The organism is Ruegeria sp. TM1040, assembly GCF_000014065.1.
GTDB lineage: Bacteria > Pseudomonadota > Alphaproteobacteria > Rhodobacterales > Rhodobacteraceae > Epibacterium.
Window position 1 is genome coordinate 828,075 of the sequence record NC_008044.1, and the last position, 52,927, is coordinate 881,001.

Annotated in this window: 68 protein-coding genes, 1 tRNA gene and 2 pseudogenes (2 of these 71 only partly in view); 43 read left to right on the forward strand and 28 right to left on the reverse strand. The window is 58.8% G+C overall.

What is annotated here, in order from left to right:
- The 3 genes and pseudogenes from TM1040_RS08165 to TM1040_RS08175 all read left to right on the forward strand — a co-directional run.
- Positions 1-806, forward strand: a pseudogene (locus TM1040_RS08165) (alkene reductase) (it extends 190 nt beyond the left edge of the window).
- 313 nt (positions 807-1,119) lie between these two features.
- Positions 1,120-3,528 carry an endopeptidase La gene (gene lon, locus TM1040_RS08170; protein ID WP_011538120.1) on the forward strand — a complete coding sequence of 803 codons (2,409 nt, stop codon included), beginning with the start codon at positions 1,120-1,122 and terminating at the stop codon, positions 3,526-3,528.
- Positions 3,529-3,955: 427 nt separating this feature from the next.
- Positions 3,956-4,030: transfer RNA gene (locus TM1040_RS08175), tRNA-Val, on the forward strand.
- Positions 4,031-4,098: 68 nt separating this feature from the next.
- Here the strand turns inward: TM1040_RS08175 and TM1040_RS08180 are convergent.
- The 17 genes from TM1040_RS08180 to TM1040_RS08245 form a co-directional block, all read right to left on the reverse strand.
- Positions 4,099-4,872: a tyrosine-type recombinase/integrase gene (locus TM1040_RS08180; protein WP_371261776.1), complete on the reverse strand. Its 774-nt coding sequence runs from the start codon at positions 4,870-4,872 to the stop codon at positions 4,099-4,101.
- 107 nt (positions 4,873-4,979) lie between these two features.
- Positions 4,980-5,261, reverse strand: coding sequence for a helix-turn-helix domain-containing protein (locus TM1040_RS20605; RefSeq protein WP_371261764.1), 282 nt, complete (start codon positions 5,259-5,261; stop codon positions 4,980-4,982).
- Positions 5,261-5,416, reverse strand: coding sequence for a hypothetical protein (locus TM1040_RS20245; protein ID WP_166485533.1), 156 nt, complete (start codon positions 5,414-5,416; stop codon positions 5,261-5,263). The genes TM1040_RS20605 and TM1040_RS20245 overlap by 1 nt, the downstream gene beginning before the upstream one ends.
- Complete coding sequence (locus TM1040_RS08185; RefSeq protein WP_044026687.1) at positions 5,413-5,853, reverse strand: hypothetical protein; 441 nt, start codon at positions 5,851-5,853, stop codon at positions 5,413-5,415. Before TM1040_RS08185 ends, TM1040_RS20245 begins: the two co-directional genes overlap by 4 nt.
- Positions 5,850-6,794: a hypothetical protein gene (locus TM1040_RS08190; protein ID WP_011538123.1), complete on the reverse strand. Its 945-nt coding sequence runs from the start codon at positions 6,792-6,794 to the stop codon at positions 5,850-5,852. The genes TM1040_RS08185 and TM1040_RS08190 overlap by 4 nt, the downstream gene beginning before the upstream one ends.
- Complete coding sequence (locus tag TM1040_RS08195) at positions 6,791-7,450, reverse strand: hypothetical protein (RefSeq protein ID WP_011538124.1); 660 nt, start codon at positions 7,448-7,450, stop codon at positions 6,791-6,793. The genes TM1040_RS08190 and TM1040_RS08195 overlap by 4 nt, the downstream gene beginning before the upstream one ends.
- 145 nt (positions 7,451-7,595) lie before the next feature.
- On the reverse strand, positions 7,596-8,369 hold the full coding sequence (locus TM1040_RS08200) for a hypothetical protein (RefSeq protein WP_011538125.1): 774 nt from the start codon (positions 8,367-8,369) through the stop codon (positions 7,596-7,598).
- Between the two features lie 21 nt (positions 8,370-8,390).
- Positions 8,391-8,768: a DUF1364 domain-containing protein gene (locus tag TM1040_RS08205; RefSeq protein WP_254658860.1), complete on the reverse strand. Its 378-nt coding sequence runs from the start codon at positions 8,766-8,768 to the stop codon at positions 8,391-8,393.
- Positions 8,765-9,268 (reverse strand): hypothetical protein, encoded by a 504-nt coding sequence (locus tag TM1040_RS08210; protein ID WP_011538127.1) that lies wholly within the window; start codon positions 9,266-9,268, stop codon positions 8,765-8,767. The genes TM1040_RS08205 and TM1040_RS08210 overlap by 4 nt, the downstream gene beginning before the upstream one ends.
- Positions 9,268-9,876, reverse strand: a complete 609-nt coding sequence (locus TM1040_RS08215) for a lambda exonuclease family protein (RefSeq protein ID WP_011538128.1) — start codon at positions 9,874-9,876, stop codon at positions 9,268-9,270. The genes TM1040_RS08210 and TM1040_RS08215 overlap by 1 nt, the downstream gene beginning before the upstream one ends.
- Positions 9,876-10,598, reverse strand: coding sequence for an ERF family protein (locus TM1040_RS08220; RefSeq protein ID WP_011538129.1), 723 nt, complete (start codon positions 10,596-10,598; stop codon positions 9,876-9,878). Before TM1040_RS08220 ends, TM1040_RS08215 begins: the two co-directional genes overlap by 1 nt.
- 108 nt (positions 10,599-10,706) lie before the next feature.
- Positions 10,707-10,952: a hypothetical protein gene (locus tag TM1040_RS08225; protein WP_011538130.1), complete on the reverse strand. Its 246-nt coding sequence runs from the start codon at positions 10,950-10,952 to the stop codon at positions 10,707-10,709.
- A complete protein-coding gene (locus TM1040_RS08230) occupies positions 10,949-11,155 on the reverse strand; it encodes a hypothetical protein (protein ID WP_166485534.1) in 207 nt (68 codons plus the stop codon). The genes TM1040_RS08225 and TM1040_RS08230 overlap by 4 nt, the downstream gene beginning before the upstream one ends.
- Before the next feature lie 10 nt (positions 11,156-11,165).
- Complete coding sequence (locus TM1040_RS08235; RefSeq protein WP_011538131.1) at positions 11,166-11,525, reverse strand: hypothetical protein; 360 nt, start codon at positions 11,523-11,525, stop codon at positions 11,166-11,168.
- A 307-nt stretch (positions 11,526-11,832) separates the two neighbouring features.
- Positions 11,833-12,591: a hypothetical protein gene (locus tag TM1040_RS08240; protein WP_011538132.1), complete on the reverse strand. Its 759-nt coding sequence runs from the start codon at positions 12,589-12,591 to the stop codon at positions 11,833-11,835.
- Complete coding sequence (locus TM1040_RS20610; protein WP_011538133.1) at positions 12,588-13,121, reverse strand: DUF2794 domain-containing protein; 534 nt, start codon at positions 13,119-13,121, stop codon at positions 12,588-12,590. Before TM1040_RS20610 ends, TM1040_RS08240 begins: the two co-directional genes overlap by 4 nt.
- 23 nt (positions 13,122-13,144) lie before the next feature.
- Positions 13,145-13,774, reverse strand: coding sequence for an XRE family transcriptional regulator (locus tag TM1040_RS08245; protein ID WP_044027040.1), 630 nt, complete (start codon positions 13,772-13,774; stop codon positions 13,145-13,147).
- 379 nt (positions 13,775-14,153) lie between these two features.
- On the opposite strand from TM1040_RS08245, the gene TM1040_RS08255 reads away from it, so the two are divergent.
- From TM1040_RS08255 to TM1040_RS08380, 28 genes and pseudogenes are all read left to right on the forward strand, one after another.
- Positions 14,154-14,627 carry a hypothetical protein gene (locus TM1040_RS08255; RefSeq protein WP_044026690.1) on the forward strand — a complete coding sequence of 158 codons (474 nt, stop codon included), beginning with the start codon at positions 14,154-14,156 and terminating at the stop codon, positions 14,625-14,627.
- Positions 14,628-14,630: 3 nt separating this feature from the next.
- Positions 14,631-14,861 (forward strand): hypothetical protein, encoded by a 231-nt coding sequence (locus TM1040_RS08260; protein WP_044026691.1) that lies wholly within the window; start codon positions 14,631-14,633, stop codon positions 14,859-14,861.
- Between the two features lie 3 nt (positions 14,862-14,864).
- The gene (locus TM1040_RS08265; RefSeq protein ID WP_011538136.1) at positions 14,865-15,167 is read left to right on the forward strand and encodes a hypothetical protein; all 303 of its coding nucleotides are present in this window, start codon (positions 14,865-14,867) and stop codon (positions 15,165-15,167) included.
- Positions 15,168-15,169: 2 nt separating this feature from the next.
- Entirely contained in the window at positions 15,170-15,691 is a 522-nt protein-coding gene (locus TM1040_RS08270; RefSeq protein ID WP_011538137.1) for a hypothetical protein, read from the forward strand.
- Positions 15,688-16,044 (forward strand): hypothetical protein, encoded by a 357-nt coding sequence (locus tag TM1040_RS08275; protein WP_011538138.1) that lies wholly within the window; start codon positions 15,688-15,690, stop codon positions 16,042-16,044. Before TM1040_RS08270 ends, TM1040_RS08275 begins: the two co-directional genes overlap by 4 nt.
- 11 nt (positions 16,045-16,055) lie before the next feature.
- A pseudogene (locus TM1040_RS20615) lies at positions 16,056-16,229 on the forward strand (helix-turn-helix domain-containing protein); the annotation flags it as partial.
- Positions 16,230-16,578: 349 nt separating this feature from the next.
- Positions 16,579-17,340, forward strand: a complete 762-nt coding sequence (locus TM1040_RS08280) for a hypothetical protein (RefSeq protein ID WP_044026692.1) — start codon at positions 16,579-16,581, stop codon at positions 17,338-17,340.
- The gene (locus TM1040_RS08285) at positions 17,337-17,558 is read left to right on the forward strand and encodes a hypothetical protein (protein ID WP_044026693.1); all 222 of its coding nucleotides are present in this window, start codon (positions 17,337-17,339) and stop codon (positions 17,556-17,558) included. Before TM1040_RS08280 ends, TM1040_RS08285 begins: the two co-directional genes overlap by 4 nt.
- Positions 17,558-18,034 (forward strand): single-stranded DNA-binding protein, encoded by a 477-nt coding sequence (gene ssb, locus TM1040_RS08290; protein WP_044026694.1) that lies wholly within the window; start codon positions 17,558-17,560, stop codon positions 18,032-18,034. The genes TM1040_RS08285 and ssb overlap by 1 nt, the downstream gene beginning before the upstream one ends.
- Positions 18,034-18,288: a hypothetical protein gene (locus TM1040_RS08295; RefSeq protein WP_011538142.1), complete on the forward strand. Its 255-nt coding sequence runs from the start codon at positions 18,034-18,036 to the stop codon at positions 18,286-18,288. The genes ssb and TM1040_RS08295 overlap by 1 nt, the downstream gene beginning before the upstream one ends.
- A 22-nt stretch (positions 18,289-18,310) precedes the next feature.
- Positions 18,311-18,892, forward strand: coding sequence for a hypothetical protein (locus TM1040_RS08300; protein WP_011538143.1), 582 nt, complete (start codon positions 18,311-18,313; stop codon positions 18,890-18,892).
- 583 nt (positions 18,893-19,475) lie between these two features.
- Positions 19,476-19,610 (forward strand): hypothetical protein, encoded by a 135-nt coding sequence (locus TM1040_RS20550; protein WP_256378214.1) that lies wholly within the window; start codon positions 19,476-19,478, stop codon positions 19,608-19,610.
- Between the two features lie 102 nt (positions 19,611-19,712).
- Entirely contained in the window at positions 19,713-20,291 is a 579-nt protein-coding gene (locus tag TM1040_RS19730) for a terminase small subunit (protein ID WP_011538145.1), read from the forward strand.
- The gene (locus TM1040_RS08310) at positions 20,260-21,519 is read left to right on the forward strand and encodes a terminase large subunit domain-containing protein (protein ID WP_254658861.1); all 1,260 of its coding nucleotides are present in this window, start codon (positions 20,260-20,262) and stop codon (positions 21,517-21,519) included. Before TM1040_RS19730 ends, TM1040_RS08310 begins: the two co-directional genes overlap by 32 nt.
- Positions 21,516-22,895: a DUF4055 domain-containing protein gene (locus TM1040_RS08315; RefSeq protein ID WP_011538147.1), complete on the forward strand. Its 1,380-nt coding sequence runs from the start codon at positions 21,516-21,518 to the stop codon at positions 22,893-22,895. Before TM1040_RS08310 ends, TM1040_RS08315 begins: the two co-directional genes overlap by 4 nt.
- Positions 22,882-23,931: a minor capsid protein gene (locus TM1040_RS08320; RefSeq protein WP_011538148.1), complete on the forward strand. Its 1,050-nt coding sequence runs from the start codon at positions 22,882-22,884 to the stop codon at positions 23,929-23,931. The genes TM1040_RS08315 and TM1040_RS08320 overlap by 14 nt, the downstream gene beginning before the upstream one ends.
- A gap of 229 nt (positions 23,932-24,160) precedes the next feature.
- The gene (locus TM1040_RS08325; protein ID WP_011538149.1) at positions 24,161-24,844 is read left to right on the forward strand and encodes a hypothetical protein; all 684 of its coding nucleotides are present in this window, start codon (positions 24,161-24,163) and stop codon (positions 24,842-24,844) included.
- Between the two features lie 12 nt (positions 24,845-24,856).
- The gene (locus TM1040_RS08330) at positions 24,857-25,825 is read left to right on the forward strand and encodes a major capsid protein (protein WP_011538150.1); all 969 of its coding nucleotides are present in this window, start codon (positions 24,857-24,859) and stop codon (positions 25,823-25,825) included.
- Positions 25,826-25,888: 63 nt separating this feature from the next.
- Entirely contained in the window at positions 25,889-26,140 is a 252-nt protein-coding gene (locus tag TM1040_RS08335) for a hypothetical protein (protein ID WP_011538151.1), read from the forward strand.
- 1 nt (position 26,141) lies between these two features.
- The gene (locus TM1040_RS08340) at positions 26,142-26,609 is read left to right on the forward strand and encodes a DnaT-like ssDNA-binding protein (RefSeq protein WP_011538152.1); all 468 of its coding nucleotides are present in this window, start codon (positions 26,142-26,144) and stop codon (positions 26,607-26,609) included.
- Positions 26,606-27,055, forward strand: coding sequence for a hypothetical protein (locus tag TM1040_RS08345; RefSeq protein WP_011538153.1), 450 nt, complete (start codon positions 26,606-26,608; stop codon positions 27,053-27,055). Before TM1040_RS08340 ends, TM1040_RS08345 begins: the two co-directional genes overlap by 4 nt.
- Entirely contained in the window at positions 27,052-27,426 is a 375-nt protein-coding gene (locus tag TM1040_RS08350; protein WP_011538154.1) for a hypothetical protein, read from the forward strand. Before TM1040_RS08345 ends, TM1040_RS08350 begins: the two co-directional genes overlap by 4 nt.
- The gene (locus TM1040_RS08355; RefSeq protein WP_011538155.1) at positions 27,426-27,827 is read left to right on the forward strand and encodes a hypothetical protein; all 402 of its coding nucleotides are present in this window, start codon (positions 27,426-27,428) and stop codon (positions 27,825-27,827) included. Before TM1040_RS08350 ends, TM1040_RS08355 begins: the two co-directional genes overlap by 1 nt.
- The gene (locus TM1040_RS08360) at positions 27,824-28,222 is read left to right on the forward strand and encodes a DUF4128 domain-containing protein (protein WP_011538156.1); all 399 of its coding nucleotides are present in this window, start codon (positions 27,824-27,826) and stop codon (positions 28,220-28,222) included. The genes TM1040_RS08355 and TM1040_RS08360 overlap by 4 nt, the downstream gene beginning before the upstream one ends.
- Entirely contained in the window at positions 28,219-28,410 is a 192-nt protein-coding gene (locus TM1040_RS08365) for a hypothetical protein (protein ID WP_044026695.1), read from the forward strand. The genes TM1040_RS08360 and TM1040_RS08365 overlap by 4 nt, the downstream gene beginning before the upstream one ends.
- 87 nt (positions 28,411-28,497) lie before the next feature.
- Complete coding sequence (locus TM1040_RS08370) at positions 28,498-28,986, forward strand: hypothetical protein (RefSeq protein WP_011538157.1); 489 nt, start codon at positions 28,498-28,500, stop codon at positions 28,984-28,986.
- 102 nt (positions 28,987-29,088) lie between these two features.
- Positions 29,089-29,559 carry a hypothetical protein gene (locus tag TM1040_RS08375; RefSeq protein WP_011538158.1) on the forward strand — a complete coding sequence of 157 codons (471 nt, stop codon included), beginning with the start codon at positions 29,089-29,091 and terminating at the stop codon, positions 29,557-29,559.
- Positions 29,560-29,684: 125 nt separating this feature from the next.
- Positions 29,685-29,930: a hypothetical protein gene (locus TM1040_RS08380; RefSeq protein WP_011538159.1), complete on the forward strand. Its 246-nt coding sequence runs from the start codon at positions 29,685-29,687 to the stop codon at positions 29,928-29,930.
- On the opposite strand, the gene TM1040_RS08385 is transcribed toward TM1040_RS08380, so the two are convergent.
- The 4 genes from TM1040_RS08385 to TM1040_RS08400 form a co-directional block, all read right to left on the reverse strand.
- Positions 29,927-30,298 carry a helix-turn-helix domain-containing protein gene (locus tag TM1040_RS08385; RefSeq protein WP_011538160.1) on the reverse strand — a complete coding sequence of 124 codons (372 nt, stop codon included), beginning with the start codon at positions 30,296-30,298 and terminating at the stop codon, positions 29,927-29,929. The two genes, TM1040_RS08380 and TM1040_RS08385, sit on opposite strands and share 4 nt — an antisense overlap.
- Before the next feature lie 13 nt (positions 30,299-30,311).
- A complete protein-coding gene (locus tag TM1040_RS08390; protein WP_011538161.1) occupies positions 30,312-30,614 on the reverse strand; it encodes a type II toxin-antitoxin system HigB family toxin in 303 nt (100 codons plus the stop codon).
- Between the two features lie 109 nt (positions 30,615-30,723).
- On the reverse strand, positions 30,724-31,050 hold the full coding sequence (locus TM1040_RS08395; RefSeq protein ID WP_011538162.1) for a hypothetical protein: 327 nt from the start codon (positions 31,048-31,050) through the stop codon (positions 30,724-30,726).
- Positions 31,047-31,448, reverse strand: a complete 402-nt coding sequence (locus TM1040_RS08400) for a hypothetical protein (RefSeq protein WP_044026697.1) — start codon at positions 31,446-31,448, stop codon at positions 31,047-31,049. Before TM1040_RS08400 ends, TM1040_RS08395 begins: the two co-directional genes overlap by 4 nt.
- Positions 31,449-31,506: 58 nt before the next feature.
- Between TM1040_RS08400 and TM1040_RS08405 the strand changes: the two genes are divergently transcribed.
- From TM1040_RS08405 to TM1040_RS08445, 9 genes are all read left to right on the forward strand, one after another.
- Positions 31,507-35,862, forward strand: a complete 4,356-nt coding sequence (locus TM1040_RS08405; RefSeq protein WP_011538164.1) for a tape measure protein — start codon at positions 31,507-31,509, stop codon at positions 35,860-35,862.
- Positions 35,862-36,806, forward strand: a complete 945-nt coding sequence (locus TM1040_RS08410) for a hypothetical protein (RefSeq protein ID WP_011538165.1) — start codon at positions 35,862-35,864, stop codon at positions 36,804-36,806. Before TM1040_RS08405 ends, TM1040_RS08410 begins: the two co-directional genes overlap by 1 nt.
- Entirely contained in the window at positions 36,803-38,320 is a 1,518-nt protein-coding gene (locus tag TM1040_RS08415) for a hypothetical protein (protein ID WP_011538166.1), read from the forward strand. The genes TM1040_RS08410 and TM1040_RS08415 overlap by 4 nt, the downstream gene beginning before the upstream one ends.
- A gap of 125 nt (positions 38,321-38,445) precedes the next feature.
- Entirely contained in the window at positions 38,446-38,862 is a 417-nt protein-coding gene (locus tag TM1040_RS19735; RefSeq protein ID WP_166485535.1) for a hypothetical protein, read from the forward strand.
- Positions 38,834-39,187, forward strand: coding sequence for a DUF1353 domain-containing protein (locus tag TM1040_RS08425; protein WP_011538168.1), 354 nt, complete (start codon positions 38,834-38,836; stop codon positions 39,185-39,187). Before TM1040_RS19735 ends, TM1040_RS08425 begins: the two co-directional genes overlap by 29 nt.
- 6 nt (positions 39,188-39,193) lie before the next feature.
- Entirely contained in the window at positions 39,194-39,490 is a 297-nt protein-coding gene (locus tag TM1040_RS08430; RefSeq protein ID WP_011538169.1) for a hypothetical protein, read from the forward strand.
- Positions 39,487-39,921, forward strand: coding sequence for a hypothetical protein (locus TM1040_RS08435; RefSeq protein ID WP_011538170.1), 435 nt, complete (start codon positions 39,487-39,489; stop codon positions 39,919-39,921). The genes TM1040_RS08430 and TM1040_RS08435 overlap by 4 nt, the downstream gene beginning before the upstream one ends.
- A gap of 1 nt (position 39,922) precedes the next feature.
- Positions 39,923-40,732: a glycoside hydrolase family 108 protein gene (locus TM1040_RS08440; protein WP_011538171.1), complete on the forward strand. Its 810-nt coding sequence runs from the start codon at positions 39,923-39,925 to the stop codon at positions 40,730-40,732.
- The gene (locus TM1040_RS08445; RefSeq protein ID WP_011538172.1) at positions 40,729-41,127 is read left to right on the forward strand and encodes a hypothetical protein; all 399 of its coding nucleotides are present in this window, start codon (positions 40,729-40,731) and stop codon (positions 41,125-41,127) included. Before TM1040_RS08440 ends, TM1040_RS08445 begins: the two co-directional genes overlap by 4 nt.
- Positions 41,128-41,298: 171 nt before the next feature.
- Here the strand turns inward: TM1040_RS08445 and TM1040_RS08450 are convergent, their stop codons facing one another.
- From TM1040_RS08450 to TM1040_RS19740, 3 genes are all read right to left on the reverse strand, one after another.
- Positions 41,299-41,913 carry a response regulator transcription factor gene (locus TM1040_RS08450; RefSeq protein WP_011538173.1) on the reverse strand — a complete coding sequence of 205 codons (615 nt, stop codon included), beginning with the start codon at positions 41,911-41,913 and terminating at the stop codon, positions 41,299-41,301.
- Positions 41,914-42,082: 169 nt separating this feature from the next.
- Positions 42,083-42,508 (reverse strand): response regulator, encoded by a 426-nt coding sequence (locus tag TM1040_RS08455; RefSeq protein WP_011538174.1) that lies wholly within the window; start codon positions 42,506-42,508, stop codon positions 42,083-42,085.
- Positions 42,505-43,689 (reverse strand): sensor histidine kinase, encoded by a 1,185-nt coding sequence (locus TM1040_RS19740; RefSeq protein WP_011538175.1) that lies wholly within the window; start codon positions 43,687-43,689, stop codon positions 42,505-42,507. Before TM1040_RS19740 ends, TM1040_RS08455 begins: the two co-directional genes overlap by 4 nt.
- Positions 43,690-44,148: 459 nt before the next feature.
- On the opposite strand from TM1040_RS19740, the gene TM1040_RS20250 reads away from it, so the two are divergent.
- Complete coding sequence (locus tag TM1040_RS20250; protein WP_166485536.1) at positions 44,149-44,295, forward strand: hypothetical protein; 147 nt, start codon at positions 44,149-44,151, stop codon at positions 44,293-44,295.
- 563 nt (positions 44,296-44,858) lie between these two features.
- Here the strand turns inward: TM1040_RS20250 and TM1040_RS08475 are convergent.
- Positions 44,859-45,770: a LysR family transcriptional regulator gene (locus tag TM1040_RS08475; protein ID WP_011538176.1), complete on the reverse strand. Its 912-nt coding sequence runs from the start codon at positions 45,768-45,770 to the stop codon at positions 44,859-44,861.
- Positions 45,771-45,881: 111 nt separating this feature from the next.
- Between TM1040_RS08475 and TM1040_RS08480 the strand changes: the two genes are divergently transcribed.
- Positions 45,882-47,432, forward strand: coding sequence for a proton-conducting transporter membrane subunit (locus TM1040_RS08480; RefSeq protein ID WP_011538177.1), 1,551 nt, complete (start codon positions 45,882-45,884; stop codon positions 47,430-47,432).
- Positions 47,433-47,446: 14 nt separating this feature from the next.
- Positions 47,447-49,864 (forward strand): YbcC family protein, encoded by a 2,418-nt coding sequence (locus tag TM1040_RS08485; RefSeq protein WP_011538178.1) that lies wholly within the window; start codon positions 47,447-47,449, stop codon positions 49,862-49,864.
- Between the two features lie 77 nt (positions 49,865-49,941).
- Here TM1040_RS08485 and TM1040_RS08490 read toward each other — a convergent pair whose 3' ends face one another.
- The 3 genes from TM1040_RS08490 to TM1040_RS08500 form a co-directional block, all read right to left on the reverse strand.
- Positions 49,942-51,609 carry an amidohydrolase gene (locus TM1040_RS08490; protein WP_011538179.1) on the reverse strand — a complete coding sequence of 556 codons (1,668 nt, stop codon included), beginning with the start codon at positions 51,607-51,609 and terminating at the stop codon, positions 49,942-49,944.
- Positions 51,610-51,686: 77 nt separating this feature from the next.
- On the reverse strand, positions 51,687-52,712 hold the full coding sequence (locus TM1040_RS08495; protein WP_011538180.1) for an extracellular solute-binding protein: 1,026 nt from the start codon (positions 52,710-52,712) through the stop codon (positions 51,687-51,689).
- A 67-nt stretch (positions 52,713-52,779) separates the two neighbouring features.
- On the reverse strand, positions 52,780-52,927 hold the end of the coding sequence (locus TM1040_RS08500) for an ABC transporter permease (RefSeq protein ID WP_011538181.1). The gene runs 653 nt beyond the window's last position; the window shows 148 of its 801 coding nt (coding positions 654-801); its start codon lies beyond the right edge, outside the window; it ends in the stop codon at positions 52,780-52,782.

Consider the following 52,927-nt stretch of genomic DNA (forward strand, 5'->3'; position numbering starts at 1 on the left):
AGGCCAGAGGGTACATCCAGACCCCCGGCATCCACACCGCCGCGCAGGCTGCTGCATGGCGCAAGGTCACTGATGCGGTGCATGCCAAGGGCGGCAAAATCGTGATCCAGATGTGGCACGTGGGGCGTAGCACACATGCCGGGTTTGAACCCACCGCGACGCCCGAGGCGCTGACGGTTGGAGGCATTCAGCGCGTGATCGAAGATCGCGTTCAGGCCGCGACATACGCCAAAGAGGCAGGATTTGACGGCGTTGAGTTGCATGTCGCCAATGGTTGTTTGCTGGAGCAATTCCGAAAGGATAGGGTCAACACCCGCAGCGATGCCTATGGCGGATCGGCAGAAAATCGGGCGCGTTTGCTGTTTGAGGTTCTGGATGCCTTGGCCACCGTCTGGGAGCCGGGGCGCATTGCCGTGCGTCTGGCACCCTTTGCCAGCTTAACGATGTCTTCGATAGCGCCCCCATGGCCCATTCCACCCCGCTGATCGAACGACTGAACACCCATGGTCTGGCCTGATTGTACCTGATCAGAGGCGACACCGGTGGCGCGCTTAGGGGATTTTGAGATCCTCCGCCAGCTTTATACCGGAACCTATATGGCCAATAACGGCTATGACCGCGAGACGGCCCTGGCCCGGGCCAAAAGCGGCGCGGTGGATCTGGCGGCCTTTTATCTCGAACCGGATCTGGTGGCACGCCTGAAGGCCGAGGCTCCCTTGATAGAAGGCGATCAAGCTACCTTTTGTGGCGGCGGCGACAACGGATTCACTGACGACCCAACGCTGGAACTTCAGGCGGCGGAATAGGTCTCGACCTGTGGCCAGATCGCATTAGCTCTACTGATGATCGAAGAGAAATCCACCTGCAGGTCAATGACAATTTACGCCTGCTTATTGGCGAATGAACGGCATGGGCCGACGATGTTAGGGCTTTGCTCACCGTTTCACCATTTGCGCCCTTGTGGTCAGATCATGCACGGGGCATTCTGGTAGACAACGTTTGAGGCAGGGCGGTTGAATATCTCGGCCCGCCTGACCAGATAAATAATCCGAGTGAGGAGACGACCGCGGTTGCCGATAAATCGGGGCCTGGCCGTCTTGCTAAGAAAAAGGACCGAGTATGCAAGAGCCTCTCAATTCCTCCTACCCCGTACTGCCGCTGCGCGACATTGTGGTCTTTCCCCACATGATCGTGCCGCTGTTCGTGGGCCGGGAGAAGTCGGTACATGCCCTCGAAGAAGTCATGTCCGATGACAAGCAGATCCTCTTGTCCAGCCAGATCGATCCCTCTGAGGACGACCCGGATCAGGACGGGATCTACCGCACCGGCGTGCTGGCCAATGTTCTGCAACTGCTGAAACTGCCCGATGGTACCGTGAAGGTGCTCGTCGAGGGCCACCAGCGGGTGAAGATCACCGAGTTTCTGGACAATGAGACCTTCTTTGAGGCCCGCGCCGAGGCACTGTCGGAGATGCCAGGCGATGTGACCACCACTGAGGCGCTTTTGCGCGCGGTCGGCGATGAGTTCGAGCGCTACGCCAAAGTGCGCAAGAACATCCCCGAGGAAGCCCTAACAGCCGTGGGTGAAACCACCGAACCTGCAAAGCTGGCGGACCTCGTGGCCGGTCACTTGGGCATTGAGGTCGAGCGCAAGCAGGAACTGCTTGAGACGCTCCCGATCAGTGAACGTCTGGAGAAGGTCTATGCCCTGATGCAGTCCGAACTCTCGGTGCTGCAGGTGGAGAAAAAGATCAAGACCCGCGTCAAGACGCAGATGGAGAAGACCCAGCGAGAATACTACCTGAATGAGCAGATGAAAGCCATTCAGAAGGAGCTGGGCGACGGCGAGGATGGCGCTGGCGAAATTGCCGAACTCGAAGAAAAGATCGAAGGCACAAAGCTCTCGAAAGAGGCCCGTGAAAAGGCCGATGCCGAGATCAAGAAGCTCAAGAACATGTCGCCGATGTCGGCCGAGGCCACAGTCGTGCGCAACTATCTTGACTGGATGCTGTCGATCCCGTGGGGCACCAAATCCCGCGTCAAAAAAGACCTTGGGCGCGCGCAGGACATCCTCGACAAGGACCACTATGGCCTTGAAAAGGTGAAGGAGCGCATCGTCGAATATCTCGCGGTTCAGCAGCGTTCTGCCAAACTCAAAGGTCCGATCCTCTGCCTTGTTGGCCCTCCAGGAGTGGGTAAAACCTCGCTGGGCAAATCCGTGGCCAAGGCGACGGGGCGCGAGTTCATCCGGATTTCTCTGGGTGGCGTGCGCGACGAGTCCGAGATCCGCGGCCACCGCCGGACCTACATCGGCTCCATGCCGGGCAAGATTATTCAGGCGCTGAAAAAGGCCAAGACGACGAACCCGCTCATTCTGCTCGACGAGATCGACAAGATGGGCCAGGACTTCCGTGGGGACCCGGCTTCTGCGATGCTCGAAGTGCTTGATCCGGAACAGAATTCCACCTTTGTGGATCACTATCTGGAGGTCGAATATGACCTCTCGAACGTGATGTTCCTGACCACCTCGAACAGCTACAACATGCCGGGCCCGCTCTTGGACCGGATGGAGATCATTCCGCTCTCCGGCTACACCGAGGACGAGAAACGCGAGATTTCCAAGCAGCACCTGATTTCCAAGCAGGTGAAGAACCACGGCCTCAAAGCTAAGGAATTCGAGCTGACCGATGAGGCCCTCACCGAGATCATCCGCACCTATACTCGCGAGGCGGGCGTTCGGAACCTCGAGCGTGAAATCGCCAAAGTGGCCCGCAAGGCGCTGACCTCCATCGTCAAGAAGGAGACCGAAAGCGTGAAGGTCACCCCTGAAAACCTCGGGGATTTCCTGGGCGTTGCAAAATATCGTTATGGTCTTGCAGAGCTTGAGGATCAGGTCGGTGTGGTCACCGGGCTTGCCTATACCTCCGTTGGCGGTGAACTCTTGTCCATCGAGGCGCTGCGCCTGCCGGGCAAGGGCCGGATGAAAACCACCGGTAAGCTGGGCGATGTGATGAAAGAATCCATTGAGGCAGCAAGTTCTTACGTGCGCTCCGTCTCGCCGCGTCTGGGCATCAAACCACCGCGCTTTGACAAATGGGACATCCACGTTCACGTCCCAGAGGGGGCAACACCCAAGGATGGTCCCTCGGCAGGTCTGGCGATGGTGACCTCCATCGTGTCGGTGCTGACAGGAATTCCTGTGCGCAAGGATATCGCCATGACCGGCGAGGTGACGCTGCGCGGCAATGCCCTCGCCATCGGGGGGCTGAAAGAAAAACTGCTCGCAGCCTTGCGTGGCGGTATCAAAACCGTTCTCATCCCCAAGGAGAACGAAAAAGACCTGCCCGAGATCCCGGACAACGTGAAAGAAGGGCTGGAGATCATCCCGGTCGATCACGTCTCCGAGGTTCTTAAGCATGCGCTGGTGAGCCAACCCGAAGCGATTGAGTGGGACGAGGAGGCTGAAGAGGCCGCCGCCGCTGCCGCTGCGCTCAAGGGTGGCGACGCAAGCGGGGCAACGGCGCACTAAAGATCTGCGGTGAGCCGATATTGATTGAAGGCGTCCCGGTATCGGGGCGCCTTTTTTGTAGAAGAAGCGAGGCTCTGCCTCGCGCTCCGGGATATTGGAAGTTAGAAGAAGATGACGCGCCATCCGGACTTCTTCTGACCAGAAATATCCCGGGGTGAATTGGCCACAGGCCATGAGGGGCAGCGCCCCAAACAAATAGAGCGCGGTCAAGGCGCGTGCGCCAGAGCAGACGCCCGGATATGGGGCCTTTGACGCCTACGACGGCAAAAGATGCCGAACGCAGGTCATCTGATAAGATCATTTGCCTTTGCCACACTGACTCCAAATGGCATTTGCATGCATCGCCATGCAAAATCGGCGTGGAGCTCAAAAACTACTGTTTCCCCTCTTGCGAAGCTGTGATGAGATCGGTAAAAGCCGGCCTTGCGGGTGATTAGCTCAGTGGTAGAGCGCTTCGTTCACATCGAAGATGTCAGGAGTTCAAATCTCTTATCACCCACCATTAAATCAATGACTTAAGCTGATTTTACAAAGTGCCCATCGGTTCATTGAACCTAGGCCAGCAAGCCCTCATGCCTCCCTGATTTGAACGAAGTCCAGGATCTCAGCTGCATCCTGCAGGTGATCGGGCGCGAATCTCGCGTACGTCTGGTAGGTGATGGCAACATTGGAGTGCCCTAGGTACTGCGCAACTTTCTCCAGCGGAACGCCGTTTGATACCATAGCAACCGCGCTGGAATGCCGAATCGTGTGCAGGGTCACTCCGTCAAGTTCGGCTCTACGGCAGGCCGCCTCAAACCCTTTCCGAATGTTCTTCACCTTGCCGCCAGCATATTCGACCACATAGTCGCTGAGTGCGGCGTCATGAGCGGTTTGGAGCGCGGCCCGGATCCCGGAGTTCATCGGGACAATGGCACGGCCCTTGCGGGTCTTCGAGTCGTCAAGGCGCAGATTGATGATCCCGCGCTGGAAGTCTACCCGGTCCCATGTCAGGTCCAGAACGGCACCGATCCGCCCGGCAGTTGCGAAGAGCAGGTGGATAGCTAGGGCGATATGTGGCGCGGATGCCGCGTCGATCAGGGCCGCGATTTCTTCCTTTTCGAGATACCGTTCTTTTGGCGTCGGCTTGGCCGGGCGCTCGATGGATGGGGCCTTGTCGATGATCCGCTCCTTCACGGCAAAGCGCATTGCGCTGCGAAGGTGGCCTAGTTCCGTGTGAATGGTGCCCTGCGATTTACCCTCGGCAGTGCGATTGGTCACATACTTGCGGCAGAGGGACGTGGTGATCTGATCGGGCCGATATGCACCGAAGTGAGCGAGAACAGCCTTCCCAGTATAGCCCATCGTCTTGGCTGTGGGCTTTTCTCCAAGGTCTTGGCGGTAAGCCTCCCAGATGTCAGCAACCGTGTCTCTTCCCCGGCGTTGGTCGAGTGTCTCGCGCCGGTAGACATCTATCGCTTCTGGCTCGGCTTCCTCTCGGGTGCGTGCCTTAAGGCTATAACGTCTTCGCTTGCCACCTTCATGCCAATAGACGCAGAATCCGCCCCTGAAACGTCCGATGCTGATGTCTGGCATTGCTCCATTTCCTCCACCACAGTCGCTGGGATTCTGTATAGGCGTCCCAGTCGGAAGTGTTTTAATTCGCCTTGCAGGCACATATTTCGAATAGTGGTAGCACTTACGTCCCACCGATGGCCAAGGGTTTCGGGGGTGAACGGTGTCGATCGTCCCATCAAGCGGCCTCCTTCTTCTGGTCCTGTATAGGCTTGGCGTATTCAATCGAGTGCTCCAGATCGTCCCAAGTGCGATTGATCTCGATGAGATCCCCGGATCGTATCGCGCGACGGTGAGTCTCGATGCGCTGGCGCAAGAGCGTTTGCGGGCTCACTGCGAGCCCTCCAGTGCAGCATGGATCAGCGCCTCCGCTGCGTGCCAGTCTTGAACGTCTGTGACTTCCTCACGATCTGCTGCCTGCATCAGGGGGAGGACTGCCTTGCATGCATTCTGCAAGTTTAGGATTTGCTCTGCCTGTTCCGCGCAGGTGCGGGCGCAGTCCTCGACCTGATTGGCGAGGGTGTCACGCTCAAACTTTTCGTTCATGGCGTCAGCGATGAATTGAGCGGTTTTCTTCTGAGCTTGCTCTGCCTCTCTTTCTGTCAAAGCAAGTGCCTGGCCCTTCCCCGTCAGATACCCCCATCCTCGAATATCAGCCACCATGCACGCACCGCCAAACTCATCGACGCCCCATATTTTCAGGCCATACGCATCTGTCTTGAAGGGAGGGCGCGCAAATGTCGGAATATCTGGAAGCTTTGGTCTGCTCATGACGCACTCTTCTTCTGAACCATGACATCGAAAATGATGCTTGAAGGAATGAAATAGCCTGCCGATCGTAGGCCTTTCGCCAGATTATCCGCAGCCTTCTGCACGCTCTGGCGTGGTGCCGGTGCGTTCTCGCAGTCGCATGGGGCGTCGATATGATCGCCCCAAGGCTGCACGCCGCCGCTATCCCGCATTCCTGAACCGCTGCACTCGGGGCAGTCTGGGTGCGGGGCTGGCTCGGACTTCAGGGTGCGGATCAACTCGGCCTTTGACTCGCATGCGTTGTGCTGCCCCATGTCGTAGGCTTCCGCTCTGGTTTGACCCATAAACATAGGAGGAATGGTTGGCTTTTTGATACGAGCGACCACCTCTGCCGCCTCCTCCAGCGCCGCATTCCGCGCCTCTTCCTTGATCTGCTCGATCCGCTCGACCGTGGTGTGAACGATGGTGTCAGGGGCGATGAAGTTAGCATCCGGAAATTGCATCCAGCGCTTGATCTTCCATGCCGCCAAGTAGGTATCGTCTGCGGTCGTGTAGTCGTAGGAGTGTTCTTCGGGCAGAGATCGTAGGACCACGCGACGATTGTCTTCAAGAAGCGCGATAAACCACTCGGAGCCTGAAATCTTGTCAGGGTATCCGTCGCGCCAAACTCCCTTTTCTAGGGCATAAAGCGAGGCCCTTGTTTCCGCCAGTTGCGCTTGCAGCCTCTGGATCTCCTCGGCCAGCTTGGCGCACTCCCGGGCGCAGTCCTCGACCTGATTGGCGAGGGTGTCACGTTCGGCGGCGAGGGCGCTTAGCTGATCCGCCGCTTTGAGGTAGAGTTCGAAAGCGTCCTCCCACCCCTGAATCATCGAAACCGCTTCGCGCGAAGCAAGGCCTGAAATCTCTTTTGCGACGCGCTCCACCGCCTCTGTGCTTGTGTCTACTGTGTTGGCCTTGTTCATGCTGCCTCTCCTGTATGCTCTGCCGCCCATGATCCAAACTGGTCGGCCCATGCGGCAGCCATCCCAGCGAACGTCTTGCTACGAAACTTCCAGCGATCCGGCCCCGGCGGCGCCCGGTGGATGGCTGACCAGCGCTTGTGATCGTCTGTGCCGGGGCGTGGCGGGGTAAGTTTGTTTGTGGGCACCAGATCGGGCAGGTTGCGCAGGTAGAGCCCTGTCGCCTTGAAGGCCGGATCTCCGAACCACCATGGCTGCACGATTTGAGGCTTGATCCAGTTCCGGATTCGCTCGCGTGCGTGCTTGTGCATCACGGGGTTTTCGACCGCGACATGCGGGATCGGGGCATTTAAGCAATCCGAGAACAGATCCGCACCTTTATCAAGGTCGGCCCACATCTCGGCAAGCGTGCGTCCGGTCGGCGGTTTTGTCAGCCAGCGCACGCCGGAATTGCACAGCCGGGTGCAGGGCGGGTTCGAGACCAACAGCAAATCCCAACCCCATCCCAGCACATTGCGGATGTCGTCTTGGATATGCCGGTTCGTCGGCTTATCGGCGTGCAACAGGTCGCACTGCCATGCGTCATGCCCGCGCGCGAGGAATGCATCCAGCGCCACACAGGAGGTCGCGCAACCGATTAGAACTTTCAGTGACTTCATGCTGCGGTCTTCTCTCGCTTGGTGTGCGCCCAGGTAAGGAACTCAGGACGGGGTTTCGGTAAGGCGCGCCACTCGCTGTATAGGCGGGCCGCTTCGTTCTCTTTCTCGGACTCGGTGGGCATCTCAGCGAGGGCAGGTGAAGAGATCAGTAATCACCAACCGAAGTGACGACTTCATCCTCGTCCACCTCGATCACAGTTTCAGCCGCGTACATGGCCAGTAGCTTTTGAGTGAGCCCGTAGGGTCGGCGCATCGAGAAGCCCGCTTTGCCGCCCTTGCTCGTGATCACTCCGCTGTATTCTTGGATCTGTGAAATCGTTCCGGTGGTGATCTCATGGTTCGACTGGTCGCGGTCTTGTTTGATCCCGTGCCAGACCTCCAGCACCACTTCACAGCTTCCCTTGTCGCTATGAGAGTAGTGGGTTGTATCATCGAGATAGACCTTCCAGCGAGGCCCCCAGAAGTCGCTATCGTCAACGTGGATCTCCTCTACGATGCAGGTGACGACCTCCCCATATCCGCCATCTTCCTCGTGGCTCTGGCGCATCTGATTGACGATCTCAGAGAGCTTTATGGATTGAGGAGCGACCCCGAGCATTTCGTTGATGTCAGCCTGCAGACGTCCCTGAATTAGTTCAGATGCAACCGCCTCGACTTGGTTTTGAACCATCGCGCAGACCATGTTGTTGTAGCTCGGCAGATCCAGGTTGGAGATTGACAAAGCCTCCTCGATTTTCTTTTCGAGAGTCCGTCCAAAATCCGAATAGCTGCGCATTGCGCTTTCAATTGCGCCTTTGACTGTTTCCCCGATCTTCTTGTCGATGATTTCTTTCACGCGCTCGGGTGCTGTCGCTTCCTGCAATGCTTGCCCGGCAAGGATCGCAATGTCGGTTGTCGGTGCTTCGATTTGATCTTTCATGTCTGTTCTCCGTTCAGAGGCTCAAGCAACGATCAGGTTGCCCATGCGGTGTTGTGCGATAAGGGTTTCCCCAAGGGCGCGGGTCACATCATCCCATCCCCAAAGCTCGCCGTTTCTGCGCCGGTCCAAGGCATCGTGGCAGTCAGAGCAGGCGAAGACCGCGAGGAAATCCATTGGCTTCTCAGATGTTCCGGCCCAGCCAAATGCGCGGATGTGGCAAAGGCTAGTGGTCTCAGGGTTGTTGTTGCAGCAGGGCAGGCGGAGTGTGCAGGGCTGACCTTTCGCGGCGGTGCGCAGCTTGGTCATCTTCGGGCCGCTCGCCTTCATCGACTTGCGGGTCGGCGTCGGAGGCTTTGCTCCTTTCAGGCCTAGCGGGCCACGTCCCATGAGGTCGGTCATGCTGCTTGTTTCCCTAGGTCTTCTGGGGCCACGCCGATCTGCGCTGAAACCCAATCCAAAATCGCATTCTTGCTCTCCTTGAAGCGATCCCCGCCCATGGCGCGCACCGATTGGCTCTCAGGCGTCCAGACGCGCACCACAGGTCCCTGCACTTGGCCTAGCGCGTATCCGTGCGCCTTGACCTCCGCAGCCAGCAGGGCCTCCTTCACGCGGCGTGCTGTGGCGTTCGCCCCGCAGTCCAGCGTGTAGACCTGTGAAAACCCGGTTGCGATCAAAGCGTGTTTCCGGAGCGCCTCTGGCGTCTCAGCCCACGGCATGTGCATCACGGCTTCCGGCAGGCTGGCCCAGGCGTCCTTGATCCATGCGAACTGGTGCCGGTGGCTCTTTCCGCTGCGGTCCCGGTCGATGCTGACCGTGACAAGCTCGCCATCGGTTAGTTCCGGCCCCTGATTGGACAGGAGGCGCAGGCACCCGTTTTCCCACCTGGCGCGGTAGTACATCACGCGGCTTCCTGGAGGGTGCGCAGCTTGGCGAAGGTATCGTCGACGCTGGTCAGGAATGAACGCACGGCGTCGGTGATTTCTCTCGCCTTTTCTGAGTCATACTCGACACGCTGGATGTATAGTTGCAGGTCGTCCGGAAGATCCGGGTTGAAGCTGACGAAATCGCACCATTCACGCCCGGTGCATTCCATCTGCCAGAGCATTTGCAGCACATATCCCTTTTTGATGTCGCCTCCGGTCAAGACACGGATATGCTCTGTCGGCTGCGGGCATTTGATCTCCACAAGCCCAAGCTCCCCTACCAGCCCGTCAGGAGATGCGCCGGCCATTTCGATCAGTGGATGCGGCACAAAGCCGACCTCATTTACAGAAAGCCCGGTCGCCAGCGTGTACATGGCCCTCGCCTGCGGCTCCGTTTCTGTGCCGTGCTGCATGGCCGCGCTGGTGAACGTCTCTGTCGGAGTTCCGGTCAGGCGCTCACACACAAGCTGGGATCGGTAGTTCTGGAATCCGGCTGTCGTCGGATTCATCATCACGTCAGCAATGCGGCTGGCGGTGACGCGGCCAAGTCTGGCCTCATGCCATTCTGGAGTCCCTTGTTCCATTACTTCGCCTCCTTCGCTTTGATCGTGGCGTTGAGCTTCTTGGTGAGCGGCTGGAAGTCGGCGACTGCTATGCTGGACAGATCCGCGACCTTTGCAGCCGTGCAGACAGTTTCCGGCGTCACGCCAGCCTTTTCGATCAGCCTGCGCAATTCCTCGATCTGGGTTGGCGTGATCGTTTCGCGACCAGTCGCGCCTGCTCCATCGTCCTCATCATCCATGCCGAGCGACAGGCCAAGGATCGCTTGCGCGGTGTACCGCTGCCCGTATTTCTGAGTTGAGCCGACCGCCTGCACCGCGTTCTTGCTGCCGCTGGTATCACGGGGCAGCGCCATGCTGGTGCTTTCGGAGTGGCCTTGCTCATGCATCAGTTTAGCAGTCACGACGACCTGATCCCCAACGTCGACAGAGAAGGTCAGCGCAAGGCCGTGCTTGGACAGAACCGGGCGCGTGAGCTTGGTGATATCCTCAAGGGTGGCGTATGGTTTGTTGTTGTGGCCCTTGCCGTTCAGCGGGATCGTTGGGAACTCGGCAGAGGCGCGGGCAAAGGCAGAGGAAAACGCGGCCTTCGCGTTCTGCGCGTCGTGGCGCTCTTTCATCTCAAGCATTCTTTCCAGCTTGTCGATGTCTGCATTCGGGTCCGTAGCAACCCGCTCGATCATGGATACCATCGGGTCAGCCGGAAGCTGGTCATCTTGATGGCGGATCTGCGTCACTTCGTTCATGTCGTGTCTCCTTGGAATAGAAGGCCCCGGCGGTTTCGGGATAGGGAGGAGGAAACCCTCACCGCCGGGGAAGTTGCGGACGCGCAGTGATGCGCCCGACAGGGAGGTTCAGAGGGGATTAGAAAGGCTGGCGCCGACTGACACTGCGGTCAGGATTGCGACGAAGATCATCAGCGCCCAGAACGTCAGCGTGAGCGTCCAGTTCTTGCGATCAGGGCCGCCATTGGTGGGGGCTGGGTGCTTCCACGGCCCCGCGCTCCAATCGTGACTGCCCCGGCGGCGCGTGTGCGTCGCGTGAGTGGTGGACTTTGCCGCCGGGGTGCGAATGGGGGTGACGTTGGAAAGGTGGCTCATGCCGCGCCCTCCCGGTCGAGAGGGTAGGGATCTCCTACCTGTGCCAGAACCAAGCGGGCTCTCTCCGCGCTTCTGCGACAGCTGGAGGTCCGGGCGATGTCTTCCAGCGCCATTGTCAGCCGGTTGACCTGTACGCCGCGCTCATAAGCCACGTCTGTGACGGAGTTGGCGCGCATGCGTGTGTGATTGTCGTGGTAGCTCATGTCTTCGACCTCACTCTGCTGCGATGGGCCAAGCGAACTCGAAGTCGCGCGGCTCGAAGATTGCGTCTTCGTCACTGATGATTGCGTCGCCGCGGTTCAGAGCCTCAGACATCGTGTCTTCCAGCTCACGTTCGGCGCGGAGAAGGTCAGACTTCCCAAAGCGGCGGATCACCTCTTCACGAGAGAGCAATTCAAGCTCCCAAGTCTCGGGGTCTTCCATCTGAACGCTGAGGACATCGGCAGTGACATCGTGACCACCAGAGAAGCCGCACGCAGTGTCAGCACCCTCACGCTCAACGAAAAACGCAACCTGTGCCGCGCACTCGATGTCGTCTCCGAGGTAGATCGTTTGAAAGGCTGTATCGCGCATGTCGTGGCTCCCTTTGTTTCCCCGCGATCTGCGCCAGCGGCGCGTCTTCGGTGGGGCTGTCGGGAGTGTTTTATAGGGGACAAATATCCCCGTCAAGGAAAAAGGGGGAAAATAATCCCCATTCAACTTCCGACCTGCACCTCTCCATGCTACAAAGGGTTTGCCGCTAAGCGCTGCGCTGGGTTCGGATAGCCTTTCCACACGGGCGCTTCCGTTCCCGGCGCAGAACTCAAAGCACCGTGCGCGCAAAGAAAAACCCCGCCGGAGCGGGGTTCTACAATCGGCAGAAGCACAGGCAGCCTCAGCGCTACGCTACTCGAGCTAGCTCCCTAAAAGCATCATCGGTCTCACCAATTTCAACAACATTGGCAACGTCACTGATGATCTGCCCACGGTCGCTTAGTGAACTAATCGAATTGATTACTGCGTTGAGCGAATGTCCTTGTTCAGCGCGGCGGATGTCAGAGAACATGAGGAATTTGCTAGAGATAGAGTGCGGGTGCGCGGTGATGTGTTCGAAAATCGCTAGCCTGCGCGATGGGAGAGAGACAACGTTGTGTGCCTCCCAACTTGAGTGGCGACCTGACACCTCTGCTTTTCGTGCAACGTTATGAGCTCCAAACACTTTGACAATCCGCTCGAAAACTTCGGCGTGTGTGTCAGCGGCCTTGGATTCAATTGATCTGCGAACGGCTTCTGCCGCGGCTTGGGACGATGTGTTTGCCACGGTAACAATAGCAGCCTCGAGATGAGCTAGTGGCACTTTTATGGCGAATATCGCATGCCCATCATAGTCAACGCCATTGTCCTTCGCCAATGTCCTAGCGATACTTGGGAAGTAGCTATCTGCGTTCATAAATTCAGCTTCAACTAGACCACGGCCCATATCTGAAACCCAGCAGTGTTCAGCGTGCCTTTGCAGCTCGACGCAAGCGAGCGCTCCGCTGGGGTAAGCTACCGGAACGTGTGCGAGTACCTTGTCAGCCTCCTGAGTTACGCTGCTCAAGCGGTTGATTGCCTCGATTGTGCGGGCAGTTAGGATTTCGTCAGCTTTGATCACATTCACAGCAGAACGCCTTGATCGCCAGGAGGAGGAAGATCGCCTCGGTTATTGATTTTGAGTGTATCACAGACATAAGCAAGCGCCTCAGAAAATTCTGTAAAGTCCGCCTCCACCGGTCTTGCTTGCACTGCGCCGTGCAACCTTAGCCCGCCATCCTCTCGCAGGCTGTCATAGAATATGTGCTCATGGTTCTTACCTTGAGGCAAAAATATTCCATGAACCTCTGGAGGCCCGAAGAGCTTATTTTGATGGGCTGATGCTGGATCAACATCTAGCCGATACAGGGGTATGTGAGCGCGGCCAGAATCTCTTTCGCACTCGAGTTGGAATGTCGCACGCAGTCGAAAGCGAGGAAACAATGCAATTCGAAAGAACACGCCTCTCGGCATGGACCCACCGATCCTGACCCGACATTCTATGCCTCGACGGTGCTCATGGCCGCTTCCATTGGTCGTTGGTTTCCACTCAAATGGAGGCAATAAGTCTTTTGAGGTTTGAAAAATTCGATCCGCGAGCGAATACTGGATGGGCAAACTTAATCTCTTCTCTTAAAGGTCTATTTCTTCCTCGCAAACTCCGCAGGCCAGTGCAGTCGCACGCGGGCGGCCCACTTTAGGCGCACGTTCCACATGTTTGCACCGGTGGGGTTGAGCGAGATCAGGTGGAACAGCCCCGGCTCATCACCCGCTTTGACTTGCTTCACCCAGCCCATGCCGTCCGCATCCTCGCAAACGCACTTGTAGCCGATCACGTCGTCAGGAACGCTGTCATGCCCATTGCGAGAGTAGAACAGTAGATCCCCGGCGGAATATACCGGCTCCATGCTGTCACCCTCGACCTCGACTGCTACAACGCCGTGCGGCCCAATGCCCGGTGGACATTCGACCTGTGGGCCATCGCCTTTCTCGTAGGCGTCGAACACCGGTACCTGGGCGCCAGCACCTACTTTCCCCGCGATCGAAATGGTGGGCGATGCATCAAACTCTCCGGACATAAACTGCTCGAAAGAGACGCCTACCGCTGTAGCGATTTTTAGGGCGTCCTCGGCGTTGGTCGTTTGGCTTTTCCCTTGCCGAACTTTTTTGAGCTGCTCGTAAGAAACACCTGCCTTATCAGCCAGCTTCCTCATGGAGAGGCCGGTGGCATCCTGTGCGCGGTCTAGGGCTTCTTTGAAAGAAATTGGCATGGAGAGACAATAGTCCCTAGCCAATTCCGTGAATAGGAGATGATTGTCCCTTGCAAGATGGGGAGTATTGTCCCTATAAGGAGTCATGACAAATCAACAACTCATATCGGAGATTGAGGCGTTTGCATCTCTCAAGGGGATTGCGCCAGCGACAGTAACGAGTCGCGCGGTCGGTAATAGTCGGCTCTATCACCGCTTGAAGGATGGGAAGAGTTGCACGCTCGGGGTTGCGGAGCGCCTGCGTGAGTTCATGCATGAAAATCCCCCAAAGCACGACGCACCTTCGGCCGCCTAACCCGCTCTCTATGCCAAATACCGCACCCATACATTCAAGTTGGGCGCGGAGGACTGAAATACCAAAGCAATGAGGTTGCCCAGCATGGCAAACCAGCGAACTTACCTCCACACGCTGATCCGCGGCCTCGTGGTCAGGCACTTCCCAGGCAAGCAGAATTGCGCCGCTCGCGAAATCGCTGAGTTCTGGGCAGGTCATGCCTTGGAGGACTCTGAGGTCGATTTTGGTGGGTTTTCTCGCAAGATGAACGGATCTCGCGCCTTCGATGTTTATGACCTGTTCGCGCTTATCCAAATCACAGGTGACAAGCGCCCCATCGCAGCTTTCGGCGATGTGCAGGAGGGGAACGTTCCTCCGAGTATTCCAATGCCGGTTCTTGCAGCTCGTGCGGCCAAGGAGTCTGGCGAGGCAGTCTCCGCAGCAATCGAAGGCGGTGATCTTGGCGAGATCGCGATGGAGGCTGGCGAGGCAGAGGCAGCACACCGGGAAATTCGGGAGAATGCGGAAGCTGCCATTCGCGCTTCATCGGGCGGCGTCACCCCCATCAGAAAGGCCTGAGACATGGCTGATCCGGTACGCGGCGGCAGCGTGAAACTCGAAGGCGAAGATCTGGTCATCCGCATGCCGAAGGACCGAGCGCAGAGCTTGCGTGTCGCTCTCGCTGAGTGCCCCTGTAAGGCCACCAAATCAAACGCCACGCAGAACATCCGATCTGGTCTTTCCATGGCGATTGGACGGGCGATCTCTTCGAAGCCTGTACAGCGCAACCCACTGTACAAGACGGAGGATTGATCAATGCTGGATGACCCTCTCACGGCCATTTACGCCAAGGTACAAGCGCAGCAGGAAGCCGAGGCGCGCAAGATTGCCGCAATCGCCGCGCACATCGGCCACAACGGCGGCCCGAGGATCGAAGCACCCTTCGGTATTGACGCCCCGTGGCTGCGCTATGCGGACGACGCGGAACTCTCGCGCCTCGCCACCCTTGAGCCACGCATCGAACGCAAGAGGCTGATCCTCGCGGATACTATCGCTGAGCGCACACGGATCATGAACCGCTGCATCCGCCGGATGCGCAGAGCTGCGGGGAAGGACTGATCATGGGCAAGAGAAGCAACTTCGACCGCATCCCGCGCGACTTCTATCCGACTCCACCAGAGGCCGTTGCGCCGCGTATCCCGCATATTGCTGATTGCAGGTATTTTGCCGAGCCCTGTGCTGGTGACGGGGCGCTAATAGGCGCGCTGAGCGGTGTGGCTGAGTGCCTTTGGTACAGCGACATAGAGCCTCAGTTTAAGGCCCCTTGCGTAGACGCGCTTACCCTTGTGGATGAATTTAAGGATTGCGATTACATCATCACCAACCCGCCGTGGGATCGGAAAATCCTGCATCCGATGATTGAGCATTTCTCAGCTATGCGCCCGACATGGCTCCTGTTCGATGCGGATTGGGTTCACACACGGCAGGCCGCGCCATTCATGCCAATGCTGCGCAAGGTGGTCTCCGTAGGGCGAGTGAAGTGGATCAAGGACAGCCCACACACCGGTAAGGACAACTGCGCCTGGCACCTTTTCGACCAAGGAGGCTCTGGGCCGTGTGAGTTCTATGGGAGGGCCGCATGAAACCCACCACCATTCGCCTCTCTTGGCCTCGCCCCGCCCTCTGGGACAATGAGAAGGCCAGCCACATGGTCAAGGCCGCAGCCAAGCGCACACAGCGCAAGGAGGCATGGGCGCTCGCCTTGGAAGCCAAGTGGCCGAGAGACCCAGCTGCGGTGCTCACGTTTCGTTTCTGCCCGCCTGATCGCCGCCGCCGCGACACCCACAATCTGCCAGCCACCATGAAAGCCGCGATCGATGGGATTGCTGATGCGATGAAGGTTGATGACGTGGGATTTCGCTGCGTGTTCCCGACAGAGTTTGGCCCCGTCGAGAAGGGCGGGGCGGTTTATATCGAGATTGGAGGCCAGCCATGAGCATCCGCATCATGTCAGCCGTTTTCGAGAGCGAAACACTGGGAGCCACAGAGCGTCTCATTATGCTCGCACTCGCTGATCATGCTGACGACGAGGGCCGCTGCTATCCATCAATCACCCGCTTGTGCCAGCGCACAGGGCTCGGGGAGCGAGCGGTGCAGACGAACATCAGGAAACTCCAGGCGCAGGGCTATGTGGAGATCATACCGGGGGCCGGGCGGAATGGGTCCAACCTCTATTTCGTCCGCCCAACACCTACGCCACCCCCCGCACCAGATGCACCCCCGCACGAAATGCACCCCGCACCAGATGCACCACCCCCCCGCACGAAATGCACCCCTACCCCCGCACCAGATGCACCCAAACCGTCAGTAACCATCATTGAACCGTCATTACCCCTTGTAGTTCCCCAGCGGGAAAAACCGAAAAAGCCAGACAAGGCACGGCTGCCCGAGGACTGGGCACCCAGTGACGAAGACCGAGCATACGCCCTTTCACTGAACTTGACCGACGCCGAAATTGAGGAGATCGCAGATGACTTTCATGCCTATTGGACAGACCGGACAGACGCTGGCGGAAGAAAGTCTCGACGCGGTTGGCGGCAAACGTGGCGCAACCGCTGTCGCGACGTCGCCCCAAAATTCATCCGAAATCGCCGGATGGCTGGCCAAGCATACACCGGCGGACATGGACAAGGCGGCGGTATCGCGGGCGCAGTCGCACGGCGTCAATTTGGAGGTTAGGTACGAGGGACGATACCCGACCGGAGCCAACGGCGAGTATCTCCCCAGCTACGAGGTCGCAGTTGGGTGCCACATCCACGGGACCACGGCTCAGCGCGAGGCCGCGATTGAAGATCTGAAGAAGTTTCAGACGCCCGCGCCTATTCCGCAGATTGAGCGCTGGCTGGCCGAGCTTTCGGTTCTCACAGCGGGGCGCGGCACTGACGGTATCGCGGCAGAACTTCAGCTCACCGCATACTCCTCACGCTTGGCGCAATACCCCGCTGATGTGGTCCGTCACGCGCTTTTGCGGCATTCGTGGAAGTGGTTCCCGTCGTGGGCCGAATTGGAGCGACTGTGTGAGGCTAAGGCCAGTCCTCGCCGCCACATGATCGCCGCCCTGTCTCAACCCGCGCCAGACCCGGAACCGAAGCGCCGTCCGCCAACAAACGAGGAACGCGCCCGCATTCAGGCCATGGTTGACGAGATGTTCCCGCGCCAGTCGAGGAAAGATCGCGAGGCTGCTGTAGATATCGCCCTGCGAGGCGATTGCATGATGGGTGACCCGTCATGAGCGCCCCGGAGACATGGCCCGAGATCCTTCGCCGCCACGAGCTGGAGAAGATGCGCGCGATCCACGCTCATATCGACAGCAGCCTTCCCAAGGCGGCGGCCAAACTTGAAATGAGCCAGGCAGCACTTGGCTCGTACATCTATTCCCGTGGCCTTCGCTGGAACCGCGCTTCTCTGGAGGCGGCATATCCCGAACTAACACCCAAGGAGGCCGAATGATGGCTGGATCGCTGAACAAAGTTATGCTGATCGGTAACCTTGGCCGCGATCCGGAAGTTCGGACCTTCCAGAACGGAGGCAAGGTCTGCAACCTCCGCATCGCGACCTCTGAGACCTGGAAAGACCGCAACACGGGCGAGCGCCGCGAAAAGACCGAATGGCACTCCGTTGCGATCTTTAATGAAGGTCTGGTGCGCGTGGCCGAGCAATACCTGCGCAAAGGGTCGAAGGTCTATGTCGAAGGCCAGCTGCAGACCCGCAAGTGGCAGGACCAGAGCGGTCAGGACCGCTATTCAACCGAGATCGTGCTGCATGGCTTTGGCTCCACGCTGACCATGCTGGACGGTCGCAATGGCGATGGTCAGTCCCGCGATGACGGTGGATATGGCGGCGGTCAGGACAGCTGCGGCGGCAACCGGGGCGGTGGATACGGCTCTGGCAGTCAAAGCATCGATGACGATGAGATTCCGTTCTGATGGCTATGAGAGGACGCCCGCTGAAAAACCGCATGCCCCCAGAGTTCTGGGAGCGCGTCGAGGTCGCCCTCGTTGTTGGTCAGGTCACGTTCACTGAGTGGTCAGCAAGCATCGGCAAGAGCTGCGCCGCAGTATCGAGCCTTCGCGCGCGTGGCACCAGACCACCGGATGAATACATAGACGCCCTCTGCGCTCTCACCGGATGCACGCGAGAGTTCCTGTTCAATCCGGAACCCGTAGACCTCAGCAAATAGCCAAAGGCAGGAGACAGGCAAAATGACGAACACATACGCCATCAATACCACGCGCGGGAAAGAGTTCGCTGTTCGTGATGACCTCAAGGCGATGGGCGTCAACCCGTGGGTGCCGGTGCGACTCGGTAGCCGATACGTGAAGGAAAAGCGCTCTGCAGTATGGTATGACGCAGCGTATGTGCCGAAGCTCATGTTCGCCGTCATTCCGGCGATCATCTGGCGTGATGTGCTGGAGCACAAGCACGTTATCGGCAAACCTGTGGCGCTGTCTCGCCTCGACATCGAGGGAATCCCGGGGCATGTGAAGAAGTCCACCGGTGCGGTAGTGCCTCCAGTTCCGGGTCTGAACGACTTCCGCCGCGCCGTGGAGGCCGAATATGCAGATGCTGAGCGTGCTCGCGCCAACAGTGAATACCAATGCCAGTTCAAGCCCGGGCAGGCCCTTGAGCTTCTTTGCCCGCCTTGGGAAGGTTTCTCCGCGACATTTGCCAAGGTTATCAAGCACGCGCACGACGATTACGCCAAGCTGCGGGTCGAACTTGAGATATTTGGAAGGGTGACACCACTCGATGTGGACCCTGATCGAGTTAAGGGTGTGGCGTAATGATCGCGGCGTTGAACAGAACATGGGCGGCGCCGTTTGTCGTCATGAACGCGTGTTGGTTCTTGCAATCCGAATTCGCCCTGGGGATGTCGTGCGGCGCCATGGCTGCATGGATATGGTCAGCTTTCGTAATTGGTGAGAACTCAACCTCTTGATGCATCTTCTAGATGTGGTATGTTGGGAGTGTAGCTGGATCCCCGGATTTCGGATCTGGGCAGCGGCATAGGGATGCGGTGCGCCGGGATGGCAATAAATCGCTTCCAAAGTGCTACGCATTTCACGAATGATATCCGTTTTCTGGCCGGTGCTGACGTATGAAACACCAACCCGTGCGGTTGGGTTATGCCACCCGGAAGGGCGCTTGGACAGCACCGCCCTGAGCGCGGCGGCAAAAGACCGGGCTTTATAGCCGCAGATGATCCCGGCCCGCGCTCAAAAAATACCCTCACACCATTCCTCCCCAGTATCACCCGCCACTGGTCAAAGCCCTGCATGCGCTAGAGCGTCAACAGCAAGGTGTAGAGGGGTCATGGTATGAACCTGCTGAATGCAGGGCGGCGGGAACTTGAACTGGAGCACGGACATGGAACGTAAGTACCTTGATGCCCTCGCGCGTTTTGCAGTCAAGGAGCCGAATGGCTGGCAAGATGACCCGCGCCCGATGCGGATCGCAAAGCTGGATGACGCTGTTCGCAAGGCCAAAAGCGCACAAAAGTGAACATCGCCCACCGGCAGGATACCGGAAAGGGCGCGGCTCATTTGTCTATATCGAATCTTTCGGGCGGGATGCCCGACATCCACAACAGACGGGAAGTCACACATGGCGCTCACTGCAAAGCAGGAGCGTTTCGTTGCGGAATACCTCATTGACCTGAACGCCACTCAGGCGGCCATCAGGGCGGGTTACAGCGCTAAGACCGCGTATTCGGTCGGGCATGAGAACCTGAAAAAACCTGAAATCGCCAAAGCGATCCAAGAGGCCAATTCGAAGCGTTCAGAACGGACAGAAATCACGCAAGACCGGGTGCTGCAGGAGTTTGCTCGGATCGGCTTTGCGGACATTCGCAAGGCTGTGGCGTGGGGCAGCACCCCTGCCGACCTTTTGGAGGGTGATGAGGGCGGCGATGAAGGAACGCCTGCCAGCGTTTACCCTGTGGATCTGGTCCGAAGCTCTGAAGTGGACGATGACACAGCGGCAGCGATCGCCGAGGTTTCGCTTACCAAGGGCGGCGTGAAGCTCAAGATGCACGACAAGCTGTCAGCACTGGAGAAGCTAGCCCGACACCTGGGCATGTTGAACGGATCTGGGGCCGGTGACGATGATGCGCCCAGCCTTACGATCAACATCAACTCCAAAGAGCCCGTTGGTGACGTGCGTGTCACACGATCTGACGGTTAGCGCGCCGCAGGGTGTTTTCCTAAGCGGCCTCAACACCAAGTTTCGCGCCTACGTTGGCGGGTTCGGGTCTGGCAAGACCTATGTGGGGTGCCTCGACCTCGGCTTGTTTGCAGGGCAGCACCCCAAGACGGTTCAGGGATATTTCGCCCCGACGTATCGGGACATTCGAGACACCTTCTGGCCAACCGTAGACGAGGCCGCGCATTCGCTGGGGTTCACGACCAAGGTCAAGAGCGCCGACAAGGAGGTCGAGTTCTACCGGGGCCGCAGCTACTACGGCACCACCATTTGCCGATCGATGGATGATCCGGGCGGCATTGTGGGCTTCAAGATCGCTCGCGCCCTGGTCGATGAGATCGACATTCTCAGCAAGGACAAGGCGCAAGCCGCCTGGCGTAAGATCATCGCCCGGATGCGCCTGGTTCTCCCCGGCGTGGTCAACGGCATCGGCGTCACCACCACCCCCGAGGGGTTCCGGTTCGTCTATGACAGCTTCAAGCGGGAGCCAAAGAGCAACTATTCGATGGTGCAGGCCAGCACCTACGAGAACGAGGCGTTCCTGCCGCCAGACTACATTTCAACCCTGCTGGAGGACTACCCCGAGGAGCTGATTAAGGCCTACCTCATGGGGGAGTTCGTCAACCTCACGAGCGGCACCGTCTATCGCAGTTATGACCGGTTGCGGCATCGATCAACACAGAGCATCCAGCCGCGGGAGCCGCTGCACATTGGGCAGGACTTCAATGTTGGCAACATGGCCTCGGTGGTTTTCGTCCAGCGCGGCGAAGATTGGCACGCGGTCGATGAGCTGCAGGGGCTGCAGGACACGCCGCATCTGATCGAGGTTCTATGCGACCGATACGAGGGGCACCACCTCACGATCTACCCCGACGCCAGCGGTAGCAGCCGCAAGACTGTCAATGCCAGCACGTCGGATATTGAGCTTCTGCGGAAAGCGGGTCACGCGATCCGGGCGCCTAGCACCAACCCGGCGGTGAAAGACCGGATCCTCGCAGTGAATACGGCCTTCGAGAATGGCCGCCTCTTTGTGAACGCTCTCCGCTGCAAAGCCTACGCCGAAGCGCTTGAACAGCAGGCATATGACAAGAACGGCGAGCCGGACAAATCCGCCGGTCTCGACCACCACCCAGACGCGGGCGGCTATTTCGTCCACCAGAAAATGCCGGTCGTGAAACCGACCTTCACCCGGCAGGAGCTTCGCCTTTGACCCAATCCGTCGCACAACGCACCCCCGCAGCCGAGGCGCTGGTCAAGAGCGCCGCTCTGGGCCGAATCCTGATGGGTGGCACCAAGGCCATGCGTGGAGCGGGTCAAAAGCACCTGCCGAAGTTTCCAGCAGAGAGCCACGAGGCATACGAGGCCCGCCTCGCGTCGTCGTTCCTGTTCAACGGCTTCAAAAAGACCGTGCGCGATATGACCGGCCGGGTATTCACCAAGTCGGTTGAGATCGAGAGCGACACGCTCAAAGAGGAAGAGCAGAACATCGACATGCAGGGCCGCGACCTTTCGGCCTTTGCGCGTGACGTGTTTGAGGCAGGCTTGAGCGGCTGCGGACTGTCTTTCATCATGGTTGATGCCCCGCCGCGCCAGGGTGACGTGACCAAGGCACAGGCTCAAGCGTCAAACCTTCGGCCCTATCTCGTGCATGTGAAGGTAGAGGAAGTGCTGGGCTGGAAAACTGCCACCGAGGGCAGCCGCACGTTTCTGAGCCAATGGCGCATGATGGAAACGCTGGAGCTTGATGACCCGGAGGACGAGTTCTCCGTAGCGTCCATGAAGCAAGTGCGCGTGCTGACGTTGGTAGAGGGCCGGGTGAACGTCCGCCTCTACCGCGAGGCCGACAAGGGCGCAAACTGGGAGCTACACGCAGAGTTCGACACTCAGGCCACCGAGATCACCGTTGTGCCGTTCTACGCCAACCGCACAGGCTTCTTCGCCGCCGAGCCTCCTCTAGAGGATCTTGCAGACAAGAACGTCGAGCATTGGCAGAGCGCCAGCGATCAGCGCAACATCTTGCATTTCGCCCGGGTGCCGATCCTCTTCGCATCTGGTCGAGACGATGAAAGTCCGCTGACCTTCAGCGCGAGTGCGGCGACGACAGCGCGCGACCCGAACGCCAAGCTGGAATGGGTCGAGCATTCTGGCGCAGCAATCGGGGCAGGGCGTGACGACCTCAAAGATCTGGAATTTCAGATGCAGGTACTCGGCTTGCAACTTTTGGTGGCCGGTACGGAAACGGCGACGGGGGCCTCTCTTGACGCGGCAAAGGAGACAGCGCCGCTCGCAATGATGGCCGACAACCTCAAGGACAGCCTCGAACAGGCGCTGCGCTGGTTTACGATGTACCAGGGCAGCGAGAACGCTGTGACGGTTAAGGTCAACAAGGACTTCGGCGTCTCGATGCTGACCGCGCAGGAACTGACGGTGATGCTGACCGCTGTGAATACCGGCAACATGCCCCGCCGGGTGTTCGTTGAGGAAATGAAGCGCCGCGGCTTCATCGCCGAGGACACCGATACGGACGCATATCTGGGCGATCTGGACGACGAAACGCCGCCGGGGCTCACCGATGGCGGTGAATGACGACCTCGCGGACGAACTGATCCGTCATCAGGTCTATCTACAGCGCTTCGGAAACGCTACGGCCCGCAAGGTTCTGGCGCTGCTCAAGCGGTCTGACTCGCGGCTAATTGAGCGTCTACTGCGCGACGACCTGTCTGGGCTTTCACGGACCCGGCAAGAAGCGCTCCTGCGGGAGCTGCGCAGGATAATCGATAGCGCGTTTGAGGATGCCACAGGGGCGCTACAAATCGACCTCAACGGCCTCGCGGTCTACGAAGGGGAATATCAGCTCGAAATGTTCCGACGGGTGCTGCCGGTAAAGTTCGAGATGGTCGGGCCTGCTGCTGATCAGATCTTGGCTGCTGTGAACAGCCGGCCATTTCAAGGTAAGTTGCTGAAAGAGGTCTATTCGGAGCTAAGCGCTAGTTCGTTCCGCAAGGTCCGTGACACCATCCGGGCCGGGTTCGTTGAGGGGCGCACCACAGATGAGATCGTGCGCGATCTGCGCGGCACCAAGGCGCAGGGTTTCAAGGACGGCGTGCTGGACACCAACCGCCGGGCGACGGAAACGGTAGTAAGGACAGCGGTTAACCATACCGCCAACACGGCGCGTGAATACACATATGAGCGCAACGCCGACCTCGTGAAGGGGGTGCGCTGGAACAGCACGCTCGACGGCCGCACTTCGGCGGTCTGCAGGGCGCGGGATGGCAAGGTTTACGATCCGGGCAATGGGCCAAGACCGCCGGCACATTTCAATTGTCGCTCCAGCACATCGCCGGTTCTCGCGTCTTGGCGCGATCTGGGCTTTGACATTGACGAACTACCGCCATCCACCCGCGCGAGCATGAACGGGCAGGTTCCGGCGGATCAGGACTATGATACATGGCTGAGAAAACAGCCTCGGGCTTTTCAGGTCGAGGTTCTCGGTGAAACTAAAGCAAAACTGTTCCGGGCTGGTCTTAAGATGGATCGCTTCATTGACAGGAAAGGCCAAGAGCTTACCCTGACAGAACTGAAACGCCGGGAGCGCGACCTTTGGGAAAAAGCCACCTAAGACTGGTGACAGACAAGCCGCAGAAGCCCAAACGGGCCTATGCGGGCGAGCCCATTGAGTGCCCTACATGCCAAAGCCGGGATCTGATTGAGACATTTTCGCCGCGCCTCAAAGGCGGGCGGATTGTGAAGGGCAAGGCCACGGGCTTTGCCTGCGTCTATTGCCAGAAGCGAGTCTGGCCTTAACAGCGGGCGGGATGCTCGCGCCAACCTAGCGGGAAGCTAATCACATGAAAATCGAACTGACCGACCTCTCGGGGCTTCCCGAGGGGCTGAAATCCGTTGTCGAGTCCGAGGGCGACAAGCACACGCTGGACCTGTCTAAGCTGATGCCCTCCGAGGATTTGACGGGCCTGAAGTCGGCCCTCCAGAAAGAGCGTGAGAACGCCCGCGCCTGGGAGAAGTTTGGCAAGCCCGATGAGCTGGAAGCCAAGCTGTCCGAGCTGGAAAAGAAGGCGCAAGGCACCGGCAAGGCCGCCGAGGACGCGCAGGCCAAGCTGGACGCACTCAAGGCCGAGTATGACGGCAAGCTGTCAGACAAAGACAAGCGCATCGAAATCATGATGAAGGCCAACGCCTCGGAATCTCTCAAGGCGGAGCTGGCGAAGGCGGGCTTCATCCCCGAAGCAATTGACGACATTGCGGCCACAGCACTTGGCCGCCTGGAGTTCGGCGACGACGGCACCCCGAAGGTGCTTACCGCTGACGGCAAGCCCATGATCGGCAACGGCGCGGACCACGGCGCCACCCTGTCCGACCTGGCGAAAGAACTGGCCGACGCGAAACCCTATGCGGTGCGCGACGGAGGAAAAGGCGGCGGCGGGAAGCAGCCGGGATCGCAGAGCGGGACGCCTGCACACAGCAACCCCATCTTGGCGCAGGTTCCGGGTTTGGCCGACCTGCCTGAAAAATAAAGGAGAACAGCAATGTCGCTGTCCAATATGCAGGTATTCAACGACTACATCATGCCTGCGACCATCAAGTCGCTCGATCAGATGATCGACAAATTCAACGCAGGGTCCGCTGGCGCAATCGTGCTGTCCTCCGAGGGCATGACCGGCGACTTCATGCGCGAGAGCTTCTTTGCCTCGCTGGCCGCCGCGCAGCGCCGAGTTAACCGCAAGGGAGCCAACGGCGCTGCCTCGGCAACTGACCTGTCCGAGCTGACCGGCTCCAAGGTGAAGATCGCAGGCGGCTTTGGCCCGGTGCGCTATGAGCCGTCGCAGATGACTTGGCTCCAGCGTCCGACCCAGCAGGGCGTTCTGGCCGCGTCCACTGCTTTCGCTGAGCTGCTCCTGCAAGACCAGCTCAACACCGCGATTGCCGCGCTTGTGGCCGCGCTGTCGAACAATGCCGCTGTGACCAACGATGTGTCCGGTTCTGCAGGCATGACCTATGGCGCGATCAACTCGGCGCACGCCAAATTCGGCGATGCTTCCGGCCAGATCGTGGCAAACGTGATGACCGGCACCGTTGCGCACAAACTGATCGGTGACAACTTGACCAACGGCCAGCGCCTGTTCACCGCGGGCAACGTCAACGTGATCGACATTCTCGGCAAAGCCGTGATCGTCACCGACGCGCCGGCACTTTACGAGGCAGGCACCCCGAACAAGTCGAAAGTGCTGGGCCTTGTGCCGGGCGCCGCGACCGTTGGCAACACCTCGGACATCATTACCAACGTCGAAACCACCAATGGCAAAGAGCGGATCGAAACCACCTTCCAGGCGGACTACTCCTTCTCGCTGGGCCTCAAGGGCTACGGCTGGGACGAGGCCAATGGCGGCGCTTCTCCAACCGACGCAGAGATCGCCACCGGCACCAATTGGGACAAGGTGGCCGAGTTCGACAAGATGACCGCAGGCGTAATCGCCGTGGCCGACGCTGACCAATAAAGGCGGCTTTTTGAGGGGCTGGGAAATCCGGCCCCTTTTTCAAGCCACCAAGGAGAACAACCCATGAAAATCGCATACGAAAAGCATCCGGTTTCGAAGGAGCGCAAAGCAGAGTTGCGCGGCAAGGGCTTCAAGATCATCGACGCTCGCTTCGACCCTGATCGCAAAGATGAGGATGTTTCCACCAAGAATATCGCTGAAATGGAGCGCGATGATGTGATTGCGCTGCTCAAAAAGAACGGCGTCGATGATCCGAAAGGCAAGATTGCTGACCTACGCAACCGCCTGACCGCAATCCTGTTCCCGGAAGCCTGACATGACCTTGACCGTCGAGGATGGCAACGGCCTTGCTGCGGCTGACAGCTACGTCACGCTGGCCGCATATCAGGCATATGGTGCGGCCCGCGGCTGGACGCTGGGCGCTGATGACGTTGCAGACGAGGTGAGCCTGCGCCGCGCCTTCGACGGTATCAATAGGCTGTGGTCCTACCTGGGCGAGGCTGAAACCGACGACCAGGCCGGAGCATTCCCGCGCACACTTTGGACCGGTGTTCCCCAGCGAGTGAAGGATGCGCAGTGCGAACTGGCATATCTGGTGCAAGGTGGACTGGACCCGTTCGCAACCATCGACAGCAGCAGCACAGGCGAGACGCTCAAGGTTGGCCCGATCACCATCGGTGGCCACAGCCTGCCTACAGGACGCCCGCGCATCGTGGCCGTTGAGGGGCTGCTTCGTCCTTATCTCGGCGCCGGGCCGGGGCAGGCGCGGATGGTGCGCGGATGAGCGTCATAGATAACTTCCCCCGGCCAGTGCAGGGCGACGTTTTCCGCATGCTTTGCGGCGAGATGTTGGGCAGCGGCGCGGCGCGCGAAGTATTTGAGTGTGCGTATGACCCGAGCCTGGTTGTGAAGATCGAGAATGCCGCTGGGTCATTCCAGAACATTGCCGAGTGGCAGATGTGGTGGGACGCTCAGCATATACCGCATGCGGCTGAGTGGCTGGCCCCATGCGTCAGCATCTCGCCATGCGGGATCGTTCTAATCCAGAAGCGAACAACGCCCGCGAAGCGCTACCCGGAGAAGCTGCCCGCATGGCTGACCGACACAAAGCGCACGAATTACGGAATGATCGGCAAGCGCTTTGTCTGCCACGACTATGGCGTGCATCTCATGTGCAATTCCGGCCTTTCAAAGCGGAAGCGAAAAGTTGAGTGGTGGGACGCAGCATGACCACGATCCGCAGCAAAGTAACCGAAGCTTTCGACAAGATCGCGGCACGGCAGCCCGATGCCATCCAAACGGGCGCTATCCGGCGCGTGGAGACAACGGGCGGTAGCCCTAGCAACCCGGATGGCGGGACCACAACCACTACCGATTACCCGGCACGCATGGCCGTTTTTGAGATCGGCGCGGACAGGATAGACGGGACCAATATCCTAGCAGGGGATCTGCAGGTGATTGTGGAGCCGATCGGCATCGAGGTTACCGCCGACGACAAGGTGATCTGCGACCGGGGTACGCTCACAATCACCAAGCTGGGCCGCATCGCCTCCGGAGGTGAGACTGCGCTTTATGACATGATCTGTCGAGGAAGCCGCTGATGGGCTTTGCGGAGGACATTGAGGCATTTGCCTCCAAGACAGAACGCAAGATGGATTTAGCCGTGCGCAAGATCGCCTTGGAGCTGTTCAGCCGTGTGATCCTTCAAACGCCGGTGGACAAGGGTAGGGCGCGCGCGAACTGGCAGGTTGCGATCGGCACCGCCCCAGACGGCACGCTGGAGCTTGAGGACAAGAGCGGAACCGCAACGATCAGCGCCGCAACCGCCACTGCGGCAGGACTGCGCGCGGGCGACGTGATCTATCTGGTCAACAACCTCCCGTACATTCTGCGGCTTGAGGACGGCTATTCCGGCCAAGCCCCGGCGGGGATGGTTGGTCTGGCTGTGCAGGAGTTCCAGCGCATCGCGGAGCAGGTTGGATTTGAACTGGTGCAGATATGAGCAACCCCGAGAGCGACATTCACGCGGCCCTCATGGCCCAGGCGGAGACAATCACTGGCTATGCCATGCTGTGGCCGCAAAAGGGCGGAGACCAGCCCATAGGCGAGCATATCCGGGTTTCCCATGTGCCCAATGACAACGCGCCGGCCGATCTGTCCAGCGACGTGATGGAGCGGCAGGGGTTCCTCTATCTCACGCTTGTTTCTGACCTCGGCCAATACGAGGCTGTCACCAAGCGCAAGGCAGGCGAGATTGCAGCCTATTTCAAGCGCGGCCAGCGCCTGACCAGCAACGGCACCACCGTGAAAATCACCGGCCACACCGTGCGACCGGGGCGGCAAGAGGGCGGCCGCTGGGAAACGCCCATTCGCATCAGCTATTGGAGCATGGCATGACAACCAAGAAAGCACCCACCAGAAAGCCCGTAGCGAAGAGGGCTCCGGCCAAGCCGCAGCGTGCAGAGCTGGTGAACATGGATAAGCGGAACGGCCCGATCGGACAGATCGCACGCCCGTTTGAGAAAGACGTCGCTGCATGGCTCGGGAAGGGCTGGCAGCGCACATCGGCGGGGAACGCCGAGTAACCCACCGCCCGAGGGTCTAACCGGGCATTCCCCACAATCTGAATAGAGAGCCCCGTAAGCGGGTTCTTTTCGCATGGAGAACTGACGATGACTCAGAACCATATCGGCGATACCATCTACGTCGCCAAAGCATATCCGGCCACTAATGACGCGGCTGGCTTCGAGGCCCTGGTTTGGGTGCAGGCAAAAGGCAATGTGACCCTGCCGCAGCTTGGCGTTTCCCACAGCATGATTGACATTCCGGATCTTGCCACGGGGTTTACTGATGCGGTGAAAGGCGCGGGGCAGGGCGTCGATACGACTATGACTTTCCGCGACGTGGACGGCGATACCGGGCAGGCGGACGTGATCGCACAGGCAGACGACAACGACGGCATTCTCTGCGTGAAAATTGTCTCCGGCACTGGCGCGGATACCGGCGATGGGCCGGCCCCGGTCGCAGGTGATGTCGTGAAGTACGCGCAGGGTATCGCTCACAGCCACCAACCCAACCAAGGCGACAGTTCTTCCTACAAGGGCTTCCAGGTCGGTTTCCGCCAGAAGAAGCCCACTGTTGTAGCCACCCAGCCCATCTAATCCCGGCCGGGATAGGGGCGGGAAGCGTTCGTGGTCGCGCCCGCCCCACACCATGCAACCACGACACCACCCAAACAGTCATATAACCACGGAGATTTACCCATGGATTTCGCTCGGATCGACCCACGCCGCGATGCTGAAAAAGGCGCCACCTATCACGTTGACTATGACGGCGAGCGCCTGTTTCACGATAAAAAACCCATCGAGATTGATTTTCTCGGCCTGCAGAGTGCGACCGGAAAACGCGCGGCTGCAAAGATGGTCAAGGATCTGGATCGCAAGACAGGGCGCAAGCGTGATGCCTCGAAGATGAGTGTTGACGAAATGCTGGCCGCCTCAAACGAGAGCGAGGAAGCCCGCGCCCGCTTTTATGCGAACCTGACCACCGGCTGGCGCAATGTCGCTTACCTTGATGATGCAGACATCGACAACCCGGATGCCGAGCCCACGTTGCTTGAATACAGCAAGGAGAACGCCTTCAAGCTGTTCTCGACACGCCCTTGGATCATGGAAGGGATCGACCGTTTTTTGGGCGACAAGACGAACTTCACGCGGAGCGTCGGCAAGGACTGATCCTCTCGGCTCAGCAGCTGGGGTTTCTCCACAGCGCGGTCGAGATCAGGAAGGCAGATGGCACGGTTGAGCGGACGGAGCCACAGCGGATCCAAGTTTATATCGACGCCGATGAGCCTCCTCCAATGCCAGACCTATCTGACTACCAAGAAATGCTTTGGCGGGCCTTCCTGGAGGTTGGCCCGACATTGCCAGGTGCAATGGGCGAGGTGCCGCTCTCATGGGCTGAGGTTGACGCCTACGCTCGGCACAGCCCGGAGCTCACAGAGCCTTGGGAGGTTCAGCTTCTGGTTCACATGAGCCAGCAATACCTGGCCGAGAAGGTGAAGGGCGCTGACGTGTTCACAGTCCCGCCAATTGAGCGGGTCTAGGCGGCTTCCAGATGATAGGGGCGAACCAAGCATTCCGCAGGAATATGCCACTCGCTGCTGAGCTTGTGGATCATGTCAACGGTCAAGGCGCGCTTGCGGTTGAGGACTTCGGACGCGCGGGGGCGCGACCCTAGCAGCGCTGCCAGATCTGCCTGGGTGCGCCCCGTCGCTTCCATGTGCGCCTTCAGAAGGTCGATGGGCGCCAGTTCTGGAAAAGGGAACTGCCGTTCCTCATAGTGCTCAACCAAGTCAACGAGGATATCGAGTTCGTCACCGGCTTCTGTGCCAGGTTCTGCACCCCAAAGTTCTTCGATGCGAGAAAGGGCAGCAGCGTGATCAGCGTCTGCCCGAATTGGGCGAATAGTCATTGGCATGTTCCTTTCAGTGCTTTGAAACGGTAAGGGCGTCGATGCGGTCGTATTCGGCATGGGTGCCGATGAACTTGATGAACACGATCTTGCGGCGAAAATCGAATGCTGCGATCAGTCGGTAATCTCCGCCGCCGATTTCGAACCTGACACGCTCAGCGTTCAAAACCTTGGACTTGGAAAATGAAGCCAGAACCTCTTGTGGGGTGTTCCATTCGGCTGCTTTGGTGATGCGGAACCAGTGCTCCAACGGCGCGCGGGTTTCCGGGTGGTTCGCTGCAAAATCCGTGATGGTGTTTCTGGCGATGATCCGCATTTCGCAACCGTTTGTTCCCGTATCGGGAATGTAGCGCTGGAGTGGCCTTCAGTCAAGCGGTTTGTTCCCAAAATGGGAAGTCAATCGGCTCGGCCTCAAGGGGCCGGGCTTACTGAGCGCGCTCCATGAGCTTTGGGATGCGTTCAATGCAGTTTTTTAGTTTCGGGCTTTCCCAGTGAAGCGCGGATACACCATCCCAATTGCTCTTGGCGTTGTCGCACCAGCGTTGGACGTACAGACAAACATCAAGCGCCTCGGAAAATCTCTTCTCTTTCGATAGGAGAATGGCGGCACGGTGAAAGGCAAAGGGAAGAATCATGTCTTCTTCCATCATGCTCCGGCAGAGCGACAGCTGATAATCAGTGTCGTGCTTCCTTTCTTCCATTTGGTCAATCTGCAGGGTGGATAGTGATGCGACATTGCCCCGATCCATCATGTGTCTACCGTGGTGTTGGGCTGGTAGCGAACTTTGACACCCGTGGCGACAGAAAAGACCGCTTCCAAGGTGGTGTCCCAGAAAGACAAATCAACCGGATCTGACATCAGGCATCTGATTATAGCCCTGCGAGCGGCTTCAAAGGCTTGCTTGGACGCTGTTTGAGTGATCGCAGTGCTGGAAACAATCTTGATGGTGTTCAGATCCACCAGTCCATCTTGTCCCACATGGAATTCCACGGTTGTCGTGGCTCTGGCCGCGTCGTCGCTCAGCGCCTCGTCGTTCCAGCAGAGTGAAACATCGCTACCAAGTTCATCTAGTTTGGGCGCGCCTAGCGCGTTCGATGGGGCAAAACCAATAGCACCCACGGTAGCTACCGCAATTAGAATTTTCCGCATCCAATAATCTCCTGCCCGCGCCGCATCCGCGACGAGGGTCAAACTCAGTGAGGCCTAAATGACCGACTTTGCACGTCTCGGCATTGCTGTCGATAGCCAACCAGTGGTTCGCGCCCGCGATGAGCTGGGCCGGTTTGTGCGCGCGGGTAGGACTGCTTCGGAGGCGGCAGACCGTCTTGAGCACTCCACCGGCCGTGCGCGCGATGAGTTCGGACGCTTCGTCAAGGGCGGCAACGCAGCCGCTGGCGCTGCCACAGGCCTCTCGGCTGCTTTACGGAAAACCGTAATCCAGATGGGGGCCGTTGTCGGGATCGCGCAGAGTGCTCGCGCAGTTGGCGGCGCAGCTGAGAGCTACACAAAGATGACCAACAGCCTTCGAGCAATGGGCATTGAGGCAGGACAGGCTGCTGGTGTGTTGCAGTCAATTGCAGATGTTGCCAACCGGACCCGCGCGCCGTTGGATGCAACAGCCCAGCTGTATCAGAGGATCAGCATTGCCGGTAGAGACCTCGGTGCGTCACAAGCAGAGGTACTGCGTTTCACGGAGAATGTCGGACTTGCTCTTGCGCAGACAGGCACGTCTTCGCAGGAAGCATCCGGTGCACTGCTCCAACTCTCTCAAGCCATGGCTGGAGGAACGGTTCGCGCGGAGGAATTCAACAGCATTCTGGAAGGCGCGTTCCCGATCGCACAGGCGGCGGCCAATGCCATTGACGGCGCAGCCGGTTCGGTAGGAAAGCTGCGCCAGATGGTCGTTGAAGGTGAGATTTCCAGCCGGGAATTCTTCGAAGCGATCCTTAGCCAGACTGACGCACTCGAAGCGGCCTTCGAGCAGACAGTTCCGACAATCTCGCAAGCGTTTGGCGTCTTGGGGAACAATTTCACCATGTTCATCGGACAGATGGATGCTGCGACGGGCGCATCCGGTGTTGTCGCAGAGGCCATCCTTATGGTGGCCGATAACCTGAACACTGTTGCTGGCATTGCTGTTTCTGCAGGAGTAGCAGTGGCGACCGCTTATGCTCCCGCCATCTGGGGGGCGGTCAAAGCTACAGGCGCTTGGGTGGCATCGCTGGTCACACTTCGGGGGGCCTTGCTCGCGACCGGTGTCGGTGCGCTCGTGGTGGGAGCTGGCGTGCTGATTGGAAAATTCCTCGACCTTGTGCGGGCGACAGGAGGCTGGGGCAACGCGCTCGAGATTCTAGGCGATGTGGCTTCCGGCGTCTGGGATGGCATCAAGACCAGCGCGAGCGCTATTGTTCCGGCGCTTGGGGCGCTATGGGCTGACATGCACGCCCGCTTTGTCCGCGTGCTGCAAGACATGTCTCTAGCTTGGGGAAACTTCCTCTGGAGCTTGGGCGCCCGCCTAGATGGTGTGCCGTTCTTCGAGAGCGTGGCGCAGGGGCTAAAGAACGCCTCCGACAGCGCGATTGACAGCATGATCGAGCTTGATGCGAAGGCGAGCGGCCTCGAGGGAACTGCGATCCGGCTTCGAAAAGAGGCGTCAGGCCTTGTGTCTGAGGGCTTCGATAAAGCGGCGGAGGCGGCAGGCAAGCTGCGCGCTCAGCTCGAGGGCACTGCGGGCGCCACCGACACGGGCGCGGACGCGGCCGGCGAGTTGAACGACGCACTTCGCGAGCTCGAAAAGGGTGGCGCGAAGGCAGGGAGGGGGCTCGAACGAGTCAAGTCCGAGGCCGAGGCCTTTGCTGAGGCTATGGAAGACGCAGCCTTTACCACCGAAGACTTCGGGAAGGATAAGGCCGGAATACTCATCGGCGGTATCGACGGGATTTCCGGCGCCTGGGGTGATTTCGTCTCGCGCGGCTTTTCCGACTTCAAGGGCTTTGTCAAAAACGTCCTGAGCAGCTTCGCGGGCATGCTATCGCAGATGATTGCTATGTCGGCGAGAAACCGCATCATGATCGGTCTTGGATTTGGTGGTGTTTCAGGCGGGGTTGCTCAGGCCGCAGCCGAGGGCGGTAGTGGCCTGCTTGGCAACGTCCTCGGTTTGGGCAGTGGTGGTGCATTTAGCGGTGCAGTGAGTGGAATTTCCTCGGGCCTTGGCGGCGTGCTTTCAGGTGGTGGCCTTGGGTCCAGTTTTGCGAACCTTGGTGGTCTGGTGACCGGTTCTGTGGGCGGCTGGGGCGCAGTGGGCGCGGCGCTGCCCGCTCTGGGCGCTGTCGCCGCAGCGGTGAGCTTCTTCACCACCAAAACCAAGCACCTGGATAACGGCCTTCGCGTGACCGCCGATAATATGGGCACCTTGGTTGAAGAGTTCGACAAGGTGCAGAAGTCCCGCTTCTGGGGGCTCTCCAAAAAGGTCAGCCTCACCTTTGAGGAGGCCGATGAGGCTACGGCTGCGCCCATCCGCAAGTCCATTGAAGACATCACCACCTCAATTGGCGCTGCCGGTGCGCGGCTTGGTCTCACTGCTGATAATTTCTCAAGCTGGTCCACGCAGATCCAGGTAAGCCTCAAGGGGCTGGATGAGGCGGCGCGGAATGCTGAGATCCAGCGCATCTTCGATACCGTCGCCGATCAGTTCTCCTACGCGGCGTTGGGGTCGTTCAATGAGGCCATGGGTGGCAGGCTGATCCGCGAAGGCGAGGACGCCGCGGCCACGCTGGATGCGCTTGTGTCCTCGATCACCTCGGCCAATCAGGCCATGGATCTGCTAAATGGGGCGATGTTTGAGACTTCGGTCTACGGCGCAGATATGGCGCGGCAACTGATCGATGCAGCGGGTGGCCTTGATACCTTCAATGCTTCTGTGAACAGCTACTTCACCAGCTTCTATAGCCAAGAAGAGCAGCTGGCGTCGCGCACAGGCTTGTTGGCAGATCAATTCGAGGCCTTGAATGTCGCCATGCCGGCCACCAAAGAGGCCTTCCGCGATCTGGTCGAGGCGCAGGATCTCAGCACAGAAGAGGGCAGGGCGCTATATGCTGGTTTGCTTAATCTGTCCGGTGAGTTCGCCAATCTGAGCCAGCTTTCGGAAGAGCTGTACGGCTCTGCTTCGCTTGCTGCCAGCGGCATCTCTGCGCTGGTGCGCTCCTTCTCCAGTGACGTCTTGGGGGCGGAGGATGAACTCGCTGATGCGCAGGCCACAGCACTGGTCGAGTACAACAACGTGATGCGGATCATGGATCTGCAGATCCGATCGGCACAAAGCGCGCGTGACTCGATCAAAGGCATCTTCGATATCCTCTCGGACGGGCTGGACGCCCGCACACCGCTTGAGCTTGAGGCGCAGCGCCTGCAGCGCGAACGGCTGAAGGCGGAGCTTTCTGCCGGGATCGATGACCCACAGCGGCTGAGAGAGGTCGTGCAGGGCTTGAACGCGCCCGCAGAGCAGTTCTTCAGCACATACGCGGACTTCGCCTATGATTACGCCAGAACAAGCGCCCTCATGGATGAGCAGAAGGGCATCGCAGAGGAACAGCTTACAGAGGCAGAGCAGCAACTCCGGGCACTGGAAAACCAGAAGCGGGCGGTCGAGGAACTCTATGGGCCACTGCTCGGGATCGACCAGAACACCGACAACCTGGAAGAGGCCATGGAGCGCTTGGAGACTGCCATGCTTGGCGTCGAGGCGGCCATGCTGCGTGTTGAGGACTCGATGTATGCGCTTGCTCAGGCCCTGCTTTCTGCAGTCTCGGGCATAGGGGGTACGGGCGGACTGATGGGGATGGGCCGGGACGCCTTCGACCAGTTCAGCTTTGACCGCACCAATGGCATTCTGAGTGACCAAGGCGCGGGCGTTCTTGACGGCGTTGCCGCGCAAATCAACGGCCTTTACCAAGACGTCTTTGGCCGAAATGTAGATGTGGCTGGCTTGGACTTCTACGGCGACCTTCTGCAATCCGGACAGGTCAAGGCGGGCCGCATCCAGTACGATCTGATGACCTCGGGCGAGGCCCAGACGGGGGTGACACCGGGCTTTGGCAACATCGGCTCTGCAGCGCAGCCTGTTGATCCGGTTGAGGCACTGTATGGCTCGATGCTGGGCCGTGCGGCAGATCCAGCGGGTGTCGAATTCTGGAAGTCTACGGGCCTGCAGGGCGAGGCGTTGATAAGCGCCTTCCGAGATGGGGCGCTGGCCGCTGGAGACACTCCCAGCTTTGATGGTGGTGGTTACACCGGCAGCGGGCCGCGTGTTGGCGGCCTTGATGGAAAGGGCGGCTTCCTCGCAATGCTGCATCCTCGTGAGACAGTTATCGATCACACGCGCGCCAACCGTTCGGGCGGCCAAGCCGAGGTGGATAGCAGCGCAGTGGTTCAGGAATTGCGCAAAATCGGTGATCGGCTGGCAGTTCTGGAGTCCCATGCGCGCGCAACGACTTACAACACAGGCAAGTCGATGCGGACGCACACCAAATGGGACAGAGATGGTGTGCCGAAGGAGCGGACTTAATGAGCCTGAGAATGATCGAGCCAGAGACGATTGACGACGCCGCATTTGTGTCCTCGACCGTTCCCGAAACTGACGCGCCCGTCTGGGATGTATCAACTGACTATCCGTTCTCTGATCCGGACAACCCAGAAGAGGTGATTGTCGAAGAGGGGCAGCATGCGATCTACCGCGCTGTCGCTCCCTCGGGGCCCAGCCATGGTGGCGCAGTCGATCCTGCCACCGACACGGGGAACACCAAATGGGTGAAAATCCGCTCTACCAACCGTTGGCGGGTCTTCGATGAGTATATCGGCGACCCGAGTGTCCAGGCAAATAGCGCGCAATGGGTGATAACCGCGCCCAACGTGATCGACAGTGTGGCTTTGTTCGGGCTCTACGCTCTGTCGGTGACGGTCCTTGTTCGCGACAGTGGTGGGGCCGAGGTCTACAATCAGACATACTCACTGCAGGATGAGAACAGTGTGGTTGATCTCTACACCTACCTCACCAGCCCGATTATCCTCAGTGACCGCTTGGTCATCACAGATATTCCGCCCTACGCGGGTGCAAAGGTGACTGTCACTGCGGAGGCATCCGGAGAGGACATAGAGGTCGGGCAGATCGTGATCGGCCGGAAAGAAGAGCTCGGCGTCACGATTGATGAGATCCCGCTGTCTATTCAGGACTTCTCCCGCAAAGAGCGCGACCCTGATTTTGGTCGGGTGTCGCTGTTGGAGAAGGACTTTGCGGACGAAATGCCCGTCGCATTTGTCTTCCCGACCTCGCGCGCTTCCTACCTGAAAAGCCGTCTGGCAAGCCGTCGTGCCAAACTGACGGTCTACAGCAGCGATGGGCCGTACAAGGCCAATGAGTTTTCCGTCTACGGATTTTATCAGTCCTTTCAGGTCGTTCCCCGCATCGGGATCGAGTCTGAGGGCATTCTCGAACTGGAGAGTATCACATGAGCGATCCGACGATCACACCGCCGCCAGATGCACCATCTCGTCAGCAGCCGTCTACCTTCTCCGCGCGGGGAGATGCGTTCTTTGCCTGGATGGTCACTTTTGCCGGTGAGGTAACAACTGTCATTTCGTGGGTCTCGGAAAAGGTCACCGAAATCGCGGGCAGCGTAGCCGCAGCGTCTGATAGTGCGGCTGCGGCGTCTACAAGCGCCTCGCAAGCCGCGCAGTCTGCTCTGACTGCGGCGGGGGCTGCCAACTATCAAGGCGACTATGACGCTGGGACGCTATACGCGGTTGGCGAAAGTGTTTCCTACACGGGTAGCGAATTTGTCAAAAAGACCACTGCGCCTGCTGGAACTACGCCGGTCGATGGTACCGATTGGCTTGAGGTCGGGAACGCCGCAGTTACAAGCAAAGCCTTGACTCTAACCGGGACGTCTCCCGCTTTGGATTTGTCAGTTGCTGATTTCTTCGACTTGACCCTCACTGGCGACACGACGTTGTCTTTTGTTAATGCACCAGTGGCGGGTACTGTCAAAAACTTCACCCTAAAACTGACAGGTGGTTCCGAGAACGCAGGTTTCGCTCTGGCATCAGCGACTTACGATAGTGTTTCTTTTTCGGTGGGCGCACAGGGAACTGAACCAAAATCTATAACCTTCAAGCCAGACGGCACAAAGATGTTCGTCAGTGACGGTAGCACCCCGGACTCCATATACCAGTATAGTCTGTCAACAGCTTGGGATTTGTCCACCGCCAGTTACGACAGCGCCTCATTCAATGTGACTTCGCAGGTGGGAGTAGTTGAAGGCGTAGAGTTTAGTTCAGACGGCACGAAAATGTTCGTCCTCGATTTCAACAGTGACAGGGTCTACCAATACACTCTGTCAACAGCTTGGGATTTATCCACCGCCAGTTACGACAGTGTTTCGTATCTTGTGCCGTCACCGGTGACACAACCTCAAGGCTTAGCGTTTAAGTCCGACGGCATGAAAATGTACGTGCAAGGCTACGGTCCGAGCGAGGGGATTTCTCAGTTCACGCTCTCTACTGCGTGGGACTTGTCTACGGCCAGTTACGACAGCGTCAATTTTGACTTCACTGCACCGTCTGTAGGTTTCGCTGTGAACATGTCCATCTCAAGCGACGGAACGAAGATATTTTTACAGAACTCCAGTTCTGTAATTCAGTACAACTTGTCGACAGCCTGGGACTTGTCTACGGCGACCTACTCTGGGGTTTCGTTTTCCGTGTCCGCTCAAGACACTGCGATGAAACACGCAGTTTTCAAACCAGATGGTACAAAAATGTACGTTGCTGGTGACACCAACAACACCCTATTCCAGTATTCCACTGACGTCGATGTTGAATTCACTTTGACATACCCGACGATACGGTGGCCGGGCGGTGTTGCTCCAACAGTTGCGTCAGATGGTGAAACGGACCTGATATACTTTACCACGCGCGATGGGGGCACCACGTTCTACGGCACGAAACGAGGAGACGCGTACTCATGACTTATGCTTTGGTGAGAGACGGAATTTTAACCCGCTATCCCTACTCCCTCGAAGACCTTCGTCGCGACAACCCTCGCTTGAGTCTGCCGCCCACTCTCCCCGGCTTCAAGCTGGCAGAGTACGGCATGTTCCCAGTCTTGATCGCAGAGCGACCCACTCTGGAAACTGATGAGGTAGCAGTTCTGTCGGAAATTCCTGAGCTTGTAGAAGGGCAGTGGGTTCTTGGCTGGACGGTGCGGGCAAAGACACCCGAAGAGGTCGCAGCCGAACGTGATGCAATGTCTGTTCCGCGCGGTCAGTTTGCTGTCGCTGCAGCCGGGGCAGGGCTCGTGACTGAGCAGGAGGCCTTGAATTGGGCAGGCGGGAACAGCCTTCCTGCTACCGTCAACGCAGTGATCGACGCCTTGCCCCAAGCTGAGCAACTGCCTGCGAGGGTCGAGGCCCTGACGGCGCTGAACGTGCAGCGCATGCACCCCCTTGTGCTGATGCTGCAAGCGTCTCTCGGCTTGACCGATGAGCAGACAGACGGGCTCTTCGTCTAACTGGTACATCCGCCGCGGGGACGGATACCTAACCACATCTGAAATCGCATGGGAGATCGGGGCCAAGGGCTCCGGTCTCTTTCTCTACGTGCCTCCGGGCTTTGCCTTTGACGTCTCGATTCCTCGCTGGGCCGGGTGGATCTTCGACCGGCACGATCCCCGCTATCTCAAAGCCGCCGCGCTGCATGATTACGCCCTCCACCGGCTCGGCTGGGGGCGGGTCAGCGCGGCTGCACCCTTTTCCGAAGCGCTGCGCGCCGCTGGCGTCTCGCGCATCCGCAGGCTGGCAATGGTTCTGGCCGTCACTATCCACAAATGGAGATGAGCAACCGTGAAAGACCTGCTGTTTGCGATTGAATTCTGGCTGGCTATGGCGGCGGCAATCCTGCTGAAGCTGCGCGCCTCGCCCCAAATCACCCTTTTCGGGGCTATCACCACCACCGCGTCAGCGATCTGCTGCGCTCTGGTGTTCACTGAGCCCCTTATGGATTGGCTGGAGCTTGATGGCGAGGTCTACACCTACGCAGTTTGCGCTCTGATCGCGCTGACCGGTGAGCATATCGCCCGACAGATCCTTTCCCTTGGCATTGAGGATGCCGTCCGACTTCTGCGGGGGAACAAGAAATGACGTGGGGCAAGTTTATCGTCGGGGCTTGGGGCGCCGTGCTTGCGCTGAGCCTTATGACCAGTGCGCTACCCGCGAGCTGGTGGTTTCAGGCTGGGGAGGTGCGCGTTGCCGACGCTTCATCCGGTGAGTGTCCGGAAATGCAGTTTGATCGCGAGATCAACCGGCCATTCAAGGCCGCCTGGACTGTTACCATCATGGGGCGCGCCTCCTATGGCTGGGCCACCTATCGCACCTTTCAGGGCGCCAATGACTATCGGCCGGAAAACCAGCTGCCGGACAAGCTCGACCTCTGTTGGTGGACGTGGGCGGATCCGCTCCTCCTGCCACCGGGGGAATACCGTGTGAACACTCTCTGGCGCATCCATCCGACGCAGGGCAGGGCACGCGAGATCAGGCGCACCAGCAATACATTCACGATCAGCGGAGGCTAGAATGCAGAAGAACTTCGACCGAAGCCTTGATTGGGTTCTGGCCCATGAAGGCGGTTATGTGAACCACCCCAAGGATCCGGGGGGAGCCACGAATATGGGTGTCACTCAGCGCACGTATGATGCCGATCTGCGGCGTCGTCAGCTCTCATCTCGCAGCGTGAAACTGATCACCATGGAAGAGGTGAAGGCGATCTATCGCAGCCAATACTGGGACAAGGTGGGTGGCGATGAGCTTCCCGGGGGCTTGGACTACTGCGTCTTTGACTTCGCGGTAAATAGCGGTGTTTCGCGCGCAGTGAAGTTCATGCAGCGCCAGCTCGGCGTCAAGGCTGATGGGATTGTCGGGGTGAACACCATGGAAGCCGTAGACCGCGCGGACGTCGAAGGGTTGATCCAGTCTATCTGTCAGGCTCGGTTCTCCTGGCTGAAGAAGCTGCGCCACTGGGGCACGTTTGGCCGCGGCTGGACACGCCGGGTGATGGGGGAAAGCCTCGGCGTTCAGGCGCGCGACACCGGCGTGATCGATCGCGCTGTCTACCTCCATCGTGAACTTGCCGTCATTCACGCGCCGTCCTATCGCGAGGATGGTTCGGGGGCCCGCGCCGAGGACGGTGAACGGAGCCTGTCTGCCACGGTCAAGGAGTTGATCACGTCTGGTAAGGGGTGGACCAATGGCGGCGCTTTGGGTGGCGGCGCAATCGCCCTCACACAGCTTCAAGGCCCTGTTGCCTACGCCTTGGCCGCTGTGCTTCTGATTGCTGCTGTGACCGCCGCTCTGTACTTCCTGCGATCGCAGGAGGCTGAGGCATGACCGGCTTGATCGCATTCCTCATGCGCATGGGTTTCGGTGGAATGGTGGACAAAGCCATCAGCCACTTGGAGCGCCGCGCAGAGCTTCAAAACGACCGCGAGAAGCTCAGGAGCCAAACGACTGTAGAGCTGGCCCGTGAGGCCGTGAAAGAAGCCCAGATCATGGCCGACTACAATCGCGCCAAGTTCGCCTTTCCGTGGTTCTGGCTGTTCGCTGCGCTCTTCCTCGTACCCTTGGCCGCATGGTGGAGCGCAGTCATTCTCGACAGCATCTTCGGCTTCACCTGGTCTGTCGCAGATCTGCCAACCCCGCAGATGCAGGAGTGGGCCGGGGATATGATCCGCTGGCTATTCTATGTCGGCACAGGTGTCGGAGCGATCAAGTCGCTTCGGTGAAGCTGGCATAACCTCAAAGACGAAAGCCCCGGTGACTGCCGGGGCTTTTTCGTTTCTTGATCCGCTCTTGATTGTGCGCTGATGCACTATTCGGATCATCATCGCTCACCAGATCACCGCGAAGCTGTGGTGTATCGGTTGTGACCAGTTGGCTCATCAAGTGGAGTTTAGCTAGAACAAACCGGCTGACTTCGCAGCCAAAGCTGCCTGTGTTCGGTTTTGGACTTCGAGCTTTCTGCATAACGTTCGAACATGGAACTTTATGGTCACTTCTTCCAGCTCCAGCTCACGAGCAATTTCTTTGTTGGTCTTGGCATTACACACGCCCTCCAATACTTGGATTTGCCGCGGGCTGAGACCATCCAAGAGGGGGTGAGTTGGTGCGACTGTACTCTCGCGTAGCAAGTCATGCGGGATAAAGATTTCGCCAGCGCACATAAACTTCACTGCGTTCAAAAGAGTAAGGCCACTGATAGTCTTGGGCACAAACCCGACTGCCCCAGCGTCAAGAACTTCCTTTGCAAGACCTGGTGAGCCACTACCAGAGAGAATAGCTACACCTTTCCCGCCATTTGCCACGAGAGCTCTCTTCAGGACCTCGATACTGTTCATACCCGGCATCTGGTAGTCTAGAATGACTAGATCGAACGATACGTCGGTCTGCATAGCATCGAATGCGGCGTGGGCATCACAGACCGCCTTGACATCGATTTCACCGTCAGCGGTGAGGTAAGCGGCAATCGCTTCACGCACCATATCATGGTCATCGGCCAGTAGCACACGCATCAGTTGCCCCCAAAAGTACCTCAACAGAGCGCTCAGAGTACTGATCGAGGATTAATGGCCGATGAACGATTAGTCATTCAAACTCTCGAGCTTTTTGGCTTGTTGATCCGCTCTTGATCGTGCGCTGATTTAGGAGTCGTTTCATCTCGTATTTTGGGAGTTGTCTATTTCATTTGGCCGTCTCAGGATCATTCGCCAAAATATCTGCCAATCGTTGTAGATATTCTATGATGAGCGGTTTGTTGCAGTAGTCTCTCACTACAGAGAATTGTTGCGCACGTTCTTTGTCTCTTGGGTTGAGCGAGGTTGTGAGCATCATGACGACGACACGTGCGAAGCGTTCACCCAATTCCGCTGTCGCGGTTTCCAAAAACTCGAACCCATCCATGCGGGGCATGTTAACGTCTAGCAGGATTGCATCCACTACCGGTCTGTCGCCTGCCTGCCTCAAGTGGTCAAGCGCCTCTTCCGCTGAAAGAAACGTTATAAATTCCCCGACCAACCCTGAGCGTTCGACCACTCGTTTGCACATGCGATGGTCAATCTCGTTATCGTCGATGAGCATTATCGAGCCAATGGGAGATGAAGTGCTCATGTGTTTCGCTCCGGAAAAGATACGGTGAAAGTTGTTCCTTGGCCAAGCTTCGAGGAGACTTGAATATCCCCACCATGGTTTAGCGCCACGCGACGGCAAAGAGTTAAACCCAAACCCGCCCCAGCAACTTCATCTTCGCGGTGTAAACGTTTGAACATCTCGAAAACACGGTCTTGATGCCCCTCTGCTATGCCCAAGCCGTTATCGGCTACCGAAAAACCAGTTTCATTCGTGTCAGCAGCGTGGAGTTTAGAAACAACCACAACCGGCGGACGCGAGGGATCGCGGTACTTGATGGCGTTCTCGATAAGGTTTTGTAATAATACCCTCAACTGGGTGGGGTTGCCTGACACATTGGGAAGGTTTTCGTCGATCGAAATTTTGGCACCTGTCTCGGCCACGAGCGATCCCAGCATATCCCGAACACGCGTCCCGGTATCGTAAAGCGAAACGCTCTCCCACACAGGCTCCTCGCCAATTAACCGCGTGTAGTCCAGCATGTCATCAACAAGGCTGCGCATTCTATTCGCCGTTTCTTGCGCCGTATGCAGCAGCTCGCGCTGTTCTTCTGACATGCCACCATCGTCCGCAATAGCGATCTCTCGCAGGAGCATGTCCATTGTATTAGTGGGGGACTTGAGATCATGGGAAATACTATACGCAAAGCTGCGCAGTTCTTCATTGGCAGCAGCAGTTTCCCTGCAGGCAGTGTTTGCTCTTTCCTCAGCAAGTTTGACCGCCGTCAGGTCATTGTGCGCGCCCAACATACGGATGGGTTTTCCTGTTTCGTCACGGATAGCAATGCCTCGACACCGGACCCAAACCGTCGATCCATCGGCGTGACGATACCGCACAATCTGATCATAGGGGTGATTGGGATCTGCGCAGTGCTTTTCAAAATTCTTGAGAGCAACCTCGAGGTCTTCTTTGAAAATGATGTCCTGCCACTCTGACGGGTCGTGACGCTTTGTGGTGGGATCTATGCCAAATAGCGCCCACATCTCGGGGCTCATCCATTCTTTGTCAGGCTGCTTAAGATCCCAGTACCAAACCCCGTCAAGCGACCCTTGCTGAACAAAACGCCAAGCCTCCGCATCCTGTTGGAAGAGTGCATCAAGCTCTTCTTCTAGGTAGTGTTTTGCAGAGGTTGGCTTGGAAACTGCTTGTGCATTTTTTGTCATTTTTTACCTGACCACCAAATAACCGTGTCACTGAAACATGCACAAAATTCCTATCTGCATCGTGTTAAGAATGCATAAATTATTTAGCTGCTCGACACGGCCGCAGGCCAATCAGCCGACCATTCTCTAGATGACATTCTATACACATTTTGTCTCTCAAGACGCATTCACTGATCAACCATCGATTAGCCACTCCAGGCTCGTGCCTTCCGAGTGCAAGCGTTGCGATGGTGCGGCACGGTGAAGGAAACGCGGGCCGGAGCCAACCTACGGTGTCGCCAAATTATCGAGTGGCCGTGGCGTGCTGGATACAGATGGTGTAGGTTCAACCGGTATGCCGCTACGGACTGGCGATTTATGCCTATGGCGCTGATACAACTTGCTCAATGTGGTGGCGCAAGAGCTAAACGCAGCCGAAGATCGTAAGTCGCGAAGCAAGGCCTGACAAGGGAGCTCCGCATGTCGCTTGACCCGACAGATACGCGTTGCCGACCGCTGCCGGCGGAGAGTGTCGAGGCGGTCGCGCCTGATGAGGCCTTTCCCAAGGTGGCGCTGCGCCACGGCGTGGGATCTGCCGAACTAAGCGTAATCAAGCGCGGTGTATAAACGCCGCCTGAATACAGCTAAGGAGCGAGCGATGGGGAAAGTTCACATCGATCACCGCGTGGTAATCAGAGACGCTAAGGATCGAATTGTCTCAGATGAGCACTTCGAGAGATTCGCGGTCGCCGAAGTCGTTTACCGGCGAACGGTCGCAAGCACCTCGCGAGATTTGGAGGTGACGCTCCAGCACGGCGCGCGCGTCGTCGTCCGCGCAAGTGGTCAGAATTGACATGGTAAGAAGGTCAGAGTAGGAGCGCTTCGTTACGCCAACGAAGCGCTCTTAGGTTCCGTGAACTTGCGTGAACCGGATTCCGTTTCGTATGTGGTGTAATTTTCCGAATAAAAAGCGCTCCTTGCGCGAGAATTCAATAGCTTGCGCGTGGGGCAGGTTGTTCACATCGAAGATGTCAGGAGTTCAAATCTCTTATCACCCACCATCCACTCCATCTTTTTTCGCAGATCAACTGCAGCAGGCCAGTGTGGGGCCTTGGGCTGTGAATTTGGTGGACGTTTTTGCATATCGCCTCCCTCGCGCAAGCCATTTTGGGCGCCGTGCTTCGGTCGCGTTAGGATGGCTCCGAGTCTCCTCGGCCAAAGGGGGCGAGATCAGCAGTGATCTTGATCAGATCCTGGACAAGCGGATTGGGGAAACGTCGGCGCAACGTGACCGCGTAGAAGGTTTCTTTGATCTGCAAATGGTCCTTGGCCTCGTTCAGAAGCCCCGAGGTTAGTTCATCCTTCACCACGATCGGTGCCACCAAGGAGAGCCCGATGTCCTCGCGGGCAAGCAGGCGCATCATCGCCATGTCATCGACCTCTGCGGCGATCTGAGGGCGCACCGACATACGGCTGGCCAGGGAATCAAAGGCCGTGCGCACGCTGTTGTCCATTGTCGGCACGATAAAGGGCTGTTCTGCCAAAAGATCGCGAAGCGATTTGGTCGGATCCAGTCGGGCCGGGGTGCCGACGATACTGACATGTTGTTCCCCGATCTGATGGGTGTCGTAGCGCGTCAAACTGTCATTTGGCGGAGGTTTGTTCATCAGAACCATATCGAGATTGAGGGTCGAGAGCCCCTCTAGGAGCTCGGTTGGGCTGCCGGATCGCAGGATGATTTCCACGTCCTGCCGTGCCAGCATGGGGCGTAGGAACTCGATCTGGAAGTTGCGGGACAAGGTTGCCAGCGCGCCCACGCGCAGGGCCTTTCGCTCTTGGACAGCGCCGGTGAGCGTCGCCACAAGTTCTTGTCCTGTCGAGAAAATCGCATCCGCATGATCGAGCGTGATCCGACCGGCTTCAGTAAGATGCAACTGACGGCCGCGGCGTTCAAAGAGCGCGTGACCAAGGCGCTCCTCAAGGTTTTTGATCTGCACCGACAGCGCCGATTGCGACAGGTTCAATCGCTGCGCGGTGCGCGTGAGGTTGCCGTCATGGGCGACGGCCCAGAAATAACGCAAGTGATGATAGTTCAGGGGCATGCGTTCTATTTAAGCGAACGAAAGCATCCAAACAATGAATTTTTATGGTCACGAGTTTTGACCTAGTTGATCTCCTCAGGTCGTTGACCCGAAATTCTAAGGAGTGAGATCATGTCCTATCTCTTCGTGCCCCTCTTCAGCCCGCTGGTTCTGCTGGCCGCTGCCGTTTATGCGGCGCGCAATCCGGGCAAGCGACCGGGACGGGTGCCGCTTGTGGCAGAATTGTCCGCGCTGGCGGCCTTTGGCGGCGCGCTGCTGTCCTCAGCGCTGCTGGCGATGGAAGGCCCCGGCACCTCCGCGCTCGTGGGGGCACTTGGCATCGGGATCTCGGTGCGGCTGGATGTGGTGAGCGTTGTGATGCTGGTACTGGTGAGCTTTATCGGCTGGATCGTCCTGCGCTATGCGCGCACCTATATGGACGGTGAAGAGCGGCAGGGGGCCTTCACCGCATGGATGGCCGCGACTCTGGCGACGGTACTGCTGTTGGTGATGGCAGGCAATCTGGTACAGGTCTTTGCAGCCTGGGTGATGACCGGCCTCCTTCTGAACCAACTGCTGCTGCATTATCCCGAACGCGCCACGGCGCAGCGGGCGGCGCGCAAGAAGGCCTTTGTGGCCCGGCTGAGCGAAGTCGCCCTGGCAGTGTCATTTGTGCTCTTGGTTGTCGCGACCGGAACCACCGACATCGCGACCATTCTGGAAAGCGCGACGGCCACATGGCTGACCATGAGCGCGGCCCTGTTCCTGGCGATCGCTGCTGTTCTCGCATCGGCGCAGTTCCCGATGCACGGCTGGCTCACAGAGGTGATGGAAGCGCCCACACCGGTCTCGGCGCTCCTGCATGCCGGGGTGATCAACGCTGGAGGTTTTCTTCTGATCCGCTTTGCTGACGTGATGCTTCTGGCCCCGGGGGTGATGGCGCTCTTGGTGATGCTGGGCGGGTTCACGGCGCTCTTTGGCGGACTTGTGATGCTCACCCAGCCCGCAGTCAAAACCTCGCTGGCGTGGTCCACCATTGCGCAGATGGCGTTCATGATGATGCAGTGTGGCCTTGCGCTCTTCCCGCTGGCGCTGCTGCATATCGTGGCCCATTCGCTCTACAAGGCGCATGCCTTCCTGCGCTCGGGAGAAGCGGTGCGCAATGTCGCCAAGATCCGCCGGCCCGGCCCGGTCGCGGTGCCAAGCCTGCGCAATGTGGCCCAGGCCTTTCTGAGCGCCATTGCGATCTACGCGCTGGTCGGGCTTGGTCTTGGCTTTGACGGGAAATCGGCGCAGGCCATCGCGCTGGGTGTGATCTTGATCTTTGGTGTGGCCTATCTTCTGGCGCAGGGCTTTGCTGACGAAGCACCGCGCGCCCTGATGCGTCGCACCGTGGTCTATGCGCTGGCCACATCGCTGAGCTACTTCGCACTGCAGGTGATCGCCGTGTCGCTGACCAAGGGCACCTTGCCCGCAACCCCTGCACCTGGACCGCTGGAATGGGCACTGCTGGTGCTGGCTCTCCTAAGCTTCGGCCTGGTGGCGATTGCACAATCGACCTTCCCCCTCTGGGCCACGCATCCAGCCGCGGCAGGTCTGCGGGTCCATCTGACCAACGGGCTTTATGCCAATGCGATCTTTGACAAGCTGCTGGACGGTTGGTCCAAGCGCGCTGCAACCTGAAAGGACACGAGACAATGTTTGCGAAACTAGAAACATATCCCGCCGCGTTGCTCGAACTGGTTGCAACCGCGAATGACGCAGCCAAGGCCATCCCGCCCCTGTTCCCGCTGTCCTCGAGCGTGGCGGTCAACCCCTTCCTTGGCCAAACCGAGGAGCCGCTCGCGGTGACAGCGGCACGGCTGGCGCGGGTCGGAGGCACCAAGATCATGCCGGAGCGGGCGCATTGGGCGGCCAAGCTTGAGGCAGGCGACATCACTGAGACCGACCTGACCGAGGCCCTCGCAGCACTGAAGGGGCGGTTCAACTGCCCCAGCCTTGACGACGTCAAAGCCGCCTTGACGGTTCCATCGCCCACTCCACAAGCCTTGCCGACCGTCGCAGAGCTTGCGGCGGATGTGTCGGGACTGGATTGGCCTGCCCTGATCGAGGATCGGATCAGCGCATGGGCCGCAGGGCATTTTGACGAGGGGCAGGCGCTCTGGCAGCAGGCCAAGACCGGCGGCACTTTCAGCGCATGGCGCGATTTTGCAGCGCGCGATCTCACGCCGGAAATTCAAGGTCTGAGCGGCTTCTGCGCCTTTGTGGCGGCTACCAACCGCTCGCATTGGCGGGCGATCGGACGGGCGTCTGAGCGGCTGAACCTCGGCACCGAAGCCGCGTCGACCGCCTTTCACCGCTGGCTGATGACGCTGGGTGGCTGGGCTCAATATGGTCGCTACCTTCTGTGGCAGGACGAGCTGAACGGCGCGCAGAACAGCACCGTAACCGAGCTTCTGGCCATTCGGATGGTCTTTGATGAGGCGCTCTTTGCGCTTTATGAAGACCAGATTTCCGCACGTTGGGCAGAAGTGGTCGCGGCGCATCAAACGCCGGTGACGCCGACGCCGGATCTGGTCATTGATGCGATCTGGCAGGACGCGGCAGAGCGGGCCGAACAGAGACGGCTTGCCGAGACACTGCAGTCGGGGGCAGTGCAACCGGTAGAGGGACGCGCCGAGGTACAGGCGGCCTTTTGTATCGACGTGCGCTCCGAGGTGTTCCGTCGGGCGCTCGAGGCTCAGGATCGGCAGATCGAAACCCTCGGGTTTGCCGGATTCTTTGGTCTCGCGAGCGCGCACAAGGCGGCGGGCTCTGATGTGGTCGAGACGCGCGGCCCTGTGTTGCTGCAGGCGGGCGTTTCCTCACAGGCGAAGGAGGCCGAAGAGCTTGATCTTGACCGGCGCTACAGTGCGCGGGCCAAGCGGGCCTGGGGCCGGTTCAAGTTGGCCGCGGTGTCCTCCTTTGCCTTTGTCGAAGCAAGCGGGCCGCTCTATGCAGGTGAACTGATCCGGGACTCGTTGCTCTTGGGCGGAAAAACCAAGGCGGAGCCTGCGCCTGCGCTTGACCCATCGATCAGCCTTGCGACCCGCATTCAGATGGCAAAAACGGTGCTGACAGCGATGTCGCTCACCAGCGATTTTGCAAAGCTTGTGGTTCTCGCGGGCCATGGTGCCGATGTGACCAACAGCCCGCATGAAAGCGCGCTTCAATGTGGGGCCTGCGGTGGACATGCCGGGGACGTGAACGCGCGTCTTCTGGCGGCGCTCCTGAACGACCGGGACGTGCAGAAAGGCCTGCGTGATCAGGGGATCGAAATCCCCTCTGACACGGTGTTCCTACCTGCGCTGCATCACACCACAACCGATGAGGTCACGCTCTACGAGCAGGATCTGTCCTCCTATGCGCTGCAGATCTCCGAGGCGACACGGGGAAAGCTTAAGGGGTGGCTGACCGAGGCCGGACGTCTGGCACGGGCTGAGCGCGCCCAGCGGTTGCCCCGGGCCTCGAGCGAAGCATCGGTCCACATGCGGGCCCGCGATTGGGCCGAGACCCGGCCGGAATGGGGCCTTGCGGGCTGTCGCGCCTTTGTGGCGGCCCCCCGTGCACGCACCAGCGGCGCCGATCTTGGCGGGCAGGCGTTCCTGCACAACTACGTCTGGCAGCGCGATGAGGGCTTCGGCGTGCTGGAACTGATCCTTACGGCTCCGGTGGTGGTCGCAAGCTGGATCAGCCTGCAATACTATGGCTCTACCGTAGCGCCTGCGCAGTTTGGTGGCGGCAACAAGCTGTTGCACAACGTCGTCGGAGGCATCGGCGTGCTTGAGGGCAACACCGGTGCACCCCGCGCGGGCCTGCCGTGGCAGTCGGTGCATGACGGTGACAAGGTGCAGCATGATCCGCTGCGGCTCTCGGTCGTGATCGAGGCGCCACGCGAAGCGATGTCAGAGATCCTCTCGCGGCACCCCGGCGTGCGGGCACTCTTTGACAATGGCTGGCTACATCTCATTGCGATGGATGACGAGGGCAAGCTGGCCTGGCGCTATCGCGGAGATCTGAAATGGTCGCGCTTTGATGCCCCACAGTCCACGCCGAGCGCCTTGGCGGCCGAGTAACTCATTGGAAGTGATAGGTAAAAGCCCCGAACGTCGCTCTGACGCTCGGGGCTTTTCTTACCTGTTTGCGGGGGTAATCAAGCCTCCCAGGTCAGGCGACCGCCACAGATCGTAAAGGCTGCGCGGGACTGATCGAGCAACTGGGGATCCATGGCTTCAAGGTTGTGATCCATCACCACGATGTCTGCCATCATACCCGGTTTCAACATGCCCTTGCGGGCCTCATTGAATTCCACCCATGCGTTCTCGACCGTGTAGCTGGCGAGCGTATCCATCAGGCTCTGTGATTGATCTCGCCACGGGGCACCGAGCGAATGCGGCGCAACCGCGCCCTTGATCGTGGGCATCACGTCGACGGGGATTACGGGCCAGTCGGTCGAGAAAATGACCTTTGCGCCGCTGTTGCGGATGTCCTGCCATGCGTATGCGAGCGGGATCTGGTCCGGGTGCAGCATTGCCCCCACGCCCGATGGAGGGAAATAGCCTCCAAAGGGTGCATGCCCCGGTTGGATCGAGGCGACGACGCCCAGGGCCTTGAAACGGGGCAGATCGTCGGGGTGCAGCACTTCGATGTGTTCGATCCGGTGGCGACTGTCACGTTGGCCATTGCTGCGCTGGGCAGCCTCATAGCCATCGAGTGTGCGGCGCACGGCCAGATCGCCAATCGCATGAGTGGCAATCTGCAGCCCCAAGGCGTCGGCGCGGATGCAGGCTTCGTTGAAGTGCTCCGGCTCAAACACCGCGTCGCCGATATGATCGGTGCCGGGGTAGGGGCGCAGCATCAGGGCGGTGCCGCTCTCAACAACGCCATCCATGAACATCTTTACCCGATTGCACCAGACCATATCGCTGTTGAAGCGTTGGCGCATGTCTTGCGCTTCGGAAAACCGGTCGAGCGGATCTGGGCTCTTGTAGTGAAAAGGTACTTCGGTACGGCATAAGAGCGTGCCGTCCCGCTCCATCTCGGAGAGCAGTTCGAGCTGATAGAAATTGCCATCCATATTGTGCAACCCGGTGATGCCGTGGCTGGCGCAGTGTTTGAGGCCACGTTCCAAAGCTGCCTTGTCTAGCGCGCGTTCGGCGGGCGTGGCTGCTGGTACCGGGTCGGCCCCCGTTACCAGCCCCATCATGTCCCGACCTGCGTGGCGGGTCATGCGCAGCACCGGCGCATAGGCGGAAGGCTCCTGCAGTTCGCCCGTCGCGCGGCCATCGGTGCCCATCACCACTTGCGCCCCCGCTTCGACCTCTGCACCATGAAGAAGCCCTGCGGCCTCCAGCGCGGCGGTATTGGCCCAGACCGTGTGATGATCGGGCGCATACATGGCAAAGGGACGATCGGGCAAAACGCGATCCAGCGCCTGACGGGTGGTTTTGATACCTTCACCCAGAATGGCGTAATCGGCCTGAACCGCAAAGACGAGCCGATCTTCGGTGTTCTTGGCGGCCCATTCGCGCACGACCTCGGTCAGTTCTGTCTCCCCCTGAACACCCGTGAGATCCAGGCACGCGAGTTCGACTGAGCCGCCAAAGAGATGCACATGGCTGTCGATAAATCCCGGCAACACGGTGCTCCCGGCGGCGTCAATCACGCGAGTGGAGGGCGCGGAAAGAGCGCGGATTTCGGCGGTGGTGCCCACCGCAGAGATCAGCCCGTCGGTGATGGCGAGCGCCTCGGCAAAGGGGCTTTTGGGGTCAAAGGTGATCAGGCGACCGTTCAGGATCACGGTCTGAGGAGGGATGGTCATCACGCGGAGTCCAGTTTTGGGGTGGGGGCGCGCCCCGATTTGGCGCGCCCCGGGGCTGTTACGCCCCTTCTGCGGGGTTATTTGGTCACTTCGGTCCAGATCTTGGAATAGATCCGCTGCACGTCGGGTGGGCAGGTCTTGGCGAGATAGCCGGCATCTTTGAGCTCGTCGGGAATAACCACCTCGGAGGCCTCTGCCATGGCCGCATCCATAAAGGGTTCAGATCCTTTGATGCCATTGGCGTAGCGGGCAAAATTGGACAGAAGCGCTGCGTTCTCCGGAGCCATGATATAGTTCAGGAACAGTTTGGCATTGTCGACATTCTGCGCATCCGCGAGGATCGCGGCGTTGTCCATCCAGATCGAAAACCCGGTCTGTGGATAGCCAAAGGCGATGTCATCGTTTTGCAGACGTGCCCGGAATGAGGCGCCGTTCCAATTGACCCCAGCCGCGAGGTCGCCCTTGGCGAACTTCTCGATGTTGCCATAGGCCATGGAGAGCCAGTCCTTTTTGGCCTCGACCAGTTTATCGCGCACTTTGGCCAGCATGTCCTTGTCGGCGGTGCATTGCTCTCCGCCCATGTAGTGAATGGCCATGCCCATCACGTCGAGCATCTCTGGAACGACGTTGATCTTGCCCTTCAGCTCTTCTGGCGGATCAAAGATCAGTGCCGCCGAGTTGATGTCGCCTGAATAAACCGAAGTATTGACGGTGACGCCCACGGTGCCCCATTGCCAAGGCACGGTGTAGTCGCGGCCAGGATCAAAATCCACATCGACCCAGCGCGGGTCCATGTTCTTGAAGTTCTCCATCTGGTTGGGCATCGACTTCATCAACAGGCCTTCGCCGATGAAGATCGGCACATAGGTGCCAGACGGCACCACGATGTCAAAGCCATGCCCACCTGCCTTGATCTTGGCCAGTGCGGTGTCGTTGCTGTCATAGTCGGTGATGGTGACGTCGATGTCGAACTCCTGTTCGAACTTCTCGATCAATTCCGGGCTGGTGTAGTTGCCCCAGTTGTAGATATTCAACTGCCCCTCCGCCATGGCCGCCGTCGCGGAGACGGTCGCAAGCGTTGTGGCTGCAATCAGATGTCTCATAAGTCATTTCTCCTGTCGGATGTTGGGTTTATGGGCGGCCAGTTGTCTCTGGCTCATGGTTTTGGAGTTATTTTCGGACTTTGTTCACAAAGTAAAAAGCGGTCACCATCAGGACCGAGATCGCCAATAGGGCGGTGGAAATGGCGTTGATCTCGGGCGTTACCACACGGCGCAATTGTCCCAGCATATATGTGGGCAAGGTGTCCTGTCCGGCG

What these genes read in the sequence shown, in the direction of transcription:
- lon (WP_011538120.1), top strand. Translation starts at nt 1,120, where the DNA reads ATGCAAGAGCCTCTCAATTCCTCCTACCCCGTACTGCCGCTGCGCGAC.
- TM1040_RS08180 (WP_371261776.1), bottom strand. Translation starts at nt 4,872, where the DNA reads ATGGGCTATACTGGGAAGGCTGTTCTCGCTCACTTCGGTGCATATCGG.
- TM1040_RS20605 (WP_371261764.1), bottom strand. Translation starts at nt 5,261, where the DNA reads ATGGGACGATCGACACCGTTCACCCCCGAAACCCTTGGCCATCGGTGG.
- TM1040_RS08185 (WP_044026687.1), bottom strand. Translation starts at nt 5,853, where the DNA reads ATGAGCAGACCAAAGCTTCCAGATATTCCGACATTTGCGCGCCCTCCC.
- TM1040_RS08190 (WP_011538123.1), bottom strand. Translation starts at nt 6,794, where the DNA reads ATGAACAAGGCCAACACAGTAGACACAAGCACAGAGGCGGTGGAGCGC.
- TM1040_RS08195 (WP_011538124.1), bottom strand. Translation starts at nt 7,450, where the DNA reads ATGAAGTCACTGAAAGTTCTAATCGGTTGCGCGACCTCCTGTGTGGCG.
- TM1040_RS08200 (WP_011538125.1), bottom strand. Translation starts at nt 8,369, where the DNA reads ATGAAAGATCAAATCGAAGCACCGACAACCGACATTGCGATCCTTGCC.
- TM1040_RS08205 (WP_254658860.1), bottom strand. Translation starts at nt 8,768, where the DNA reads ATGACCGACCTCATGGGACGTGGCCCGCTAGGCCTGAAAGGAGCAAAG.
- TM1040_RS08210 (WP_011538127.1), bottom strand. Translation starts at nt 9,268, where the DNA reads ATGTACTACCGCGCCAGGTGGGAAAACGGGTGCCTGCGCCTCCTGTCC.
- TM1040_RS08215 (WP_011538128.1), bottom strand. Translation starts at nt 9,876, where the DNA reads ATGGAACAAGGGACTCCAGAATGGCATGAGGCCAGACTTGGCCGCGTC.
- TM1040_RS08220 (WP_011538129.1), bottom strand. Translation starts at nt 10,598, where the DNA reads ATGAACGAAGTGACGCAGATCCGCCATCAAGATGACCAGCTTCCGGCT.
- TM1040_RS08225 (WP_011538130.1), bottom strand. Translation starts at nt 10,952, where the DNA reads ATGAGCCACCTTTCCAACGTCACCCCCATTCGCACCCCGGCGGCAAAG.
- TM1040_RS08230 (WP_166485534.1), bottom strand. Translation starts at nt 11,155, where the DNA reads ATGAGCTACCACGACAATCACACACGCATGCGCGCCAACTCCGTCACA.
- TM1040_RS08235 (WP_011538131.1), bottom strand. Translation starts at nt 11,525, where the DNA reads ATGCGCGATACAGCCTTTCAAACGATCTACCTCGGAGACGACATCGAG.
- TM1040_RS08245 (WP_044027040.1), bottom strand. Translation starts at nt 13,774, where the DNA reads ATGCCAATTTCTTTCAAAGAAGCCCTAGACCGCGCACAGGATGCCACC.
- TM1040_RS08255 (WP_044026690.1), top strand. Translation starts at nt 14,154, where the DNA reads ATGGCAAACCAGCGAACTTACCTCCACACGCTGATCCGCGGCCTCGTG.
- TM1040_RS08260 (WP_044026691.1), top strand. Translation starts at nt 14,631, where the DNA reads ATGGCTGATCCGGTACGCGGCGGCAGCGTGAAACTCGAAGGCGAAGAT.
- TM1040_RS08265 (WP_011538136.1), top strand. Translation starts at nt 14,865, where the DNA reads ATGCTGGATGACCCTCTCACGGCCATTTACGCCAAGGTACAAGCGCAG.
- TM1040_RS08270 (WP_011538137.1), top strand. Translation starts at nt 15,170, where the DNA reads ATGGGCAAGAGAAGCAACTTCGACCGCATCCCGCGCGACTTCTATCCG.
- TM1040_RS08275 (WP_011538138.1), top strand. Translation starts at nt 15,688, where the DNA reads ATGAAACCCACCACCATTCGCCTCTCTTGGCCTCGCCCCGCCCTCTGG.
- TM1040_RS08280 (WP_044026692.1), top strand. Translation starts at nt 16,579, where the DNA reads ATGACTTTCATGCCTATTGGACAGACCGGACAGACGCTGGCGGAAGAA.
- TM1040_RS08285 (WP_044026693.1), top strand. Translation starts at nt 17,337, where the DNA reads ATGAGCGCCCCGGAGACATGGCCCGAGATCCTTCGCCGCCACGAGCTG.
- ssb (WP_044026694.1), top strand. Translation starts at nt 17,558, where the DNA reads ATGGCTGGATCGCTGAACAAAGTTATGCTGATCGGTAACCTTGGCCGC.
- TM1040_RS08295 (WP_011538142.1), top strand. Translation starts at nt 18,034, where the DNA reads ATGGCTATGAGAGGACGCCCGCTGAAAAACCGCATGCCCCCAGAGTTC.
- TM1040_RS08300 (WP_011538143.1), top strand. Translation starts at nt 18,311, where the DNA reads ATGACGAACACATACGCCATCAATACCACGCGCGGGAAAGAGTTCGCT.
- TM1040_RS20550 (WP_256378214.1), top strand. Translation starts at nt 19,476, where the DNA reads ATGGAACGTAAGTACCTTGATGCCCTCGCGCGTTTTGCAGTCAAGGAG.
- TM1040_RS19730 (WP_011538145.1), top strand. Translation starts at nt 19,713, where the DNA reads ATGGCGCTCACTGCAAAGCAGGAGCGTTTCGTTGCGGAATACCTCATT.
- TM1040_RS08320 (WP_011538148.1), top strand. Translation starts at nt 22,882, where the DNA reads ATGGCGGTGAATGACGACCTCGCGGACGAACTGATCCGTCATCAGGTC.
- TM1040_RS08325 (WP_011538149.1), top strand. Translation starts at nt 24,161, where the DNA reads ATGAAAATCGAACTGACCGACCTCTCGGGGCTTCCCGAGGGGCTGAAA.
- TM1040_RS08330 (WP_011538150.1), top strand. Translation starts at nt 24,857, where the DNA reads ATGTCGCTGTCCAATATGCAGGTATTCAACGACTACATCATGCCTGCG.
- TM1040_RS08335 (WP_011538151.1), top strand. Translation starts at nt 25,889, where the DNA reads ATGAAAATCGCATACGAAAAGCATCCGGTTTCGAAGGAGCGCAAAGCA.
- TM1040_RS08340 (WP_011538152.1), top strand. Translation starts at nt 26,142, where the DNA reads ATGACCTTGACCGTCGAGGATGGCAACGGCCTTGCTGCGGCTGACAGC.
- TM1040_RS08345 (WP_011538153.1), top strand. Translation starts at nt 26,606, where the DNA reads ATGAGCGTCATAGATAACTTCCCCCGGCCAGTGCAGGGCGACGTTTTC.
- TM1040_RS08350 (WP_011538154.1), top strand. Translation starts at nt 27,052, where the DNA reads ATGACCACGATCCGCAGCAAAGTAACCGAAGCTTTCGACAAGATCGCG.
- TM1040_RS08355 (WP_011538155.1), top strand. Translation starts at nt 27,426, where the DNA reads ATGGGCTTTGCGGAGGACATTGAGGCATTTGCCTCCAAGACAGAACGC.
- TM1040_RS08360 (WP_011538156.1), top strand. Translation starts at nt 27,824, where the DNA reads ATGAGCAACCCCGAGAGCGACATTCACGCGGCCCTCATGGCCCAGGCG.
- TM1040_RS08365 (WP_044026695.1), top strand. Translation starts at nt 28,219, where the DNA reads ATGACAACCAAGAAAGCACCCACCAGAAAGCCCGTAGCGAAGAGGGCT.
- TM1040_RS08370 (WP_011538157.1), top strand. Translation starts at nt 28,498, where the DNA reads ATGACTCAGAACCATATCGGCGATACCATCTACGTCGCCAAAGCATAT.
- TM1040_RS08375 (WP_011538158.1), top strand. Translation starts at nt 29,089, where the DNA reads ATGGATTTCGCTCGGATCGACCCACGCCGCGATGCTGAAAAAGGCGCC.
- TM1040_RS08380 (WP_011538159.1), top strand. Translation starts at nt 29,685, where the DNA reads ATGCCAGACCTATCTGACTACCAAGAAATGCTTTGGCGGGCCTTCCTG.
- TM1040_RS08385 (WP_011538160.1), bottom strand. Translation starts at nt 30,298, where the DNA reads ATGACTATTCGCCCAATTCGGGCAGACGCTGATCACGCTGCTGCCCTT.
- TM1040_RS08390 (WP_011538161.1), bottom strand. Translation starts at nt 30,614, where the DNA reads ATGCGGATCATCGCCAGAAACACCATCACGGATTTTGCAGCGAACCAC.
- TM1040_RS08395 (WP_011538162.1), bottom strand. Translation starts at nt 31,050, where the DNA reads ATGATGGATCGGGGCAATGTCGCATCACTATCCACCCTGCAGATTGAC.
- TM1040_RS08400 (WP_044026697.1), bottom strand. Translation starts at nt 31,448, where the DNA reads ATGCGGAAAATTCTAATTGCGGTAGCTACCGTGGGTGCTATTGGTTTT.
- TM1040_RS08405 (WP_011538164.1), top strand. Translation starts at nt 31,507, where the DNA reads ATGACCGACTTTGCACGTCTCGGCATTGCTGTCGATAGCCAACCAGTG.
- TM1040_RS08410 (WP_011538165.1), top strand. Translation starts at nt 35,862, where the DNA reads ATGAGCCTGAGAATGATCGAGCCAGAGACGATTGACGACGCCGCATTT.
- TM1040_RS08415 (WP_011538166.1), top strand. Translation starts at nt 36,803, where the DNA reads ATGAGCGATCCGACGATCACACCGCCGCCAGATGCACCATCTCGTCAG.
- TM1040_RS19735 (WP_166485535.1), top strand. Translation starts at nt 38,446, where the DNA reads ATGTTCCCAGTCTTGATCGCAGAGCGACCCACTCTGGAAACTGATGAG.
- TM1040_RS08425 (WP_011538168.1), top strand. Translation starts at nt 38,834, where the DNA reads ATGAGCAGACAGACGGGCTCTTCGTCTAACTGGTACATCCGCCGCGGG.
- TM1040_RS08435 (WP_011538170.1), top strand. Translation starts at nt 39,487, where the DNA reads ATGACGTGGGGCAAGTTTATCGTCGGGGCTTGGGGCGCCGTGCTTGCG.
- TM1040_RS08440 (WP_011538171.1), top strand. Translation starts at nt 39,923, where the DNA reads ATGCAGAAGAACTTCGACCGAAGCCTTGATTGGGTTCTGGCCCATGAA.
- TM1040_RS08445 (WP_011538172.1), top strand. Translation starts at nt 40,729, where the DNA reads ATGACCGGCTTGATCGCATTCCTCATGCGCATGGGTTTCGGTGGAATG.
- TM1040_RS08450 (WP_011538173.1), bottom strand. Translation starts at nt 41,913, where the DNA reads ATGCGTGTGCTACTGGCCGATGACCATGATATGGTGCGTGAAGCGATT.
- TM1040_RS08455 (WP_011538174.1), bottom strand. Translation starts at nt 42,508, where the DNA reads ATGAGCACTTCATCTCCCATTGGCTCGATAATGCTCATCGACGATAAC.
- TM1040_RS19740 (WP_011538175.1), bottom strand. Translation starts at nt 43,689, where the DNA reads ATGACAAAAAATGCACAAGCAGTTTCCAAGCCAACCTCTGCAAAACAC.
- TM1040_RS20250 (WP_166485536.1), top strand. Translation starts at nt 44,149, where the DNA reads ATGTCGCTTGACCCGACAGATACGCGTTGCCGACCGCTGCCGGCGGAG.
- TM1040_RS08475 (WP_011538176.1), bottom strand. Translation starts at nt 45,770, where the DNA reads ATGCCCCTGAACTATCATCACTTGCGTTATTTCTGGGCCGTCGCCCAT.
- TM1040_RS08480 (WP_011538177.1), top strand. Translation starts at nt 45,882, where the DNA reads ATGTCCTATCTCTTCGTGCCCCTCTTCAGCCCGCTGGTTCTGCTGGCC.
- TM1040_RS08485 (WP_011538178.1), top strand. Translation starts at nt 47,447, where the DNA reads ATGTTTGCGAAACTAGAAACATATCCCGCCGCGTTGCTCGAACTGGTT.
- TM1040_RS08490 (WP_011538179.1), bottom strand. Translation starts at nt 51,609, where the DNA reads ATGACCATCCCTCCTCAGACCGTGATCCTGAACGGTCGCCTGATCACC.
- TM1040_RS08495 (WP_011538180.1), bottom strand. Translation starts at nt 52,712, where the DNA reads ATGAGACATCTGATTGCAGCCACAACGCTTGCGACCGTCTCCGCGACG.